The organism is Mesorhizobium sp. M0047 (assembly GCF_040323315.1).
GTDB lineage: Bacteria > Pseudomonadota > Alphaproteobacteria > Rhizobiales > Rhizobiaceae > Mesorhizobium.
Window position 1 is genome coordinate 1 of sequence record NZ_JAMYUW010000036.1, and the last position, 56287, is coordinate 56287.

The window sequence follows — 56287 nt, forward strand, 5'->3', positions numbered from 1 at the left end:
CAAGCGCAAGCGCCTCAAAGCCCTCATGAACCCGACCTACCGCCAAGCCGTCCTTGCAGGTTAACGATTCATGATTTCGCCCTGTCAGAGACAGCCCTTGCGGTTGACTTGGCCAAAACCTTCCGATTTACACCGGACCAGCAAAACTCCCGACAGCGCGGACCATTTTCCCATGCTTGAAAAGACCTACGACGCCAAAACCGTCGAGCCGAAGATCGCCAAAGTCTGGGAAGAGGCCGACGCGTTTCGCGCCGGTGCCGGGGCCGAGGAGGGGGCGGAAGCCTTCACCATCGTCATCCCGCCGCCGAACGTCACCGGTTCGCTTCATATGGGGCACGCGCTTAACAACACGCTGCAGGACGTATTGGTGCGCTTCGAGCGAATGCGCGGCAAGAACGTCTTGTGGCAGCCGGGCATGGACCATGCCGGCATCGCCACACAGATGGTGGTCGAGCGCCAGCTTATGGAAAAGCAGATCCACCGCCGCGACCTGACCCGCGAGCAGTTCATCGAGAAAGTGTGGGAGTGGAAGGCCGAATCCGGTGGCGCGATCTTCAACCAGCTGAAGCGGCTCGGCGCCTCCGCCGACTGGTCACGCAAACGCTTCACCATGGACGAGGGCCTGTCCAAGGCAGTGCTCGAAGTGTTCGTCACGCTCTACAAGGAAGGCCTGATCTACAAGGACAAGCGTCTTGTGAACTGGGACCCGAAGCTGCTGACCGCGATCTCTGATCTCGAGGTCGAGCAGCAGGAGGTCAACGGCAATCTCTGGCATTTCCGCTACCCCATAGAGGGCCACGCCTTCGACCCGGAAAACCCAAAAACCTTCATCACCGTGGCGACGACGCGCCCCGAGACGATGCTGGGCGATACGGCCGTTGCCGTGCACCCCGACGATGAGCGTTTCCGGCACCTGGTCGGCAAGAAAATCGTTCTGCCGATCGTCGGCCGCAAGATTCCCGTGGTGGCGGATGAATATTCCGACCCTGAGAAGGGCTCCGGGGCGGTCAAGATCACGCCGGCGCACGACTTCAACGACTTCGAGGTCGGCAAGCGTCACAAGCTGCCGGCGATCAACATCCTGACCACCGCGGCGACGGTAAGCCTCAAGGACAATGAGGATTTTCTTGCCGGTCTCGAGGTGACGCCGGAGCGCCAGGCGGTCTGGGATGAACTCGATGGGCTCGACCGCTTCGTCGCGCGCAAGAAGATAGTCGAGCTGATGGAAGAGGGTGGCTTCCTCGAAAAGGTCGAGCCGCATCGCCACGCCGTACCGCATGGCGACCGCGGCGGCGTGCCGATCGAGCCGTTCCTGACCGAGCAATGGTATGCCAACGCGGCGGAGCTGGCCAAACCGGCGATCGCATCGGTGCGCGAGGGCCGCACGAACTTCGTACCGAAGAACTGGGAGAAGACTTATTTCGACTGGATGGAGAACATCCAGCCCTGGTGCATCTCGCGCCAGCTCTGGTGGGGTCACCAGATCCCGGCGTGGTACGGGCCGGACGGACGGGTCTTCGTCGAGAAGACCGAAGAAGAGGCGCTGGGCGCGGCGATCGAATATTATCTGGCGCTAGAAGGGCCGTGGAAGGCCTGGGTAGAGGACAAGCTCGAGAATTTCCAGCCAGGCGAGATCCTGACCCGCGACGAGGATGTGCTCGACACCTGGTTCTCGTCGGCGCTGTGGCCGTTCTCGACCTTGGGATGGCCGGACGAGACGCCCGAGCTGAGCACCTACTACCAGACCGACGTGCTGGTGACCGGCTTCGACATCATCTTCTTCTGGGTCGCCCGCATGATGATGATGGGCCTGCACTTCATGGACGAGGAGCCTTTCCACACCGTCTATGTCCATGCGCTGGTCCGCGACAAGAACGGGCAGAAGATGTCGAAGTCGAAAGGCAACGTCATCGACCCGCTCGACCTCATCGACGAATACGGCGCCGATGCCCTGCGCTTCACCCTGACAGTGATGGCGGCCCAAGGCCGCGACGTGAAGCTCGACCCGGCGCGCATCGCCGGCTATCGCAACTTCGGCACCAAGCTGTGGAACGCGACGCGTTTTGCCGAGATGAACGAGGTTGCGCGCGATGACGATTTCTGGCTGAACGACGCCAAGCTGGCGGTCAACCGCTGGATCCTGACCGAGCTGACGCGCGCAGCGCGCGAGATCACCGATGGCATCACCTCATACCGCTTCAACGAGGCGGCGGGTGCCGCCTACCGCTTCGTCTGGAACCTGTTCTGCGACTGGTACCTGGAACTGCTGAAGCCGGTGTTCATGGGCACTGACGAGGCGGCCAAGGCCGAAAGCCGCGCTTGCGTCGCTTTCGTGCTGGACGAGATCTACAAGCTGCTGCATCCGATGATGCCGTTCATGACCGAGGAGCTGTGGGCGCAGACCGCTGGCGAAGGCAAGGAACGCGCGTCGCTGCTTTGCCATGCTGCATGGCCGTCGCCGGACTTCGAAGATGCGGATGCTGCCGCCGATATCAACTGGCTGGTCGACCTCGTTTCCGGCATCCGCTCCGTGCGCTCGGAAATGAACGTGCCGCCGGCTGCCATTGCACCGCTGGTGGTGGTCGGTGCCAACAATGTGACGCGCGAACGGCTTGTCCGCGAGGACTCGGCGATCAAGCGGCTGGCACGCGTCGGCGACATCTCGCTGGCCGATGTCGCTCCAAAGGGCTCGGCGCAGATCGTGCTCAACGAGGCGACGATCTGCTTGCCGCTCGGCAGCCTGATCGATCTTGTCGCGGAGGCGGCACGGCTGCGGAAGGAACTAGCCAAGGTGACCGAGGAAATCGCGCGCCTGCACAAGAAGCTGTCGAACGAAAGGTTCGTCGCCAGCGCGCCGGCAGAGATCGTCGAAGCCGAGCGCGAAAAGCTGGCCGAATACCGCGACGCACAGGAGAAGCTTTCGGTCGCGTTGACCAGGGTTCGCGACGCCGGTTGAGGGCGGGATTCGCGAGATTTTAGCGCCCTCTAAAACGACAGTTTCTTGCCGCGAAAATAGACATTCCGTTGCGTTAATGTTGACGTAAACGGAAGTTTTAGCCCCATTGTTGCCATAATGTAACAATGGGGCCGGATACCCGCAAAATGCCCTCTTCTTGGGCCATTTTGGAGAAGTTTCCCCGATTTTGTTGGTTCATTTGCACCCAAATGCCGTGTTTTCGGTGTTGCGGGAAAGACGGAGCTTTGCCGAAAACGCACTCTGATCAACTGTACGTGTACGCTTCTTGAATTCGTTGTTGCACCGTTAACCTGAATTGGTTCTAGCTTGATGCACGGTTATTCGGGGGAGGACATCCATGAACAATTTGCGTCTGAAAGCACTGCTGGGGGCAGGGTGTCTTTCCCTGGCGTTGATCGGGACAGCGATGAGTTCAGCGCATGCTGGCGGCCTGGAGCGCGGCGGTTACGACATCGATCTTTTGTTTGACCCTGCGCCGTTCTCTACGGAAGCGGAAGCGACTTACGTGATGCCGGATCGTAAGCTCAAGAATGCGCGCGGTCCTGGCGGGGCCGACCTAGGTTTCGGGACCTCGGCCGATGGGGCCGAGAACTATTGGGTCCCGCGCATCGGCGCGAAGGCCCAAATCGTCCAAGGTGTCGACTGTATGATTGACTACTCGCAGCCTTGGGGTGCGCATGTTGCGCCCGGCGTGTGGAATGGTGCGTTTTCCAACATGGAAACCGACATCAAAAGCGATAACTACGCTGCGACTTGCTCTTACAAAATGGATGCGGGCAAGGGTCAACTCCGCTTTATCGGCGGTGTTTTCTACCAGAAGGTCTACGGTTTCAAGGAAAGCCTGGTGTCACCGCTGGTGCCCGACTTCGGCGGCACCGGTCGCGTCGATCTGACGAGCAACGGCTGGGGCTGGCGCGCCGGCCTTGCCTACGAAATCCCCGACATCGCGTTGCGCGCGAGCCTCGTCTATAATTCGAAAGTTAAGCTCGATAACATTTCGGGCACGCTCGATCTGACAAATGTCGGCAGCGTCGTTCTTCCGATCTACGGCTCAACGCAGTACATGCCGGACGTGGTGGAATTGAAAATGCAGTCGGGCATCGCGCCCGGCTGGCTCGCCTTCGGTTCGATCAAGTGGGTTAACTGGAGCGTGCTGCAGAGTGTGCCGATCTGTCCGGTCGGTGTCCCAAGCGCGTTTTGCTTCACGAACTCGCCAGGCGAAGTAACGTCGCTCGACCTGATGTATCGTGACGGCTGGACGGTCACGGGCGGCATCGGTCATAAGTTCAACGACGAGTGGAGTGCGGCCGGCCAGCTCTCCTGGGATCGCGGCACTTCGCATGGCTACGGCTCGCAGACGGACTCCTGGACGCTGGGGGGCGGTGTCGCTTACACCCCTAAGCCGAATATCGAGGTTCGCTTGGCTGGCGCGGTTGGCGTGCTGACAAGCGGTCATTCCGGTATATTGATTGGGGAGAACGGTAAAGTTGTTGGAGATGACGCCACCTACGACTTCGGCAACGATCTCGTCACAGCGATTTCAGGCGGCCTCAAGATCAAGTTCTAAACCTCTGAAAAGCTGAACGAAAAAGGCCGGGCATCGCTCGGCCTTTTTCGTTGGCAGGTCTGGTCAGGCGTCCAGTTACCCAAGCCGCGTTGCATATAAACAGCACCGCTTTCACCTCGTGCAATTGTGACGTTTCGGCAACACTTTCTGAACAACCCCTGCGCTAAAGGTCAGGCCAAGGAAATTGCCCATTTCCCGCCATAAACCCGGCGCACCTCGATCTTGTCTCGGGACACGCGCCAAAAGGCTCGGCGATGGGGCAGGCCGCATCGCACCCTTTTCAGGGAAGATGTGGGCAAGGAAGAGTATGGACGCCAAAGTCATTTCCAAGGCTAAGCTCCCCAGCCGCCATGTGACCGTCGGTCCGGCGCGGGCGCCGCACCGTTCCTATCTCTACGCAATGGGCTTGTCGGCAGCCGAGATCGCGCAGCCGCTGGTCGGCGTCGCATCCTGCTGGAACGAGGCGGCCCCCTGCAACATCTCGCTGATGCGCCAGGCGCAGGTGGTCAAGAAGGGCGTTGCGGCCGCTAATGGCACGCCGCGCGAATTCTGCACCATCACCGTCACCGATGGCATCGCCATGGGCCACCAGGGCATGAAGTCGTCGCTGGTGTCGCGCGAGGTCATAGCCGATTCCGTCGAACTCACCATGCGCGGCCATTGCTATGACGCGCTGGTTGGGCTGGCCGGCTGCGACAAGTCGCTGCCCGGCATGATGATGGCCATGGTGCGGCTCAACGTGCCGTCGATCTTCATCTATGGCGGTTCGATCCTGCCCGGCAGCTACCGCGGCCGCCCCATCACCGTGCAGGATGTGTTCGAGGCGGTCGGCCAACATTCGGTCGGCAAGATCGATGATGCCGAGCTTCTCGAAATCGAACAGGCGGCCTGTCCGTCGGCTGGCTCCTGTGGCGCCCAGTTCACCGCCAACACCATGGCCACCGTCGCCGAAGCGATCGGCCTAGCGCTGCCCTATTCCTGTGGCGCGCCGGCGCCGTACGAAATGCGCGATCGTTTCAATTTCGCTTCGGGCGAAAAGATCATGGAGTTGATCGCGAAAAATATCCGGCCGCGCGACATCGTCACGCTGAAGGCACTGGAAAATGCGGCGACCGTGGTTTCGGCCACCGGCGGCTCGACCAACGCAGCACTGCATCTGCCGGCGATCGCACACGAGGCCGGCATCAAGTTCGACCTGTTCGACGTGGCGAAGATCTTCGAGAAGACGCCTTACATCGCCGACCTCAAGCCGGGCGGCAAATATGTCGCCAAGGACATGTTCGAGGCCGGCGGTATCCCGCTGTTGATGAAGACATTGCTCGACCACGGCTATCTGCACGGTGACTGCCTGACCGTGACTGGCCGCACTTTGGCCGAAAATATGGAGCACGTTGCCTGGAATGAACACCAGGATGTGGTCCGCCCGGCCAACACACCCATTACCCAAACCGGCGGTGTCGTTGGGTTGAAGGGAAACCTCGCCCCCGAAGGCGCGATCGTCAAAGTCGCCGGCATGTCGGAGCTGAAGTTCTCCGGCCCGGCACGCTGTTTCGATTCGGAAGAGGAATGTTTCGAGGCGGTAACGCATCGCAACTACAGGGAAGGCGAGGTTCTCGTCATTCGCTACGAAGGGCCGCGCGGCGGCCCCGGCATGCGCGAAATGCTGTCGACGACGGCAGCGCTCTATGGCCAGGGCATGGGCGGCAAGGTGGCGCTGATCACCGACGGGCGCTTCTCGGGCGCGACGCGCGGTTTCTGCATCGGCCATGTCGGGCCGGAGGCAGCGGTGGGCGGTCCGATCGGGTTGCTCAGGAATGGCGACGTGATCTCGATCGACGCGGTGAACGGCACGATCGATGTGGCGTTATCCCAAAGCGAACTGGCGGCGAGGGCGAAGACCTGGAAGGCGCGCAAGACCGACTATCAGTCGGGCGCGATATGGAAATATGCACAGACGGTGGGGCCGGCGCGCGATGGCGCGGTGACCCATCCGGGCGGTGCGAAAGAAACACATTGCTATGCGGACATCTGAGTTGTTGAGGTCGTCTGTCTTTTCGGCACTGGTCGTGGCTGCCACTTTTGGCGCGACCTTTGGCGCCGTGGGCCAGGCCATGGCCTTCGATGACAAGGTGTTCGACGACAAGACCGGCGTGAAGCCGCAGTCGAGCCCGTGGGCGGTGTTCCAGTTCGGCTTCTCCGCCTACAAGAACGGACACAAGGAACAGGCTGCCGAGGCCTACAAATATGCCGCCGAAAACGGCCAGATCGGCGCCACCTGGAAGCTTGCCCGCATGTATGCGGAAGGCGACGGCGTGGCGCGCGACGACTATGAGGCGTTCAAGTTCTTCTCGGAGATCGTCGACCAGGATGTCGAGCCCGGCTCGCCCGAGGAAAGCTATGTCTCCGATGCGCTGGTGGCGCTCGGCGACTATCTGCGCAAGGGCATTCCCGGCAGTCCGGTCACCGAGAACGAGGTGGCCGCTCAGGAATATTACATGCGCGCCGCCGCCAACTACCGCAATCCGAACGCGCAGTTCGAGATGGGGCAGATGTTCCTGAAGGGCGAGGGCGGCGTGAAGGCCAGCGTCAAGCAGGCTGGGCGCTGGTTCCAGCTCGCCGCCGAGAAGGGCCATGCCGGCGCGCAGGCGACATTGGGCCACCTGCTGTTCCAGAGCGGCAAGATCGTTCGCGGCCTGGCGATGATGACGGCTGCGCTCGAACGCGCTTCGCCAGCCGATCAGCCCTGGATACGCGGCATGCAGGAGGAGGCATTTGCCACCGCCGGCGAAGCCGACCGCCGCACCGCGATCTCCCTGGCGGACGATATCCTCACCAAGGGCGGCAACTCGGACCAGTAGGCGCTGCTGCCGCCTGTCGGAAATCAGTTCTCGGTCGGCTCCGTCGGTACCACGCTGGGCGCCGGCGTCGAGATCGGCGTGGCATGCAGGTGCGGCGCCATCGTGTTTGCGGGGCAGCTGTCGCCGACCTTCGTCCACGAGGTGTTGTTGAGCACCATGTCGCAGCGGGCAAGATGGCTCTGGCCGGCTACCGTCAGGCAGGCGACCTGGCCAAGCTGGTAGGATTTTCCATTGGCCAGGCATTCCTGGTCGGCAAGCGCCGCGGCAGGAGCGGCCATGGCAAATGCCAGGCCGATCGGACAAAGATGAAATCGTATGGTCATGGAATCCCAGCCGCCATGCTGACCAAGCAATGAACGGCGCGAAATGTGGCGATATGAGGGTTAGCGCAGTCAGGCTGGCTGGAGCGCGAGATCGATCGCCACCGGGACGTGATCGGACGGCTTTTCCCAGGCGCGGACATGCTTTTCGATCAAGGCCGATGAGAACCGGTTGGCGGCTTCCGGCGACAAAAGCAGATGGTCGATGCGGATGCCGTTGTTCTTCTGCCAGGCGCCGGCCTGATAGTCCCAGAACGTATAGGCGTCAGTCGCGTCGGTGACCGCGCGCACGGCCTCGGTGAACCCAAGGTTGAGTAGCCGGCGGAAGGCTTGCCGCGTCTGCGGCTGGAACAGCGCATCGCCCAGCCAGTTCTCCGGAAACCGCGCGTCGATCGGCTCGGGGATGACGTTGTAGTCGCCGGCCAGCACAAGCGCCTCTTCGAGCTTCAGGCGCTCCTCAGCCCAGCGCTCCAGCCGTGCCATCCAGGATAGCTTGTAGGAGAACTTCTTCTCGTCATCGATCGGATTGCCGTTCGGCAGATAGAGCGACGCGACGCGCAGCGCGCCCTTGTCCGTCGAGAAAACGCCTTCGATGAAACGCGCCTGCTCGTCGGCATCGTCGCCGGGCAGGCCCCTGACAACTTCGTCGAAGCGCAACTTCGACAGGATGGCGACGCCATTGAAACCCTTCTGGCCATAGGTTTCGACATTATAGCCAAGCGCCTCGATTTCGGCGCGCGGGAACTGCTCGTCGACCGTCTTGATCTCCTGCAGGCAGGCGATATCGGGCGCGCTTTCGGTCAGCCAATGAGTCAGGTTGCCGATGCGGGCGCGCACGCCGTTGATGTTCCAGGTGACAATTTTCATGGCGGTCCCGATGCTGCTCAGTTGGGGTCTTGCGGCGGATGGCGTTCGACGAGCCCGATCGTATTGCCGGCCGGGTCCTTTAGGAAGGCCATCCATTCGGTTTCCCCAGCTGGGCCGAACTGGCCCTCGCTGTCACGATGGACAAGCGTCGGCGTCGCGGTGAAGGCGACGCCGGCCGCCGCCGCCGAGGCGTGGAAATCGTCGAGACCCGATATGTCGAGATAGACTGTTCCTGCCGGTATGCCGTCGGTGAACAACAGCCTGATATCGCCGGCCATGATAAATGCGATGCCGGGCGGATCGAAGCGCGCATGCAGGCTCATGCCCAGGACGTCGCGCCAAAAGGCTAGCGTGGCGTCGAGGTCGCGGCCAGCCGCCAGCGCGATCTGACGGACCGCGCCGATGGCAGGCATTCTATATGGAAAAGCTCGTGCCGCAGCCGCAGGAGGCGACTGCGTTCGGATTCCGGATCTGGAAGGACTGGCCCATCAAATCATCGACGAAATCGATCACCGAACCGCCCATATAAACCAGCGACAGATCGTCGATCAGCACCGTGGCGCCATCCTTCTCGATGGCGACGTCATCGTCGTTGCGCGTGTCGACTAGATCGAACTTGTAGGAAAAGCCGGAGCAACCGCCGCCTTCGACGGAAACGCGCAGCGCCGTCTTGCCCGCCTCACCCGAGACAATCTTTGCGATCCGCCTGGCGGCGGCCTCGGTCATGTCGACTTTCATGGCAGTCTTGGCATCCGCGCCCATCGGCGTCACCTTGCTTTCGGTTTCACATGATAGGTATGAAGCGCGAGGGGCCAAGTCAACCAGGCCCAAATTATCTGGACCAAGTCAACTGCGGCGGCATCAGCCATGACCAATGAGTTGGGCGACATCGGATTTGGCTATCGGCCACGCGCTGCCTATGCCTGCGATCCGGCAAAGTCGCGCGGACGGCTTTTCGACGAGGTGGAGAGCCCGACCCGCACGCCGTTCCAGCGCGACCGTGACCGCATCATCCACTCGACGGCCTTCCGCCGTCTCAAGCACAAGACGCAGGTGTTCATCGCGCATGAGGGCGACCATTACCGCACTCGGCTGACTCATTCGATCGAAGTGGCGCAGATCGCGCGCGCTTTGGCACGAGCGATCCGCGGCGATGAGGATCTCGCCGAGGCGGTGGCTCTGGTGCATGATTTCGGCCACACGCCCTTCGGCCACACCGGCGAGGACGCGCTGAACGAGAAGATGGCCGCCTGGGGTGGTTTCGACCACAATGCGCAATCGCTGCGCATCGTGACGAGGCTGGAAGCGCGCTATGCCGAATTCGACGGGCTCAACCTGACCTGGGAAACGCTGGAAGGCTTGGTCAAGCACAATGGACCGCTGACGGATGTCAACGGTCAAGGTCTGAAAGGGCCGGTGCCGCAGGCAATCCGTGACTATTCGCAGTTGCACGACCTCGAACTGGACCGGTTTGCCGGAATCGAGGCGCAATGCGCTGCGATCGCCGACGACATCGCCTACAACACGCACGATATCGACGATGGCCTGAGAGCAGGGCTGCTGACGCTGGATATGCTGGAGACGGTTTCGCTGCCCGGAACCATTCTGAAAGGTGTGCGCGCACGCTACCCCTCTCTTGATGACGTACGCACCGGCCATGAGCTGATGCGGCGGCAGATCACTGCCATGGTCGAGGATGTCATCGTCTCCACCACTGCCAATCTGGAGCGCATCAGGCCGCGGAACGCCGATGCCGTGAGGGCGGCTGGCGAGACGATGGTGACTTTCTCGGCCGAAATGGCCGCCTTCGAGAAAGAACTGAAGGCCTTTCTCTACAAGCATCTTTATCGGCACGCGGAAGTCATGCGTGTGCGCGCGGACGCCGAGCGGATCGTCAACGATCTGTTCGACGCCTATTTCGCCGATCCGCGCGCCATGCCGGACGGCTGGCGCGAGGGACTGGATCGGGCCGCCGTTCGCATCAAGGCGCGCAGCGTTGCTGATTTTCTGGCGGGTATGACCGACACCTATGCGCTCAAGGAACATCGGCGTTTGTTTGACCATACGCCGGAATTGAGCTAGGCCGGGCTCGATTTTGCCGGCCAACGAGCCGGATTCCCTGTAAAGCCACCAGAGCCATTCCCATGAATATCTTCGCCGACTTCACCGCGCGAATCATAAAAGCTGTTGAAGCGCTTGATTTGAAAGACAGTAATGGCGTTTCGCCGGATCTGTCGCGCATTGCCGTCGAGCCGCCGCGCGACGCCAGCCATGGCGACCTGGCGACCAATGCGGCAATGGTGCTGGCCAAGCCGACCGGCCAGAATCCGCGCGCGCTGGCCGAGAAATTGGCGCAAGCGCTGCGTGAGGACAAGGATGTCGCCGCCACCGAAGTGGCTGGCCCGGGTTTCGTCAATCTCCGGCTGAAGGACGGCTTCTGGCAGGTGCATCTGACCGCCTTGCTTGGCGAAGGCCGCAATTATGGCCGCTCGTCGATTGGCGCTGGCAGGAAGACCAATGTCGAATATGTCTCGGCCAATCCGACAGGGCCGATGCATGTCGGCCATTGCAGGGGCGCTGTCGTTGGCGACGCGCTGGCCAACCTGATGGCCTTTGCCGGCTACGACGTGACCAAGGAATACGTCATCAACGATGCCGGCTCGCAGATCGACGTGCTCGGTCGCTCCGCATTCCTGCGGTACCGCGAAGCGCTCGGCGAGGACATCGGCGAAATACCTCCCGGTCTCTATCCCGGCGATTACCTTGTCCCTGTCGGGCAGACGCTGGCCAAGGAGTTTGGCCGCTCTTTGCTGCAGATGCCGGATGACGAGGCGCTCGCCATCATCAAGGACCGCACCATCGATGCGATGATGGCGATGATCCGCGAGGATCTGGCGATGCTCAACGTGCATCACGACGTGTTCTTCTCCGAGCGCACGCTGCACGCTGACAATGCCAGGAAGATCCGCTCGGCGATCAACGATTTGACGCTGAAGGGTCACATCTACAAGGGCAAATTGCCGCCGCCCAAGGGCGAGAAGCCCGATGATTGGGAGGACCGCGAGCAGACGCTGTTCCGCTCGACCGCGGTCGGCGACGACATGGACCGGGCGCTGGTCAAGTCGGACGGCTCCTTCACCTATTTCGCCGCCGATGTCGCCTATCTCAAGGACAAGGTCGATCGCGGCTTCGTCGACCTGATCTATGTGCTCGGCGCCGACCATGGCGGCTATGTCAAGCGGCTGGAAGCGCTGGCGCGGGCGATTGCCGGCGATGAGGTGAAGCTCACCGTGCTGCTTTGCCAATTGGTGAAGCTGTTTCGCGACGGCGAGCCGGTGCGCATGTCGAAGCGGTCCGGCGATTTCGTGACGCTGCGCGAAGTGGTGGAGGAAGTCGGCCGCGACGCGATCCGCTTCATGATGCTCTACCGCAAGAACGACGCGCCGCTGGATTTCGATTTCGCCAAGGTGACCGAGCAGTCCAAGGACAATCCGGTGTTCTATGTGCAGTACGCTTCGGCGCGCTGCCATTCGGTATTCAGGCAGGCGAGCGAGCAACTGGGCGAGGCTAATTTCGATCGTAACAGCCTCGCGTCCGCCGTGGCTTTGCTGACCGACGAGGGCGAAATCGGCCTGATCCGCAAGCTTGCCGAATATCCCCGCCTGATCGAGTCGGCCGCACTTGCGCTCGAGCCCCATCGGCTGGCATTCTACCTTTATGATCTGGCCTCCAGCTTCCACGGACACTGGAACCGTGGCACGGATAATCCCGACTTACGTTTTGTTAAGGTTAACGACCGACAATTGACGCATGCCAGACTAGGGCTGGTGCAGGCTGTTTCAGACGTTTTGACGTCCGGCCTGACGCTGATCGGAGCCGCCGCGCCCACCGAAATGCGTTAGGTTTGACTAAATAACCTGTCACCTTTTGCCCACATTGCGCTGGTAAGGGCCAACCCTACGCGACGTCCATGGCGTCCGAATGAGTGCGAGTTCGGGAACAATAATGGCAGACAGAACCCAGCTGAGAGTAGCCGACAACAACGACATCGCCGATGATGATCCGTTCGCGGAACTGACCAGGATCATGGGGTTCGACCCGCGCCAGCCGGTCAAGCCGCAGTCGCCCGCGCAGCCGAAAGCCCCAGCCGCCGATCACGGGGCGGAAGAGGGCGATTTCGATATCGATCTCGAGAAGGAAATGATGGCCGAGTTCGGCGCTGACGACAGCGACGCCGTTCCGGTTGCCGAGGCTCATGAGCGGACTTTCGAGCATCAGCCGGCGTTCGAAGCGGCTGAGGCCGGCGCAAAGGATGACGACGAGTTTTCGGTTTCGCTCGACGACGATTTCCATCTGGACATGGCTGACGTCGACGACCAAGCTACCGGCTCCAGCCAATCGGGCGCTGCCGAAGCCGCGCCGTCCGTCGAGCCGGCTTTCGACGCTGATTTCGGCAATGCCGTCGCCAGTTCGCTTGAGGATGTCTCGCCCTTCGAGGACGATCAGCCGATGGCGGACGAGCTTGCCGCGTCGCTCGACCATGACTTCCGGATCGACGAGGAAGCTGAAGAGGTCCAGCACGCTGTTGACGACGCGCCTGCTGTCGAGACGGCTGCCTCCGATCATGAATTCGACGATGTGATTGCGATCTCGCTCGAAGACGAGTTGATGCTCGACGACCATTCGGTGACGAAACAGGCCTACAGGGCTGCCGATCCCGTCGAGTACCCCATGCCGGAGCAGGCTGCTGCGCCTGACGGCCAAGCCTCCGACGAGAATTTTGCCTCCGACGAAAATCTTGCCAGCCATCTCGACGACAGCATGGCGGATGTCGACATGGATTTTGACGTTCGCGCTGACGAGCCGGTCGCATCCGAGGAGCCGGAAGCGCATGATATGCTTGCCGATAGCGCGGATGCGAAGGGCGAGACGCCCAGCGCTGAAGCAGGGTCGGATGATGTTTTCGAGCTGAATTTCGACGACACGTTCGCCGAAACAGTCGAAGAACCGGCCACTGAGTTTGTCGCCGCTCCGGTCCAGCCGGTGGCGCCAGACGTCATCGCAGCCGAGCCGGAGCAAACCCCGATCGCGGACGAACGGAGCCTGGAAGACGAGTTGAATGCGCTGCTGGGCGCCATGACCGCGCGCTCGGCGCCTGTAGCCAAGGAGGAGCCGGTCATGGCTCAGCCGGCTGTCGCCGCGCAGTCGCCTGTCGCCGAGGCTGCAGAGACCACCGAGGAGCCGGCCGATGTTGTCGGTGAGCTCGACTGGGATCTTGACGAACCCGCTCCTGAGGAGCCTAACCACCTCGGCACCGCCCAGGCGGCCGATGCCGATGTCGACGATCTTTTGCATGATGAACCTGAAGATCGGGATCCGGGCTCGGAGGCTGCCGGACATGGTGATGTCGATTTCGACGATGACGCCTTCGACGCGGCCTTTGCCAAAAGCCTGGACCCGCGTGATGCGTCCGCTTCCCGGGACAATTCGACGGATTCTCTCGATTGGCCGGCGGAGCGTTCCACGCCGCCCGAGCCAGTCCGTTCGTGGAGCCGCGTGACGCCGGTTCCGCAACAGCCCTCATTTAGCGCTCAGCCTCCGGTTGGTGGTCAGCCGGCCGCTTCGATGGCACCCATGACCACAGCCTCGGCGGTCGCCGGGGTGACGTCCTACCGTTCGGCCGAGCCGGTCGAAACTGTCGCCCCTGTATCCGCGCCGCAATCGCGCCAGTCAGCGCGTTACGAAGACATGCCCGATGTCGAGACTGTCGATGTGCCCGAGCGTGTCGTGGCGCTGGCGGACGATCTCGACATTCCGGAACTGCATTTCGAGGAAGATCAGCCGGCGTCGCCTGGCTATGACGATCTCGACGCCGAGTTCTCCAGCCTTCTCTCCGAGATGAACGCGGTGGAGGTCGCTCCCGCTACCGCGCGCTACGTGGCGTCTTACGAAGATGATTCTTACGCCGCGGGTTTCAAGCCGGGTTATGACACAGCCAAGCAGGGCTATGACAACGCCAAGCAGGGCTATGACAGCGTCAAGCCGGGTTATGACAAGCCGGGCTATGACAGGGCCTCGCTGGGTTATGAGCCGGAAGCGCGCACCTATGCGGCGCGGCCGATGGAAGTGTCTGCCCGCACGGCGGCGCCAACAGGTTATGCCGATGCCGCCGACGGCTTCGATCTCGACAGTCTGCCCGGCAATCAGCCGGCTTCACAGGCGGACGATTTCACCGTCGACGAACTCGACTACGATCCCGAACTCGATGAGGCGATGGCTGTTCCGGGCCTCGGCGAGCGTGAGGCTGCAAGGCCTTCGCGCGGACGTGGCCTGCTCATCGCCGCGATTGTCGGTGGGGTGGCGGTCGCAGGCGGCCTTGGCGCCTTTGCGCTGTCTTTCGGCGGCAAGGGCGGCACTGAAGCGCCCGTGATCGTTAAGGCCGACAACGCGCCTATCAAGGTCAAGCCGGAGAATCCGGGCGGGGCCGTGGTACCGAACCAGGACAACAAGGTCTATGACGCGGTCAGGGGTGCGAAGCCCGCCGAGCCGGTCCAGGAGAAACTGGTTACCAACACCGAAGATCCGGTGGACGTTCAGGCGAAGGATCCGAGCCGCGCCATCGATCTTTCGCCGGACCAGAACGCCGGCGCCGCAGTCACCATCGGACCCGATGACGGCAACGCCGTGCCGACCGCCGGCGCCGCTTCGACCGACAACACAGCGCCCGCGCCCAAGTCCGAGGATCGCATCGCGCAGGTGCTGCAGGATGCCGACAAGGGTACCAACGCCGATGTCGTTGCCGTTGCGCCGCGCAAGGTGAGGACCATGGTGGTCAAGTCGGATGGTTCGCTGGTGCCGCGTGAGGATCCGGCGCCGGCCGCGACGCAAGTGGCCGCAACCGAGCCGGTCGACCCGGCGCCGCAGCATGTTGCGCCGTTGGCGAAGGCCGATGCGGACCAGACCGGCACTGTAGCGCCCGCCGCCGCCCAGGCAGATGATGGGCCGGCTCTCAAACCGGTGGCTGCAGCACCGGTGGCGGCAGCGCCGGTAGCGACAGCCAAGCCCAAGGCTGAGGCCAAGGCGCAGTCCGCCAACACGCCGACCAAGGTTCCGGTCGCGCCGCAGCGTCCGTCCGACCAGCCGGTTGATGTCGTCGGCGAGGTCAAGCCCGATCAGGTCGCGTCCATCGATCCGGCGTCGACCGCGACCGGCGGCGGCTCGTGGTCGATGCAGATTGCTTCACAGCCGACGGTCGAGAGCGCCCAGTCCAGCTATCAGGATCTGCAGCGCCGCTATGGCAGCGTGCTCGCCGGTCGTACCGCCAACATCGTCAAGGCCGAGATCGCCGGCAAGGGCACGTTCTACCGCGTGCGCGTTCCGGCCCAGTCGCGCAATGATGCGATCAATTTGTGCACCAGCTACAAGGCCGCCGGCGGCAACTGCTTCGTCTCGCGCTAGAGCCGGAGCCAACCAATTGTAGAAGCCGGCGCGGTCACCGCGCCGGCTTTTTATGGGGAAAGCAGATCTGGCGTTTGACGGCTTGTGATCCGGATGATTCCCTTTGATCGTGTGAAGCCCTAAACTGCTGACATGACCGAATCAAAATCCATGATCCTCGGCTGTGCCGGGAAATCGCTCACCCGCGAAGAAATCAATTTCTATCGCAATGAATGCCCTTGGGCCTTCATCCTGTTTGCGCGCAACATCGGCGAGACCGAACAGATCCGCGATCTGGTCGCCGAGATGCGCGACTGTATCGGGCGTCCGGACGCGCTGGTGTTCATCGACCAGGAGGGCGGCCGTGTGCAGCGCCTGCGGCCGCCATTGGCGCCGAACTATCCGGCCGGTGGTGCGCTCGGCGCGCTGTGGCGCGACGACCATGATGCCGGCGCCCGCGCGGCCTGGCTGATGGCGCGGCTGCATGCCTTTGACCTGTTGCGCTACGGCATCACCGCGGATTGCCTGCCGGTGCTCGACGTGCCGATCGAGGGCGCCAGCGATGTCATCGGCGCGCGTGCGTATGGCAAGGAACCGCGACCGGTGATCGAACTCGGCCGCGCTGCGGCCGAAGGGTTGATGTCGGGCGGCGTGTTGCCGGTCATGAAGCACATTCCGGGCCATGGACGCGCCTTTGCCGACACGCATTTCGAATTGCCTGTGGTCAATGCCTCGCTGAGCGATCTGCAGCGGCATGATTTCGCCCCGTTCCGGGAGCTCAATCATCTGCCGATGGCGATGACGGCGCATGTCGTCTACAGCGCCATCGATCCCAACAATCCGGCGACCACCTCCGGCAAGGTCATCGACGAGATCATCCGGCGCGAGATCGGCTTCGACGGGCTGCTGATGAGCGACGACACCTCGATGAAGGCACTTTCTGGGGATTTCCCGACAAAGGCGGCCTCGATCCTTGCGGCGGGCTGCGATCTGGTCCTTCACTGCAATGGCGTTTTCGAGGAGATGGCCGGCATCGCATCGCGGACCACGGGGCTTGAAGGCACATCGCTGGAGCGCGCAAAGCGGGCGCTGACCTATATTAAGAAACACGACACGGTGGAAGAAACCGAGATACGCGCTGAATTCGCCACCTATTTCGATGCGGTGGCTTAAAAAAGGGAAGTGAGAGGAAGTGGCGGAAACATTGGAAAGCAAGGCCGCGAAGGCCGCACCGATGGACCGTCTGTGGGCCGAGAATGACGATTCACGCGTCACCGGCGACCCGTCGCTGGTCGTCGACGTGGCCGGCTTCGAAGGTCCGCTCGATCTTCTGCTGCATCTCGCCCGCACCCAGAAAGTCGATCTGGCGCGCATTTCGATCCTGGCGCTGGTCGAGCAATATCTGACCTTTGTCGAGACGGCGAGGGCACTCAGGCTCGAGCTTGCCGCCGACTATCTGGTGATGGCGGCGTGGCTGGCTTTCCTCAAGTCGAAGCTTCTGATCCCCAAACAGCCGGGCGATGAGGGCGAAAGCGGCGAGGAACTGGCGGCGGTGCTGCAGTTCCGGCTGAAGCGGCTGGAAGCCATGCGCGACGCCTCGGCTCGCCTTGTCAACCGCAACCGGCTCGGCCGTGATGTGTTCGCGCGCGGCATGCCGGAAATGGTCATCGTCGAAAAGCGTAACGCCTATTCGGCCTCGCTCTACGATCTCCTGACCGCCTATGCGCAGCAGCGGCAGAAGCAGGCGATCAACAATGTGACGATCGCCAGGCGTGGTGTCTGGTCGCTCAAGGACGCGCGCGATATCCTGACCCGCCTGGTCGGAGCCCTGCACGACTGGGCGACGCTGGAAAGTTTCCTGATCGTGTACATGACCAGCCCCGAGGAGCGGCGCACGGCGATCGCCAGCTCTTTCGCGGCCACGCTGGAACTGGTGCGCGAAGGCACGATGGACATGCGGCAGGACGACGTGTTCGCTCCGATCTATCTGCGCGGCCGCGCGCAGGCAATCAAGGCAGTCGAGGTGGCATCATGAGCGAACGCGCCAACACTTCGGTTATCCCGTTCAAGGTCGGCGATGAACCCGAAGAGGAATCGCTCTCCCAGTATCCTTCAGAGCAACAGGTGCAGAATCCGGCCGAGCGGCTGCATCTGGCGGAAGCCGTACGCATGGCCGAGGCGATCGTGTTCGCCAGCGCTGAACCTGTCAGCGAAAAGCAGCTTGCGGCGCGTCTGCCAGATGGCATCAACGTCGCCCTGGCCATGGCCGAACTGCGCCAGATCTATGCCCGGCGCGGCGTCAATCTGGTGCGCGTCGGAGATGCCTGGGCATTCCGCACCGCCGGCGATCTGGCTTTCCTGATGAGCCGCGATACTGTCCAACAAAGGAGGCTGTCGCGCGCAGCGCTCGAAGTGCTGGCGATCATTGCCTATCACCAGCCAGTGACGCGCGCCGAAATAGAGGACATCCGCGGCGTCGAAACCTCGAAAGGGACGCTCGACACGCTGCTGGAAACCGAATGGGTGCGCATGCGCGGCCGGCGCAAAACGCCGGGACGCCCTGTCACTTACGGCACCACCGACAACTTCCTTGATCATTTCGCGCTGGAGGAGATCCGCGATCTTCCGGGCATGGAGGAACTGAAAGGGGCCGGGCTGCTTTCGGGCCGTATGCCGTCGAATTTCTCCATTCCGCAGCCGCCGGCCGATCCCGACGCGTTGACCGACGACGAGGACGCGCTGACCGACATCGACCTCGAGGAACTCGGCCTGCTGACGCCGCGCGTCACGGAGGATTGACTGGCTAGCTGCCAATCTGTCGAGGATGCGCGGATTCGTAGCGGGCCATCGCGTTGAAAACGCGTGACATCCGCCACCCTTTCATAAACTCTGTCGCAGTTGTGTTTGAATCCCTACGCGAAAGCGCATAGATCATCGCCAGGGAAAACGTTCGAGAGAGATTTGCTATGGGTTCATTTTCGATTTGGCATTGGATGATCGTGCTGGTGATCGTGCTGCTGGTGTTCGGCCGCGGCAAGATTCCCGAGCTGATGGGTGACATGGCCAAGGGCATCAAGAGCTTCAAGAAGGGCATGGCCGACGATGACGTTGCCGAAGACAAGCGCACCGTCGAACACCGTGCGGATGAGACCGTTGCGGCCGCGAAGGAAAAAGCCAGCAAGAGCTGAGCCACGGGTTCTAGTCGGAACAGAGTGCCATGTTTGAAGTCGGCTGGACCGAAATGCTGGTCATCGCGATCGTCATGATCGTGGTCGTCGGGCCCAAGGATTTGCCTAATATGCTGCGCACTTTCGGGCGCACGACGGCCAAGCTGCGCGCGATGGCGTCCGATTTCCAGAAGCAGTTCAACGAAGCGCTGAAGGAAGCCGAGCTTGACGACGTCAAGAAGTCGGTCGACGAGCTCAGAGGCCTCAGCCCGATGGCCGAGATCAAGAAGCAGCTCAATCCGTTCGAGCAGGCCGCGGCCGACGTTCGCTCCGGCGTCGATGCGGCGATGAAGCCCAAGCCGGCGGCCGATCCGGCAATGCCTGCCGCTTCGACACCGCTGGCGGCCGAGCCTTTGAAGAATGGCGCTACGACCATGCCTGGCGTCAACGGGCCGGAAGCCACGCTGGCAGCGCCAATTTTCCCGGCAATGGCCGATGACTCGGTGGTGACGTCGTCATTGCCGACAGTACCGGTCGTGGCGCCAAAGGCGTCCGCGGCGAAGGTGGCCAAGGCTGCGCCGGCAAAGGCAATGCCGGTTGCAAAAATACCGGCCACGGCTTCGGCGAATGTCGCAAAGGCTCCTGCGCCGGCGAAAACGATCGCCACCAAGGCCCCGCCTACGCCCAAAGCGCCAGCGAAGACCGTGGCGGCGGCAAAGGCTGAAACGCGCAAAACCGCGAAGCCTGCTGCGGCCAAGGCGATCGCGAGCAAGACCGTGGCGAAAGCCGATCCGAAGCCTACGCCGGCCAAGACACCGGCGGCCAAGAAGACGGCGGGAGCCGCCAAGTGAGCGTTTCGGACAAGGAAAAGGACGAGATCGAGAAATCGTCGGCGCCGCTGATGGAGCATCTGATCGAGTTGCGCCGGCGGTTGATCTGGTCGCTGGGCGGCTTCTTCGTCGCCTTTCTCGTCTGTTTCTTCTTCGCCAAGAAGCTGTTCAACCTTCTGGTCGTGCCGTTCAGATGGGCGACGCAGTGGGCAGGGCTCGATCCGCACAAGGTCGAGCTGATCTACACCGCGCCGCAGGAATTCTTCTTCACCCAGGTCAAGCTCGCAATGTTCGGCGGCATGGTGATCGCTTTTCCGCTGATCGCCACGCAGATCTACAAGTTCATCGCTCCAGGCCTCTATAAGAACGAGCGCAACGCCTTCCTGCCGTTCCTGATCGCTTCGCCGATCCTGTTCCTGATGGGCGCGTCTCTGGTCTATTTCTTCTTCACGCCGATGGTGATGTGGTTCTTCCTCGCCATGCAGCAGACCGGCACCGACGAACAGGTGCAGATTTCGCTGCTGCCGAAAGTGTCGGAATATCTCAGCCTGATCATGACGCTGATCTTTTCCTTCGGCCTGGTGTTCCAGCTGCCGGTGGTGACCAGCCTTATGACGCGGGTCGGCATGCTGTCGTCCAAGGCGCTGGCCGAGAAGCGCAAATGGGCAATCGTCATTGCCTTCGTCGTCGCCGCGGTGCTGACACCACCCGATCCGATGAGCCAGATCGGCCTGGCCCTCCCGACGATCCTTCTTTACGAGGTCTCCATCTGGGCTGCCCGGCTGATCGAGCGCGATCAGGAAAAGCAGCGTGTGGCGCGCGAGAGACAGGACACAGCGGAAACCGTGGCGGACAAAGCCCCAGACGAGCCTCCGGCGCCTGCTGCCTCCTAATACCGGGCTGCGTGGAAAACGGCTGCCGCTGCCTAGCCTCATCTTGCATCGATCAAGGATGCGGTTTACGCCCTCTTGCTGAAACGCATCGCTATCAAGCGCTGCGTTTCAGTTTTGTTTTGAGCATGTCGTTGTCCCAAACCGCTGCGCACTTTTGGGCGACATGCTCCCTGAGGACGGATGAACCATGCTTGACATCAAATGGATTCGCGACAACCCGAAGGCCCTTGTCGAGGCGCTGGTCAAGCGCTCATGGTCGGCCGGTGAGGCGCAGTCCACGGTCGACGGGCTGATCGCCTCGGACGAAGCGCGGCGCGAGCACGTCACCGAATTGCAGACCAGGCAGGAGCGCCGCAATGCCGCCTCGAAAGAGATCGGCAACGCCATGCGCTCGGGCGACGCAGCGCTTGCCGAGAAGCTGAAAGCCGAAGTCGGCGAGATAAAGACCTTCATCCAGAATGGCGAGGCGCGCGAACGCGAACTCGACAAGGCGCTGAACGATGCGCTTGCGGTGCTGCCCAACATGCCGCTCGACGACGTGCCTGTCGGCAAGGACGAGCACGACAATGTCGTCAAGCGCGTCGTCGGCAAGGCGCCGACACCGCCGAACTGGGTGAAGGAGCATTTCGAGATCGGCGAAGCGCTCGGCATGATGGATTTCGAGAGGGCGGCAAAACTGTCAGGCTCGCGGTTCACCGTGCTGAAAAGCGGCTTGGCGCGGATGGAACGCGCGCTCGGACAATTCATGCTCGACCTGCACACGACCGAGCATGGCTACCAAGAAGTCATCCCGCCACTGATGGTCAAGGACGACGTTCTGTTCGGCACCAACCAGTTGCCGAAGTTCGAGGAAGATCTGTTCTTCACGCCGCACGGGGAGGGCAGGCTTGGCCTGATCCCAACAGCCGAAGTGCCGCTCACCAACTTGGTGCGCGAAGAAATCACCGCGCATGAAAAACTGCCGCTGCGCTATACGGCGCTGACGCCGTGCTTCCGTTCGGAAGCGGGTTCGGCCGGGCGCGACACGCGCGGCATGCTGCGTCAGCACCAATTCTACAAGGTCGAGTTGGTGTCGATCACCGATCAGGAGTCCTCGCTCGCCGAACACGAGCGGATGACGCAATGCGCCGAGGAAGTGCTGAAGCGGCTCGGCCTGCCGTTCCGCACCGTGACACTGTGCACCGGCGACATGGGCTTTGGCGCGCGCAAGACCTACGACATCGAGGTCTGGCTGCCCGGCCAGAACGCCTATCGCGAGATTTCGTCCTGCTCGGTGTGCGGGGATTTCCAGGCGCGCCGCATGGAAGCCCGCTACAAGGACAAAGACGGCAAGGGCAACCGCTTCGTCCATACGCTCAACGGTTCGGGCACCGCGGTCGGTCGCGCGCTCATAGCTGTCATCGAAAATTACCAGAATGAGGATGGCAGCGTAACCATTCCTGAAGTGGTGCGGCCTTACATGGGCGGTCTGGAAAAGATCGAAGCGAAATAATGCGCATCCTCCTGACCAATGACGACGGCATTCATGCCGAGGGCCTGGCGTCGCTCGAACGCGTCGCACGAACGCTGTCCGACGATGTCTGGGTGGTGGCTCCGGAGCAGGATCAGTCAGGCTACGCCCATTCGCTGTCGATCTCGGAACCGCTGCGGCTGCGCAAGATCGGCGAGAAGCATTTTGCCGTGCGCGGCACGCCGACCGATTGCGTCATCATGGGTGTCAAGAAGATCCTTCCCGGCGTACCCGACCTGATCCTGTCCGGCATCAATTCCGGCGCCAACATTGCCGACGATGTCACCTATTCGGGCACCGTCGCCGGCGCCATGGAGGGCGCGCTGCTCGGCATCCGCTCGATCGCGCTCAGCCAGGGCTACAGCTATGTCGGCGAGGACCGCGTCGTCCCTTACGAGACGACCGAGGCACTGGCGCCGGCGCTGCTGGAGAAACTGGTCGCGACGCCGTTGCCTGACGGTGTTTTGCTGAACGTCAATTTTCCGAACTGCCTTCCAGAAGAGGTCGCCGGGACGGTCGTCACCTCGCAAGGCAAACTGGTGCATAGCCTGTGGGTCGACGAGCGCCGCGACGGGCGCGGCCTGCCTTATTACTGGCTGCGCTTCGGCCGCGAGCCGGTCGAAGGCAAGCAAGGCACAGACCTCTATGCTCTGCGCAACAGGCTGGTGTCGGTGACGCCACTGCAGCTAGACCTGACCGCGCATGAAATCCGTGATCAACTGAGCAAGGCGCTTGCATGAACCAGGCCCTCGATGACCGCGAAGGCTTTGCCGCCTTTCTGTTGCGCCTGCGGGGCAGGGGGACGGTGCCGAAGGCGTTGATCGCGGCCTTCGAGGCGACGCCACGGCGAGACTTCCTGGCGGCCCAGTTCCATCAGATCGCCTGGTCGGACCACATGCTGCCGATTGAATGCGGCGAGGCGATCGAAGGTGCGGACATGCAGGCGGCGGTGATCGCCGCGCTCGCCATCGAGCAGGGCAACCGCGTGCTCGAGATCGGCACCGGCTCCGGCTATACCTCGGCGGTGATGTCGCGGCTGGCGGCGCGGGTCGTCACCACCGATCGCTACAAGACGCTCGTCGAGCAGGCCAGGCAGCGCTTCGAGGCGCTCGGTATCGGCAATGTCATCGTGCGCCAGGCCGATGGTTCCGGCGGGCTGCCGAACGAAGGGCCGTTCGATCGCATCGTCGCATGGGCAGCCTTCGACAGCCTTCCGCGCTTCCTGCTCGATCAATTGTCGAGCGGCGGCATCGTCATCGCCCCGATCGGGCCCGAGGAGGGCGAGCAGGTGCTGGCCAAGCTGACCAAGGTCGGCAGCCGGTTCGAGCGTGAGGATATCGGCCTTGTCCGCTTGCAGCCTATCCTGCGCAGCGTGGCCGCCGTCATTTAGACGGTGTTGCAAACGGCAGCTTCGCGCCCGTCCTCGACACCGGCTCGGCTGACGAAAATCTCCCCTCAGCACACCCTCTAATATTTTAAGAAAAATTTCGCCGGATTCCATGGGGTTAACCGTCGAGTAACATTAACGCGCTTTAATCATGCCTAGTTTGTACCGGGTATGTGCGGGTTAGTGCGATGCAACTCAGAGTTTTGAAGACAAACGGTCGCAATCTGGCGCGAGGCTGCGCCATACTGGTGGTCGCGGGTGCTGCTGCGGGATGCAGTTCCCAGGTTTCGCGGTTCAATGGCGTCGACGACGTCTTTACATCCTCGACGAACAATCAGCGCGCGATCATCAACAAGCAGGATGCCGTACAGCAGCCCTATCCGGGTGATGTCGCGGCCGCCCCCATCGATGGCAGCCACACACAGTCGGTCAGCCGCTCCAGCCTCGAGCCGGTTTCGACGCGGCCATTGCCGCCGCCCGTTGCACAGGCGCAACCAGCTCCCGCTCTGGCGCCTGCCGCAAAGCCGATGCGCACCGCATTGGCTCCGGCGCCGCATGTCGACAGGACCAAGACTGGTACCGTCGCTCCGGCCGCATCGCCGTTCAAGGTTGCGCAGCCCGATGCACCGCACGTGGCATCGGCTGGCACGCCGCATGCGACCGAGATCGTCGTCAGGGACGGTGAAACGATTTCAGGCATAGCGCAGCACTACAAGGTGCCGGCCGACGTGATCATGAAGGTCAACGGACTGAGCGCGACCAAGGGTCTGAAGACCGGCCAGAAGCTGGTTATCCCAGCCTATGCCTACTCGAACAAAGGCGAGCCGAAAGTCGCCGAGGTCAAGCCGGCGAAAGACGGCAAGCACGACCAGCCGGCCACGGCACCCGAGAAGGTCGCGGTGCTGCCCCAGCAACCGAAGCTGAAGGAGGGCAAGTCCGCCGCTCAGGTCGACACGTCGGCTGCCGCAAACCAGCCCAAGGAGCCCAAGCCACAGATGGCCGCCGCCAAGGCGACTGGCACTGCTGGCACCTACACGGTCCAGTCGGGCGATACGATGTCTTCGATTGCCAGGAAGACCGGCGTTGGCGTCGTTGCTCTCAAGCAGGCCAACGGGATGAAGGATGGACTGCTCAAGATCGGCCAGACCTTGAAGGTGCCGACTGGTGGGGCCGCGACGGTCGCCAGCGCCAAGGCTGCCAAGATCGATCCGGTGACCACGGCCACCACGCAGCCAGCGGCAAAGACCACGCCGTCGGAAACGCTGGCGTCCTACACGCCGCCGAAGAAAGACTCGAAAGTCATCCAGCAGGCCGAGGACGACGATGCCGTCGCGCCTGACGCCACCGGCATCGGCAAGATGCGCTGGCCGGTGCGCGGCCGCGTGATCTCCGGTTTCGGGTCGGGCAAGGACGGTGTCGACATCGCCGTGCCGACGGGAACGCCGGTCAAGGCGGCCGAGAACGGCGTCGTCATCTATGCCGGTGACGGGCTCAAGGAATTCGGCAACACGGTTCTGGTGCGCCACGAGAATGGCCTGGTCACCGTCTATGGTCACGCCAGCTCTATCGAGGTGCAGCGCGGCCAAAAGGTCAAGCGCGGCCAAGAAATCGCACTGTCGGGCATGAGCGGCACGACGGACTCGCCGAAGCTGCATTTCGAAGTGCGCAAGAACTCTGCCCCGGTCGATCCGTCGGGCTACCTCGAATAGAAAAAAAGCAATTTGCAGGCCGTCTGACCTCCAGTCCGGCCCGCCGGCTCAGCCCGCTCCGCCAGGAGCGGGCTTTTTCAGTTGGTTGCGAGATGCTTGTTCCTCAAGACTCAAAGATGATCGCGGAGCGTGTCGGCGATCATCACTTCAAGGCTGCTGGCCTTCACCCCTAAGAGTGCCTCTGCGTCGGATGAATCGACCAGCAAGGGCCTTTCGAAGAGGTAGCTCATCTCGATAAGCTCATGCATGCCCAATGCTTCCATCTCTGAGACCGAATAGGAACGTACTTCTGAAACCTCCCGGCGAAGCATCGCCGCGGTTTTCAAGATGAGTTCCCGGGGGGAGGCGTGTTGCGAGGGAACATGAAATGCCCGTCCCCATTCACCCGTGTAGCGGGAGGCCGCGACAAGTGTCCTGGCGACGTCCTTGGTGAAGCTCCAGGCATGAGTTGCCTCAAGGTTTCCAATGAAAGCGTTGGGCTTCCCCTCGATTATGGAGGGCAGCGCGACCAGTGAGAAATAGCTGATCGCGCCCTGTCCCAGATAGTCGCTTGACCGCACTTCGATCGCCGGTACTTTGGCACGGACCGCCCGCTGCCACATGATGGTCCTGGCAGTTCCTTTCTTCGAAGTCGGGTCCAGAGACAGGTCGGAGCGAAGCGGGCTATCGGCATTTTCCCCATAACCATAGAGGTTTCCGAGCACGATGAGCTTCGCGCCGACAGTTTCCGCTGCGCGCACGGTGCCATCGATGATGGGAAAAAAGTCGGTCGGCCACCGATGATAGGTGGCCATCGCACACATGAAGATGACATCGGCGTCTCGGCAGATGCGCGACAGCTCCGAGGCATCCGTGGCGTCGGCCTGTATTGGCCGCACGTTCTGCAACGCGTTCGAGCCGACGCTTCGGCTTGTGAGAACGACATCATGTCCTTCCTCGCCAAGAAGGCGAGCGGTCTCGCTTCCAACCGGCCCTGCACCGACAACAACATAGAAACTCATCGCAACCTCTCTTTCAACCTTGATGGAGAGGCGGAAGTACAGGTTCGCGGCATTGAAAATCGCGCGAGAATTGCCAAATCTTCAACAGATTTTGCCATGAATCGAGAGAGCATGCGTTCGCAATTCGCTTCGGACCAATCCTCGTCCCACGTAACGATGGTTTCCCGGCATGTCGAAGCAGGCGTCCATCGTCTGTCGCGGGTGCCACACCATCGCATCATGGTGCATGCAAGCGCGGCGACGCGCTCTTACTGCAATGAGGTTGGACGATATTTCGTGAGGCGAGCCGGCGATATCGACCTGGTACCCGCCGGCCAAGAGGGCGGCTTCGAGGCCGAAAGCCCGTTCGACACCATTGAGATTGCATTGCGGCCGGCCTTGATGGAAAGGGTGGCGGCGGAACTTGGTGGCAAGGCGCGAGCATCGCGGCTCGACACACGCCACCTACTTCGGGACCCGCGCATCGAACATCTTGCTCGAGCACTCGAGAGCGATCTCAATGCAAACGCGCCGAGTGGTTCCTTGTTTGCCGACAGCATTGGCGCCGCACTCGCGGTGAGGCTGCTTGGCCTCGATGATCCTGGTATCGATCGAACGAACCGGTTGTCGGATACCCAGCTCAAGCGCGTGTTGGAGCACATTGAGGCGGCATTACACGAGCCCCTCTCGATCGATCGACTGAGCCGGGTTGCCGGCGCGAGCAGTTCGCATTTGCGGACATGGTTCAAGGTGGCGACGGGCTTTACCCTGCACCGCTACGTGTTACGACGTCGCGTCGAACGCGCACGCGTCCTGTTGCAGCGAGGCGATCTCAGCACAAGCGAGGTCGCAGAGTTGACGGGCTTCGCACATCAGTCACATCTGGCGCATTGGATGCGCCGCGAGATCGGCCAAACGCCGCGTGACTTGCGACGGGCGTCGCGGCTCAAATGACCTTGTCGTTGGATTGCGTTGGTGACGCAATCCAACGCATCAATCCTTCAGCGGCTTGCCGAGCCGGCCGGCGAGGTCCTGGGTGAACTGCCAGGCGACGCGGCCCGAGCGGCTGCCGCGGGTCGTCGCCCATTCCAATGCTTCGGCGCGCAGTTGCTCGGGATCAATGGCGAGGTCGTGATGGCGGACATAACCGTCGATCATGTCGAGATATTCGTCCTGGGAGCATTTGTGGAAGCCGAGCCACAGGCCGAAACGATCGGAGAGCGAGACCTTTTCTTCAACCGCTTCGGACGGGTTGATGGCGGTCGAGCGCTCATTGTCGATCATGTCGCGCGGCAGGAGATGGCGACGGTTCGAGGTAGCGTAGAAGATGACATTGGCCGGGCGTCCCTCGACGCCGCCTTCAAGTGCTGCCTTCAGCGACTTGTAGGAGGTGTCGTCGTGGTCGAAGGAGAGGTCGTCGCAAAACAGGATGAAGCGGAAGGAGGCTGCCTTCAGCAATCCCATCAGTTTCGGCAGCGTGTCGATGTCCTCGCGGTGGATTTCGATCAGCTTCAACGGCAGCTCGGACTTGGCCTCGCCGTTGATCCGCGCATGGACGGCTTTGACCAGCGACGATTTGCCCATGCCGCGCGCGCCCCACAACAACACGTTGTTGGCTGGATAGCCGGCGGCGAAGCGCTCGGTGTTGTCGACCAGGATGTCGCGGACGCGGTCGACGCCACGGATCAGGCCGATGTCGACGCGGTTGACGTTGCGCACCGGCTCCAGATAGCCCGGATCGGCCTGCCAGACGAAGCAATCGGCCTCGCCGAGGTCGGTTTGGGGCACTGGCGGCGGGGCGAGGCGGCTCACCGCCTCGATCAGTCTGTCGAGTTTCTGGTTCAGGGCTTCAATGCTGCTGTCGGTCATGTCTGTCTTTTGTTTTCTCGTTTTGAAGTGCGCGAGCGTGAAGCTGGCCTGTCGCGTCGAGGTTCGAAATCGGTTGCAACCTTTTGTTCGAGCATGATCTTTTCGCAAAACCGGCTCGCGCTTTTCGCGATCATGCTCTAACACGGCTCAACAGGCCGGAAAAGCAGCCGATTTGGCTGGCCGCGCAGTTGCATTGACAACTTTACCGACTATATTCCGGCCAAATTTCAAGGGGCCGCCAAGTTGGCGGCTGTTTTCTAAATTCAGGAGTACCTCGATGTTCGTGACACCGGCATACGCTCAAGGCGTCGGCGCTTCTCCCGACATGTTCATCAGCATTTTGCCGTTTGTCCTGATTTTCGTGATCATGTATTTTCTGATCATCCGGCCGCAGCGCACGCAGTTGAAGAAGCGCGGCGAGATGCTGGCGGCAGTTCGTCGCGGCGACACGGTCGTCACCGGCGGCGGCTTTGTCGGCAAGGTGACCAAGGTGATCGACGATAACGAGCTCGAAATCGACCTCGGCGGTGGCACCAAGGTGACCGCGCTGCGTTCGACGATCGCCGACGTGCGCGTCAAGGGCGAGCCGGTGGCGAACCAGAACGCCAAGAAATAACCAGATTTCAGGCGGAGCGATCCGCGGACACGCTCTGACGGACGACGCCATATGTTGTATTTTTCGCGCTTCAAGATGATCCTGATCTGGGTGGCCGTTGCCATCACGGTGATCCTCGCCGCGCCCAATCTCATTCCCGCAAGCACCTTGGCCCAACTGCCCAGCTGGGTGCCGAAGCGTCAGATGACGCTCGGCCTCGACCTGCAGGGCGGCTCGCACATCCTGCTGGAAATGAATCAGAACGATCTGATCAAGGATCGACTGGAGACGACGCGCGACGAAATCCGCACACTGCTGCGTGATGCCAAGATCGGCTATACCGGCCTTGCCGGCACGGGGCGGACCTTGCAGGTCCGCATCACCGATCTCGCTCAGGTGGATGCCGCCAAGACGGCGCTGAAGACGCTGACCGATCCGGTTGCTGCCGGCCTGTTCACCGGCGGCTCCATCCAGGAGATGACGCTCGATGATTCCGAGCCCGGCCTGCTCAAGTTCAACGTCACCGACGCCGGCATCAAATACCGCACATCGACGGCGTTGACGCAGTCGATCGAGGTGGTCGAGCGCCGCGTCAACGAACTCGGCACGACCGAACCTATCGTGCAGCGGCAGGGCGACGACCGCATCCTTGTCCAGGTGCCGGGTCTTCAGGACCCGCAGCGGCTTAAGGAAATCCTCGGCCAGACCGCCAAGCTGACCTTTCAGATGGTCGACCAGTCGATGCCGGTGCAGGACGCCCTCAACGGTCGCCCGCCTGCCGGCTCGTCCGTGCTCTATTCGCAGGACGACCCGCCGGTTCCCTATCTGATCGAAAACCGCGTCATCGTTTCGGGCGAAAATCTCGTCGATGCGCAGGCGACATACAATTCGCAAAACAATGAGCCTGTGGTCTCCTTCCGTTTCGACTCGAAGGGGGCTGCGCGTTTCGGCCAGGCCACCGCGCAGAATGTCGGGAAGCTGTTCGCCATCATCCTCGACAACCAGGTGATTTCGGCGCCGCAGATCCGCGAGCCGATCCTCGGCGGCACCGGCCAGATCTCGGGCAATTTCACCGCCCAGAGCGCCAACGACCTGGCCGTGCTGCTGCGCGCCGGCGCCTTGCCCGCGACGCTGACGGTGATCGAAGAGCGTACGGTTGGCCCGGGTCTCGGCCAGGATTCCATCCATGCCGGCAAGGTCGCCGGCATCATCGGTTCGATCCTGGTCGTCGTGTTCATGTTCGTCGCCTATGGATTGCTCGGCTTCCTCGCCAACATCGCGCTGGCGGTGCACGTGGCGATGATCGTCGGACTGCTGTCGCTGCTCGGCGCGACACTGACCTTGCCGGGTATCGCCGGTATTGTGCTGACCATCGGCATGGCAGTCGACTCGAACGTGCTGATCTACGAGCGTATCCGCGAGGAGCGGCGTGCTGGCCGCTCGGTGATCCAGGCGATCGATACCGGTTTCACCAAGGCGCTGGCGACGATTGTCGATTCCAACATCACCTCGCTGATCGCGACCGTGGTGCTGTTTTATCTCGGTACCGGACCGGTCAAGGGTTTTGCCATCACGTATGCGATCGGCATCCTGACGACCGTCTTCACCGCGTTCACCTTCACCCGTCTGCTGGTCTCGATCTGGCTGCGCCGCGCTCGCCCGAAGGAGTTGCCGCGTGCGCCAGTGACCTTCGTCCCGGCCGGCACGAAAATTCCGTTCATGGGAATCCGTCGCTGGACGTTCACGCTGTCGAGCGTGCTGTCGATCTTGTCGGTGGTGCTGTTCATGACGGTCGGCATCAACTACGGCATCGATTTCAAGGGCGGTTCGCTGATCGAGGTTCAGGCCAAGAGTGGCAATGCCGACCTCGCAGACCTCCGCGCGCGACTGACCGAACTGAATATCGGTGAGGTGCAAGTCCAGCAGTTCGGTACGCCGAACGACGTGTTGATCCGTGTAGGGACCCAGGATGGCGGCGAGAATGCCGAGCAGACCGTCATCGACAAGGTGCGCGGCGAACTGCAGGACAATTATGACTTCCGCCGCGTCGAAGTGGTGGGGCCGACCGTCTCGGGCGAACTCGCGAAGCAAGGCACGATCGCCATGCTGATCGCGCTGCTTGGTATCCTGATCTATGTCTGGTTCCGTTTCGAATGGCAGTTCGCGATCGGCGCCATCGTGGCGACGGTGCACGATGTGGTCATGACACTTGGCTTCTTTGTCATCAGCGGGCTCGAATTCAACCAATCATCGCTGGCGGCGATCCTGACCATCATCGGCTATTCGCTGAACGATACGATCGTGGTCTATGACCGCGTTCGAGAGGATCTGCGAAAGTACAAGCGGATGCCGCTGCCGCAACTCTTGAACAACGCCATCAACGAGACGTTGTCGAGAACGACACTGACCTCGGTGACGACGATCCTTGCGTTGCTGGCGCTGGTCCTCTTCGGCGGCGAGGTGATCCGCTCGTTCACCATGGCGATGCTGTTCGGCGTCGTCTTCGGCACCTATTCGTCGATCTTCATCGCGGCACCGCTGCTGATCCTGTTCAAGCTGCGGCCGCAGGCTTCGGCAGACGAGGAGAAGCCGCTCGGCGGCGGCAAGGCGGTCGCGACCTGACGCGCCGCCCCGAAGGGGTGACAAAACGGTGACCAGCAAAGGCATCGTCATCCGCGAGGCTCATTTTCCCGGCCGCGCGCCGATCGAAGCCTACGGCAATGGCGGGTTCCGCTTTGCCGACATGTCGCATCGCGGCTCGCTGCTCTGTCTGCCATCCGGCATCCATGGCTGGGAACCGGCGGATCCCTTTGCTCTGAGTGTGGCGGATTTCGACAAGCTGTTGGCAGAAGCCGACAAAGTCGAGATACTGCTGGTCGGCATGGGCAGGGACCTCAGGCCATTGCCCGCCACACTACGGGCCGCGCTGAAAGCGGCCGGCATTGCGTCGGACCCGATGTCGACCGGTGCAGCGGTACGGACCTACAATGTCCTTCTGGCGGAAGAGCGCGCCGTGGCCGCCGCGCTCATTGCCGTCGACTGACATGTCGCAAAATGCCAAAATCGTCATGGACGCGCTGCGCGCCGCCGACCATGACCGCTATCTCACGGCGCTTTATGCGCCGGCAGACAAGCGCGACGCGCTGTTTTCGCTCTACGCCTTCAACGCCGAAGTCGCAGGCATCCGCGACCGCATCCACGAAGCGTTGCCGGGCGAGGTGCGCCTGCAATGGTGGCGCGATGTCATAGCCGCCGGCGGCGAGGCCGGCGCCGGCCATCCCACAGCCGAAGCCTTGAATGCCACCATAGCGACATTCAACCTGCCGAGACTGGCCTTCGAGAACATGCTCGATGCGCGCATCTTCGATCTTTACGACGATCCGATGCCGTCGCGCACCGATCTGGAAGGCTATTGCGGTGAGACGGCCGCCGCGCTCATACAGCTTGCGGCGATGGTGCTCGATCCCGGCGAGGCGCCGCGCTTTGCCGAACTGGCGGGCAGGGCAGGCTGCGCGCAGGCAATGACCGGTCTGCTGCTGTTGCTGCCATTGCACCGCAAGCGCGGACAGTGTTTTGTCCCAGCCGATGTCCTTGCTGCGGCTGGCTCTTCCCCGCAAGAATTCATCACAGGCGATGGCGGTCCCGGTGCCAAGCGCGCAGTGGCGGCAATGATCGCTCTGGCGCGGGACCATCTTTCCGCCTTCGAGCAAGGTGCTGCGGCGTTGCCGGTCTCGTTGCGCCCGGCATTTCTGCCGCTGGCGCTGTCGCGCGCCTATCTCACGAAAATGGAGCGCGGCTCCCCGTTCGACGGCGTGGCGCGGCTGTCCGCCTTGCGCCGGCATTGGCTGCTTTTGCGCCGCGCGACCAAGGGCTGGCCGGCGCTTTGACGTAAACGTCAATCATGCTAAGGAGTCCTCGGGCCAGAACTGTCGCCAAAGACGACAGGCCGGCCGGAGGAGATACCCGTTCATGAGCCTGCCGCTGCTGATCGCGATCGTCGCCCTTGGCATTGCGCTGTCGGTTGCCGCGGTGCATTTCACCGGCGGCAGCAAGACGGCAACGCTGGCCGGCGCCGATCAAGCAATGAGCCGATTCGCCGAGGATTTTCCCGACGAGATAGCGGCATTGGTCCGCCTGACGGCGGACGCCAGGACCGCTTTTCTGGATATCGGGCAAGGGCGTATCGGGATCGTTCATAGCATCGGCGACTGCTTTTTGACCCGCATCGTCACGCCTCAAGATGTTGCGGTTTTGAACGTCGGAGATGTCAATACGGTCTCGTTCCGGCTCGCCGATTTCACCTGGAAGGGCGGCCGCTTTCGCTTTTCCAGCGCAGCAGATGCACAAGGCTTGCTGAAGACACTTCAGCCGCAACATCCAAGTTCCGCCCGGGAGGCTGCGTGATGGATGACTACAACTTCCCGCAGGTCACGCAGTTGGCCATTCCGTTCTTCGTTGCCGCGATCCTGATCGAGCTTTGGCTGGTGCGAACTGGCCGCGCCAAGGGATCGTTCGAGACGCGCGACACCTTGACCAGCCTGATGATGGGCACCGGCAATGTCGTTGCCGGGCTGCTGCTTGGCGTCGTGTCCTACTGGGCGCTGCTGTGGCTGTGGCAATTCCGCGTCTTCAATCTCGGCCTGTCGGTCTGGGTGTTCCTTGCCGCCTTCCTGCTCGATGATCTGCGCTACTATCTCTATCATCGCATCGCGCACCGGGTGCGCTGGGTATGGGCGGAGCACGTCAACCACCATTCCAGCCAGCACTACAATCTGTCGACCGCGCTGCGGCAAAGCTGGACCGGCCTGTTTACCTTCATGTTCGTGCTGCAGGCGCCGCTGGTGCTGCTCGGCTTCCATCCGGCGGTCATTGCCTTCACCTTCGGCTTCAATCTGGTCTGGCAGTTCTGGATCCACACCGAGACGATCGGCAAGATGTGGGGCTGGTTCGAGTTCGTCTTCAACACGCCCTCGCACCACCGCGTCCACCACGCCACCAACCCGCGCTATCTCGACGCCAATTATGCCGGCACACTGGTCATCTGGGACCGCATGTTCGGCACCTTCGTCGGGGAGCTGGAGGAAGACCGGCCGCGCTATGGCATCGTCAGGAATCTGGGCACCTTCAATCCGCTGAAGGTCGCGTTCCATGAATGGATCGGCATGTTCAGGGACGCTCTTGCGCCGGGGCTGACCTTGAGCGATCGCCTGAATTATCTGATCAAGCCGCCGGGCTGGAGCCATGACGGCTCCCGCGAAACCTCGGAAAGCCTGAAGGCTGCCTATGTCAGGCGAAATCCTGACGAGGCCGGCAAGCTAGGGTTGCCGATGGCTGGTGTCGAGCCAGCCGAATAACTATCGCCTCAGGAAGGTTCTCTCGACCCGCCATCACGCATGAGCGTCTCATAGTCGCGGCCGCCATAGAAAACACTAACGATGCGGACGAAGTTGTCGTCGACGATGTAAGCGATGACTGCAGAGTGCTCGAACGGAACTGTTCGCAATCCCGGCAGGATGTCGTCGCGGGAACGACCGCCGCGAGGCGCGTTGCCGATGCTCTGGCACCGGTCTTCGATCCGCAGAACGAACTTCAGCGCGACATCGGGACTTCCGCTGGCCTCGACTACATGTCTGAAAATGTTGGCAAGATCATTTCTGGCATCTTCGCGATACTCGACCTCAAGCCGCCGAATCATCAGCACGGCTCGAATACTGGGCGAAGAGGCCCCGGAGGTGAGCGCGAACCTCTTCTCCCGAACGGCCTGGCCTTGTATCCTCCATCGACGCCTTAACCCGGGCCCTGATCGAGGCCATGCGCTCGGCATGCTCTTCCTCTTCGCGCTGGAAGGCACGAAGGGCGGCGCGGATGACCTCGCTGGCCGATCCGAAGGAGCCGTCTTCAACCTTTTCGCGGATCATGCGCGCCATTGCGGGCGTGACGGTGACGGATAGTTTCTCGGCGGATTCCATGGCAGTCTCTCTTACGCGCGAAGTGGGATAATATCCTACTTGACGCGTAAGGTCCATCAGGAGAAGAAGCTGCTACTCCGCCGCTTCGGCCGTTTCCGTTTGCACCGGCAGTCCCAACCACTGCCGGCAATCGGCGCGTGCGCGTGATGTGATGGCGTGGCGCTTGGCAACGGTCTTGTCCTTGCCGCGCATGCGTTTGCCCTCGGACTTCGGCGCCTCCACGGGCGGGAATAGGCCGAAATTGACGTTCATCGGCTGGAAGGAGCGTTTTCCCGGTTCGTCATCCGATACGATGTGGCCACCGGTGATGTGGTTTAGCAGCGCGCCGAACGCTGTGGTGAGCGGCGGCAGCGACGGCGCCTGGCCGAGCCGCTCAGTGGCGGCGAAGCGGCCGGCGAGCAGGCCGATCGCAGCGCTCTCGACATAGCCTTCGCAGCCGGTGATCTGGCCGGCAAAACGTAGTCCCGGGCGCGATTTCAGTTGCAGCGAAGCATCGAGCAGGGTCGGCGAGTTGATATAGGTATTGCGGTGCAAGCCGCCGAGCCGGGCGAAATCGGCGTTTTCGAGACCCGGTATGGTGCGGAACACGCGCACCTGCTCGGCATGCTTGAGCTTGGTCTGGAAACCGACCATGTTGTAGAGCGTGCCCAGCGCATTGTCCTGCCGCAACTGGACGACGGCATAGGCCTTTACCGTCGGGTTGTGGACATTGGTCAGCCCCATCGGCTTCATCGGCCCGTAGCGCAAAGTCTCGACGCCGCGCTCTGCCATGATCTCGATCGGCAGGCAGCCGTCGAAATAGGGCGTGCCTTCCCATTGCTTGAACTCGGTCTTCTGGCCGTCGACCAGCGCCTGGACGAAAGCAAGGTACTGGTCCTTGTCCATGGGGCAATTGATGTAGTCCTTGCCGGTACCGCCGGGTCCGACCTTGTCGTAGCGTGACTGAAACCAACAGATGTTCATGTCGATCGTGTCGAAATGGACGATCGGCGCGATCGCGTCGAAGAAGGCGAGCGCATCGGCGCCGGTCGCCTCCGCGATCGACTGGGCAAGTGAGGGTGCGGTCAATGGACCGGTGGCAATGATCGCTTGATCCCAATCCGCCGGCGGCAGGCCCGGTATTTCCTCGCGCTGGATGGTGATCAGCGGGTGTGCTTCGAGTTTTTTCGTCACCGCGTCGGCGAATCCGTCGCGGTCGACGGCAAGCGCACCGCCGGCCGGAACCTGGTTGGCGTCGCCGGCGCTCATGATCAACGAGCCGGCCAGCCGCATTTCGGCATGCAACAGGCCGACGGCGTTGTTTTCGGCGTCGTCGGAGCGGAAGGAGTTGGAGCAGACCAGCTCGGCCAGGCTATCGGTCTTGTGTGCATCGGTGCCGCGAACGGGCCGCATTTCATGCAGGATGACGGGAACGCCAGCCTGTGCTGCCTGCCAGGCAGCCTCGGAACCGGCGAGTCCGCCGCCGATGATGTGGATAGGATTTTTGCTCATGAGCGTCGGAATAATCGCTTGATGCGGCGATTGCAATTGCCTGCGCGGTGCAGGCAAACAGCGGTTCGGGCAATCACCCCGAATATAACAACACCCGCCGGGGGAGGAGGTCCGGCGGGTGTCGTTTTTGGGGTCGACCCTCGGGAGGAGGTGAAGGCCGACCGTATCCGTCATCGCCGGGGAGGAGGTCGGCTTTGACGAAAACTCTTTCGCCGTTTTTGAAAGGGGCGAAACCCTTTGGGGCAAAAATTCATTTTGCCCCTGGCAAACAACGCCCGCCGCGGGAGGAGGTTGCGGCGGGCGCCGTTTTTGTGGCCAACCTTCGGGAGGAGGTGAAGGTCGGGCCCATTCGTCATCGCCGGGGAGGAGGTCGGCTTTGACGAAAACTCTTTCGCTGTTTTTACGAGGGGCGAAACCTCTGGGGCAAAATCAGCCTTGCCTCGGGGAAACAACGCCCGCCGCGGGAGGAGGTGCGGCGGGCGCCGTTTTTGTGGTCAACCCTCGGGAGGAGGTGAAGGTTGACCGGATCCGTCAAGGTCGGGGAGGAGGTCGACCCTGGCGAAATTCTGGTTAGATCGCCCGGCGGGCGATGACCTTGATTTCGTCGCGGACGATACCGAGGTCATGCAGCTGGCGGTTCGAGAGGCGACCCAGCTCGGTAACCGTCTCGCGATAAACGCGCCAGTTACGATAGTTGCGGATCAGGTTCATTGTCGTTCTCTTTTTCAAAACTGGTTCGGACCATTCGCGGTCCGAAGAATTAGACCGCCTTGCGAGCGACGTAAGGAATATCGCTGCGGCTAATGCCGAGGTCGGTCAGTTCGCGGTTGCTCAGGCGGCTCAGCTCGGACACGGTGTCTCTGTAGCGGCGCCAGTTGCGGTAGTTGCGGATCAGGTTCATGGTAGTTCTCGTTTCGTCTTTCTTGCGGATCATTCCGTTTGTGTACGAACCATAAATAGGCGGGCCTATATCGATTTAAAAGCGCTATGGCTGCATGGCAGCAATGCAAATTGTGCAATGCAGCATTAACGCGCGTTCACGGACCTGACACAAAGAAACCCGAATCGGAAAATGCCGCAGCGTCAACGGTTTGACCTCGTCGGCTGACAAGAAGACCAAACTGGGGAGAAGCGGCATGGCGGGTTATTCGTCGCGGGTCAGGGTGGATATTGCCCGCTGGCAGCAGGCCGGGCTGATCGATGCGCCGACGGCCGATTCGCTCGCGCGCGATATCGAGGCTAACGAGCGCAAATCGCTCAGCTTCGGCTCGATCCTGGCGATGATGGCTGCCTTGCTGTTCGGCGCCGCCATCCTGATTTTCGTCGCCGCCAACTGGGACGCGGTTCCGCGGCTGGCGCGCGTTCTGGCACTCTTTGCGGTTATCGTTGGCGGTTACATCGGCGGCGCGGTGTTGAAGACGCGCGACCATGCGGCGATCGGCGAGGCGCTGTGGATCGTAGCCGCAGCGGGTTTCGGCGGCTCGATAGCGCTTATCGGCCAGATGTATCATCTGTCCGGCGACGAGGCCTCGGCTCTGGTCACCTGGGGCGCCGGCACGGCATTGGCGGCGGTGATGTTGCGTTCGAACCCGCTGACTGTCGCTTCTGTCGGCATTGCCGATGCCTGGCTGTTTCTGAAAGGCTTCGACTATTTCAGCCGCAGTGATCTTCCGCATGCCTTCGTCGTCATGGCGACCGTGCTGTATGCCGTCTCGTTCTGGACCCGCAGCCAGCTGGCTCGGCACCTGATCATCCTGTCGGTGCTGTTCTACCTGGTGCTGCTGATCACGAACCACGACACGCTGCAGGTTGCGATCCCGCTGGTCATCGTCTCGGCGCTGGTGTTCGCGGCCTCGGTCCTGGCGCCGGACCCCGTCGACAGGATCGTGCAACTCGGCGGCCGCTTACCCTTGCACGCGTTGCTCGGCTTCCTGACCGGTCTGGCGATGATCCAGTTCGAACTGGCTGACGAGAGCACCTACAACAGCGGTTTCGCCATCGCTTCGGTCATCGCCCTGGCTGGCATCGTCGCGGCAATCGTGCTGGCGGGACGGGAGAGCCGTGGGTTGCGCTGGCTTGCCTATGCCGGTTTCGCCTTCGAACTCGCCATCATCTATGTCGTGACCTTGCAATCGATGCTCGACACGGCCGGCTTCTTCCTGGCCGCCGCGGTGCTGCTCGGCGTCCTTGCGCTGGTCATCATGCGCGTGGAAAAACGCATGAAGGGTCCAGTCGCCGGGGGAGTCGCAGCATGATGACCGGGAAAAGACTAGTTGTCTCGGCGCTGGTGCTGGCGCTTGTCCAGATCGGCTTCCTGGGCTGGATCATCGCCGGCCGAGCGGCGATCCTGCGCAACGGCAAGGAAGTGCTGCTGAAGGTCGAACCCATCGACCCGCGCGACCTCCTGCGCGGCGACTATGTTGTCCTCGGCTACGAGATTTCGCGGATACCGGTGAAAATGATCACCAACATTCCGCCCGGCAAATTTTCGAGCGACGACACCATGATCGTCGTCCGCCTGAGCAAGGGCGCCGATGCCTATTGGCAGCCGACGACCGCCTGGTTCGGCAAGGCGCCGACGCCGGCCGCTGCCGGCGAGGTTGATATCGTTGGCCATGTCGCCGAGGGCTGGGATCTTCGCGGCGATGTCACGACCATCGCGCCGGACTATGGCATCGAGCGCTTCTACTTGCCGGAAGGCGAGGGGACGGCGATCCAGAACGACATGCGGGTGCGGCCGTTCGGCATCCGGCTCGCGCTCGCCAGTGACGGCACCGCGCAAATCAAGGCGCTGGTCGACGGTGACAGGACGCTGTTCGAGGAACCGCTATATTAATAACGATGGATGCCGGTGATCGGTGCGAACAGCGCGGCGCCGGAATGGACTCATTTTTGTATCAACTGTGGTACCCCGCCGGGCGGAGCGTGTGCCACTATACGAAATAGCCAATAGATTGTTCGCAAGAAAGTTCACTGACTCAGGGATGGAGAACTCCGCTGATCAACTCCGGACCTTACTCGTCTCGGCGATGATTTTGGGATAGGGGCCAATCGATATTGTGTAGCTAAAGTCTGCTACGCCTTTTTCCTGCTTGTGTATCGAGGGGCTGCGCACAACCCAGTCATACACGCCAGAAACCATGCAGCGATCGTTTGCACAGGTGACCACAGTGCTGTCATTGCGGACGTTATATGCGCGTTCGGGCCATCGCTGGTAATATTTCCTCTTGTCCTGAATGATCGAACTCAGGTTCGTCAACTTGCCATAATAGTCGACCGTGCGAGCGTAGGACGCTTGAACTTGAGCAAGAGCGAAATCGTCGTTGTCGCCATGATGCTCGAGGAGATCCTTGACGAAGGCGACCGCAGCGCTCTCCGCCTGTTGCCTTGCGTCGGGTGCAGGCACTGGTACGGGCGCAGGATCTGGCCTCGTCGACACCTGCGGTGTATCTGGGGGCGATTGGTTCGCTGCGACATTGGTCACACGTAACTCTGCCATTTCGCCGGCCGATAGATACCTTATGTCATGCTTGTCATAGCTCGAAGCCAATTCCATCAGCTTGGGGTCCACTCCCATCTCGACTACATAGGATGTGATTGCGGCCGTTCCGAGCTGGACACGGGCCTTTGCTTCTTCTCTGGACATCCCGTCAGCCGGTTTCAAGAACGCCCGATGAACGCCTATAGAACCTGGTTCGGCAACACGGTGGACGCCACCCAAGAAGGCCAGTGAGCAGGCTGAAGCGCACTGCAATTGGCGAACCTGTAGCGTATCCAACCCCGCCGCGCGGATCATACGCCCCAACCGAAGCGCGCTGCCGACATTGCCGCCGGGGGAGTTGAATACGATCATCCGGGCCCCGCTGCTCACAACCGCGTTGCTAAAAGCGTTCAGGGGTTCATTGTTGTTGAACTCGCCGGAAACAACAAGAAACGGCTGCTGCCCTGGAGACGAAGCAGGCGTGTATTCTAGGGCCTCAACTTTACATGTTGCTGCCGCGACAATTGACGCTACCGCCACAACTAGAGAAACTACTCGCACAGCCCGACAGCGCCCCAACCTGCCTGCCGCAAGTAAGAACCTGTCAACGAACTATTTCAAGGGCCTTCATTGAAAGTTGGATTTAATTCGAAGCGGTCATTGGCCTAAAAATTGGTGCGGATGAAGGGACTCGAACCCCCACGCCTTTCGGCACTGGAACCTAAATCCAGGGCGTCTACCAGTTCCGCCACATCCGCATGGACCGGCAATCCCATGTAGCCATCATTCTGTCAATGTCGGAGACAAGATGTTGGGTCAGAGACAAGATGTTGGATCAGGATCAAAATGTCGGTCATTCGCCGAAATGCGAAGACTGTTGAAAATTGGCCTCGCCTGTGACAAAAGGCGTGTCAAATGTGACGGGACGCGCCGATCCGCTTCTGCAGAATGTGATAAGAAGTAGGAAAAACAAGAACTTATTCACATTTTGGAACGCAGTTTGGGAGAGTTTGAGCCGGATTTTCGGTCAAATCGCCAGGTTCCGTACCAAAAGCCATTCCCGGCAAGAATATACCGGCAGGCTGTAAACGGCAGAGGCCGTGCAGTCTCATTGGTGAAAACAAAGGTTTTACGATGCAGGTCACCGAAACGCTCAACTCCGGTCTCAAGCGCGAGATCAAGATCACCGTGCCGGCCGGTGACATGGAAGCCAAGCTGATGGCACGGCTTTCGGACGCCAGGAACAAGGTCCGCATCAACGGCTTCCGTCCCGGCAAGGTGCCGGTGCAGCACCTGCGCAAGGTCTACGGCAAGTCGTTCATGGCCGAAGTGGTCAATGAGATCCTCAACGATTCGACCCGTTCGATCATTACCGGGCGTGGTGAGAAGGCTGCCATGCAGCCCGAAGTCATCATGACCGAGGACGAGAAGGAAGCTGAGAAGATCCTGGCCGGCGGCGCCGATTTCGAGTTCCGCCTCAACTACGAGGTCATTCCGGCGATCGAGATCAAGGACTTTTCCGACATCAAGGTGACACGCCAGGTGTTCGACGTGCCGGACAGCGAGATCGACGAGCAGGTCCAGCGCGTTGCCGAATCGGCGCGCAGCTACGAGCCGAAGACCGGCAAGGCTGCCATTGGCGACCGCGTCTCCATCGATTATGTCGGCAAGATCGATGGCGAGGCCTTCAATGGCGGCGCCGGTACCGATCAGCCGCTGGTGCTGGGCTCGAAGGAGTTCATCCCCGGCTTCGAGGATCAGCTGGTCGGCGCCAAGGCCGGTGACGAAAGGCAGGTCACCGTGACCTTCCCGGAAAACTACCAGGCGGCGCATCTTGCCGGCAAGGAAGCGACCTTCGACGTCACCGTCAAGGAAGTGTCCCAGCCCGGCGCGCTGGAAATCAACGATGAGACCGCCAAGAACCTCGGCCTGGAGTCGCTGGAGCGTCTACGTGACGTGGTGCGCGGCCAGATCGAAAACCAGTTCGGGGCCATGACGCGCCAGAAGGTCAAGCGCCAACTGCTCGACCAGCTCGACGCGTCCTACTCGTTCGAGGCGCCATCGAAACTTGTCGATGCCGAGTTCAACAACATCTGGGCGCAGGTCGTTCGCGACCTGGAAGCGGCCGGACGCACCTTCGCCGACGAAGAGACGACGGAAGAAGAGGCGCGCGCCGAGTATCTGCGTCTCGCCGAGCGCCGCGTGCGCCTCGGCCTGGTGCTGGCTGAAATCGGCGAGAAGGCCGGCGTCACCGTATCGGATGACGAGCTGCAGCGCGGCCTGTTCGAGCAGGTGCGCCGCTATCCCGGCAACCAGCAGCAGGAAGTCTTCGAATTCTACCGCAACAACCCGGAAGCGCTGAACACGCTACGCGCGCCGATGTTCGAAGAGAAGGTAGTCGATCATCTACTCGGCCAGATTTCGGTTACCGACGTCAAGGTCAGCAAGGAAGAGCTGATGGCCGACGACGAGGGGGACGAAACCGCCGCCAAGGCGAAGCCGGCGAAGAAAGCCGCCGCCAAGAAGGCTGACGAGAAGAAGGCCGACGACGCCGAAGAGACCAAGAAGAAGGCCGCGCCGAAGAAGAAGGCCGCGAAGGACGCCGAATAACACCAGCGCCCTAGCTAAAACAGGAAGGCCGCCCTCGGGCGGCCTTTTTCGTTGCCAAACTGCAACAGCCGCGACACTTCGCGCGGGACGGCCTGTGGCGACCAAGCTTTGATCATTATCTGCGCTTCTATTGCAGCCGCTTGGGTTGTTGGAGGACGTGTTGAAGCTGTTCGTCGAAATGGGACACGCTGTGGCAATTGCCCTGGTCCTGGTCTCGGTATGCGGCATTGCCCGTGCCGAAGCGGTGCTTGACAATTGGCGGTTCGAAACGGGCGAAGACGGCGTCGTCACGGCCTCGCTCTATGCCACCAACAAGCTGATCACCGGTGGCGGCGCCTTGAGCTACAGCCCGATCCTAACGATTGCCTGCCGGGCAAACGGCGAGCCGCATTGGACCGAATGGCTGCAACTGAATGACGGTGTCTCGGCCAGCCGCAAGATCACCATGTCGGTGACGGTCGACCAGGGCAGCAAGTTCGACGAAAGCTGGTCGGTCGGGCCGCGCGGCAGGACGCTGGTGCGCGATGGTGCCGATGGCATCAGGCGCCTTGCTGCCGCGAACCGGCTCCAGCTATCGTGGCGCTTCGGGCTGCTTTCGGGACGCGGCGAGGCCGACTTCAACCTTTCCGGGTTCGGTGAAGCGGTCAACCAAGTGGCCGGCAACTGCAATGCCGACCCGCCGTGACCGGATCGATGGGCCAAAGCGGCATTGTTTGCTCAAGCGCTCACCTTTTGGAACCCACCACTTAGATTAGCAGCAGGCCCTTCATCGAGGCGTTGCCCTTGCGCCCGATGATGATGTGGTCATGCACAGCGATCCCCAGCCGCTTGCCGGCGTCGATGATCTCCTTCGTCATCTCGATATCGGCGCACGACGGCGTCGGATCACCTGAAAGATGATTGTGCATCAATCTTGAGAAACGACGTAACAGCTTGAAAAAGCGTCGAAAAATGAGATTGGCGGAAGGCGTTGATGCCGGTAATTGAGAGCGGTTAATCATGGGTCCCCGTGAATGTCACGCGCCATCAGACTGGTTCATGGACGGGCGGCGGCACTTCACGATACTCTGTTGCTCCTAAGCCTTCTTGGCCGCACGTGGCCCAAAGCGGACGTGAAGACGTAGGTGCACCCCAGCCTGCCATTTGGATGGCCAACTTAAGAGCCAAGTCGTCATCAAACGCTCTCGGGGCTGTACATATCGAATGGAAACGTGATCCTAAATACCCCGTTATCAGGACCTGCGTTCTTCGCTTTCACCAGAGTTGCGATAGTCTCAGATGCAAAACGCTCTATGGGGTGTGACAGGATCAGCGAAATCGTACCGTCTATCAAAGCAGCCCGCGTATCTTCAAAGAGTTCATAGCCTACGGTAACGAAGTCTTCCCGTTTTGGAGTAGCCCTGAGTGCGGCTATCGCACCTGTAACACCACCCCCTGAGATGAATAGTCCGCACATATCCGGATGATCTGTCAGCAGCTTTTCGACATGTTCACGGGCAACCACGGCTGACTCGTAAGTTGGCAACGGTTCGAGCAGCGTGAATTCCGAATTATGTTCACGGAAGTAAGAACGAAACCCGCTTTCGTTCATTTCCTGGTTCCGCAATCGGTGGCTGCCGACAAGAATGCCTATCTTGCCCGGTTCCCGCACCATGCGGTCAAACGCCCAGGCAGCGGTGCGTCCTACTTTCCAATTATCGAGCCCGACAAAGCTGATGGCTCCCTTGGCCGTGAGGGGGCCGATAAGTGAAACGACCGGCACGCCGCTTTCAAGAACTGCGTCAATCGCGTCAGCAACGGCAGGATGCTGCGGCGCTACAATCGCAAGTGCTTCGCACCGCCCGCCGAGCGACTGAATATGTGCCGCGACTTTCTCCGGCGTGAGGTCTTCCATGTACTCGACCGTCAGATCGATATTGCAGGCAGGATAAGCTTCCGCAGCTTGCGCAATTGAATCGCCGAGTAGGCGATAGAAGCGTCTCTCCCGTCGCTGCAGCAAAACCCCGACACGGTGGATCACCTCTTGTGCCTTCGCCGCCTGCTTGATGGTGCCAAGTCCGTAGAAGCCGATTTCCTCAGCGGCTGCCAAAACGCGTGTGCGCGTATTGCTCCGGACCGATTCAGGCTCGGACAGTACTCGATTGACCGTTGACACGGATACACCTGCAGCTTTTGCCAAGTCTGGAATGGTTGGTCTCTTCATGTCAAAAATTCCATTACCCTGGTTTCGGCATCTCAAAAAATATCATCCATACAAATTTTCGAAATGATTTGAGACGAATTTCCGAAGCGATAGTAATCCAGATTGACGTGAAAGATGTCAACGTAGCATTCATTACGCGTTGACAGTGCTCAGCGATCTAGGAGCCGTCAGCGCTTTGGGGGGAGGCCCAGCGCACAATTTGGGACGAGGAGGCTCAACATCGTTGTGTTGAGATCGCGGAACTGCGCGTGCCTACCGGGATCGGCCGCACGGCCAAAAAAGGCAAAAAAGTATGTCGAGCCGCAGCCATGCGGCTTTAACCTGAGGAGGAATTTCGACATGTCGTTCACCAAGAAAATTGCTACCGCAGCCATGGCATTCATGCTGGCATCCAGCGCTCATGCGGGTGACACGGATATCGCCGTCATCGTGGGTTCGGCCCAAGATGGCTTCTGGAACATGGTCAAGAAGGGCGTCGATGATGCTTCGCTGATGGTCAAGGCTAATGGCGGCACCGTCAATTTCATGCAGACCCAAAACTATGACAACTTCGGCCCGGACCTCGCTTCGCTAATCGAACAGGCCGTAGCCCAGGGCGCTAAAGGTATTGCTATCCCGAACTGGCTGCCAGAATCCGAAACCCCTGCCCTCAAGGCTGCGCGGGACAAGGGCGTGGTGATCATCTCCTTCAACGCTGGCCAGAGTGAGATGGATAATTACGGCTCGCTAAACTATTTTGGGTCGGACGAATATCTGGCAGGTGTTGAGGGTGGCAAGTATCTCGCTGCTCATGGTGCAAAGAAAATCCTCTGCCACATCCAGAACCCAGGTGCCGTAAATCTCGAAACCCGCTGCAAGGGCGTTCAAGACGGTGCGAAGAAGGCTGGCGCAGACACCTTCATCCTCCGTGTTCCTGCTAACCTTGACCAGGACATGAATGGTACCTCTGAAGCAATCAAATCCGAGCTGATCGCCGATCCGTCCATTGACGCCGTCATCACGCTCGCTGCATGGGCTGCAGATGCTGCCGCTAGCTCCATCGATCAGCAGAGCAAGGCCGGCAAGATTCAGCTTGGCACCTTCGATATGTCCGCCTCGGTTCTGGATCGCATTTCGAAGGGCACCCAGACCTTCGCAATCGACCAGCAGCCTTATCTGCAGGGGTACCTCGCAACCTCCATGCTGTTTGCAAACCTGAAGTTCGGCACTGCGATTGCAACGAAGCCGGTTCTGACTGGTCCGGCGATTGTCGACAAGACCAATGTTGCTTCGGCAATCGAAGGCGTCAAACTCGGCGCACGTTGAGGCTGGCCCGAGGCTTGAGACCTGGCCGCTAACCGGGCCGGGTCTCATCCATGCTCCCTCTATGTAGCTTCGTCTGCGCTAACTGAGGATTTTGCTTCCATGACCGCCACAAACCTAAGAACCAGCACCGTTGAAACACCCGCCATCGAGAGTGAATCGGCCATTTCATCCATTAAGGCCTTTTTTCGCACCCCTGCCGCTGGTGCTCTCATGGGATTCGTGGCTGTATTCATCCTTTTTGCGATGTTCGGATATAGCCGCAACTTTTTGTCCGTAGCTGGTGTAACTACGTGGGTGAACTTCGCGTCACTCATAGGAATGATTGCAATTCCGGTCGGGTTCCTGATGATTGCCGGTGAACTCGATATTTCAACCGGTGCTGTACTTCCCGCGTCCACGATGACAGTTGCGATTGTCTGCGAGCACTATCAGATGCCTGTGCTTGTCGGTGTAGCTGCAGCGCTTGCCATCGGTGCACTGATCGGCTTCATTAATGGATACATCGTAACTCACACGCGCGTGCCGTCGTTCATCGTGACATTGGCGACGCTCTTTGCAGTGGCAGGCGTCACGCTCTACCTGTCGATCTTCTTCATCAACAACACCAATTCCTTCTATCACGCGCCAGATTGGGCAAAATCGCTCTTCGGCGGGAAGGTGTATGGCTTCAATTCTTCCGTCTTCTGGTGGGGTGGGCTTGTCGCAGCATTCGTCTTCTTTCTGCATTACTCTCCGAAGGGAAGCTGGGTCTTCGCTCTTGGTGGAGACCAGGAAAGTGCGAGAAACGCAGGTATTCCTGTAACCAGGATGAAGATTGCACTCTTCATGCTGTGTTCCATATCGGCGGCCTTTGCTGGTGTCCTTCAGGTGATGACATTCAGCTCCGCAACGTCTCAGGCCAATTTTGGCCTGATCTTCAACACCATTATCGCCGTGGTCGTAGGTGGCGTTCTCCTCACGGGTGGTTTTGGTACTGTAATGGGCATTGTCTTCGGGGTGCTCACCCTTTCGATTGTTACCCAAGCTATTGGTTTCACGGAGATCGACAGAAACCTGTCCTTCCTAATCATCGGTGTCATGCTTTTGATCGCTGTCCTGCTCAACGACACGTTTCGTCATTTGGCCACCAGCTGGTCGACGTCCAGGAAGAAATAGGAGAGCGACAATGTCCGATAAGAAACCCGTTCTCGAATTTCGAAACGTCGACAAATCGTTTGGCCATATTGATGTTCTGAACGATATCAGCCTCAAGGTGGGTGAAGGCGAAGTGCTCTGCCTGCTTGGCGACAACGGCGCGGGTAAGTCGACGCTCATCAAAACGTTGTCTGGTGTCTATCAGCCGACGCGTGGCGAAATTCTGATGGATGGTCAGCCCGCACTTTTCTCCAGTCCCCGTGAGGCTCAGGAACGCGGGATAGCTACGGTTCACCAATTCGGTGGGACATATCCATTGATGTCCATAGGACGCAACTTTTTCATGGGTTCGGAGCCGACAAAGGGTTGGGGACTGTTCAAGTATTTCGACCGTAAAACTGCCAACCTAGTGGCGGTTGTAGAGGTTCAGAAAATGGGGATCACACGCATCACCGACGGGGATCGTTTGGTCGGTGGCCTTTCCGGAGGAGAGCGCCAGTCGCTCGCGATTGCCCGTGCTGTCTATTTCGGAGCCCGTGTTCTCATTCTCGACGAGCCGACGGCAGCCCTCGGCGTCAAGCAGGCTGCTCACGTACTGCGTATCGTCAATGAGGCCAAGCGTCGTGGCCTCGCGGTCATTTTCATCACCCATCAGGTGATGCATGCCATGGCAGTGGGCGATCATTTCGCAGTGCTCATTCGTGGTGCAATTGCGGCCGACTTCCGCAAGGGGGAAAAGACACGCGAGCAGATCGCTGATCTGATGGCCGGTGGTGAATCCATGGCCAGTCTCGAAGCCTCTATTGAAGGGTATATGGAGACCCATGACGGTCTTCCGCCACCGCCCGCTCACTGAGTGAATATTGGCATAGCCGACAAGTAGTGGAATTTGTTGAATGGAAGCGGTTGAGCTCTTGTGCCAACCGAATGGAAGGAGTTTGTCCAATGGTGCGTGTAGCAGTCATTGGTGCAGGGCTGATGGGCGCTGACCACGCCAAGATCGTCGTGGAGGAAATGCCGGGCGCGACCCTTCAGGTGGTCTGCGACATGGATAAAGTCCGCGCGCGCAAGGTGGCCGATGCCCATGGTGCGGCAGACGTTGCAAGTAATCCGGAAGCCGTGATTGGTCGTGCCGATGTGGATGCGGTGATCGTCGCGAGCCCGGACTTCACTCATGCGCCGCTGTCACTCGCCTGCATCAACGCAGGCAAGAAGGTGCTCTGCGAAAAGCCCCTATCGCAGGCCTCGGCCGAATGCCTCTCGATCATGCAGGCCGAACAGGAAGTTGGTCAAAAGTTCGTCCAGCTCGGCTTCATGCGGCGCTACGACCAGTCCTATGTCGAGATGAAAGAGGCAATTGAAAGTGGCACGCTTGGCCGAGCCCTGATGATGCACAACTTCCACCGCAATGTGGAAACGCCAGCCTCCGACTTCACCGGTGCCATGGCAATCACCAATTCCGCCCCGCATGAGTTCGACGTCGTGCGCCATGTACTTGGCACCGAATATGCCTGGATCTCTGCCTTCCAGCCGAAGCGCTCTGATCGACGCGTCGCGCCCGTCTTCATGGTCCTCGAAACCGTCGATGGCCAGCTCGTCAACATCGAGATCAACAACAACGCTGCATACGGCTACGACGTTCGTGCCGAACTTGTGGGCGAGCAGGCGAGCATTTCCATGAGCCATGTCGCTTATACCCATCTCGAACGCTCGCTTGGCGTCCACACCGGCTACGATGCCGATTGGCGGACCCGCTATTTCGATGCCTATCGCCGCCAGAACCGCGCCTTCCTACGCTTCGTCGACACAGACGTGTTTCCCGAGATCGCATCAAGCTGCTGGGATGGCTATGCCGCAGCAGTTGCCGCCGAGGCAGGCGTAACGGCACTCGCTTCCGGGCAGAAGCAGCTCGTCACCATGATTTCCAAGCCGGAGTTCTACGCATGAAACTGGGTTTTGTATCTGACAGCCTCGGCGGCATGCCGCTCGACGACCTTCTCGACAACGCTGCACGCATGGGCGTCTCCGGTATTGAGGTCAACACCTGCGGCTGGTCGACCGCACCGCATTTCGATCTCAAATCCATGCTGGGTAACACGGTCGCGCAGAAAGACTTCCTCAAGGGCTTTTCAGATCGTGGGATTGATGTGATCAGCCTCAATGCCAATGGCAATCCGCTTCACCCGACCGATCCGGCTCAGGGTGAAGGTCTGAAGAACACCATCCGGGTCGCAGGCGAGATGGGCATCAAGACCGTCTGCACCATGTCTGGCCTACCTGCGGGCAATCCGTCCGATACCATGCCAAACTGGGTCGTCTCTTCCTGGCCGCCGGAAACGCAGGCGATCCTCAAATACCAGTGGGAAGAAAAACTCTTCCCGTTCTGGACCGAGATCGTGGCGCTGGCAAATGAATGCGGTGTGGAAAAGATTGCGCTCGAACTGCATGGCAACCAGTGCGTCTACAACGTGCCGTCGCTTCTGAAACTCCGTCAAGAAGTCGGCCCTGTCATTGGCGCGAACCTCGATCCCTCGCACCTCTTCTGGATGGGAGCCGATCCGCTGATAGCAGCCGAGGCATTGGGGGAGGCCGTCTATCACGTCCATGCCAAGGACACATTCTTGAACGCGCCCAAACAGGCAGTGACCAGCCTCCTCGAAAACGGCAACCTGACCGACATTCCAGCCCGCTCCTGGTCATACATCACACTCGGCTTCGGCCACAGTGAGGAGTGGTGGCGACAGTTTTGCTATCGCTTGAAGATGGCTGGCTACGACGGCTGGCTTTCAATCGAGCATGAGGACGTGCTTCTCAACTCACTTGAGGGCCTCGAAAAATCCGTGGCCCTTCTCAAGGGTGTCATGCCGGTTGCACCGGCCGATTTCAAACTTCAGGAAATCTAAGATGAGCTTCCAACTTGCTGCTTGCGCCGAAATGCTCTGGCGCGACAAACCAATCGAATGGCGGGCAAGCCGCCTGAAGGAAATGGGCTTCGGCGTTGGCCTTTGGAACTGGCCCGCCTGGAATCTTGATGCGCTTGAAAAAACCGGTGCCACCTTCACTATCATGAATGGCTATCTCGAAGGTCGGCTCACCGATGCAGAAGGTTGTGAGATGCTTCTGGCATCTGCCACGGAAACGGCGAAGGTCGGCAAGCGGCTCGGTGTCCACCGCCTCAATCTGCATGGCACAGGGCTTGGCGACATGGGCATTCCGATCCTGAAGATCGGTGCCTTCGCGCCGGGCATGGAACAGCGGGCTCGCGATACACTCAACCGCATCTGCGATCTGGCAGAAGCCGAGGGTCAGGTCTTCACGTTGGAAAACCTCAACCCAATCGATCACCCCGGCTGCCCCTTCGGCTCGACGGCAGACGTGCTTGCGCTCGTTGCAGCCGTCAACCGCCCGCAACTGCGAATTAACCTCGATCTCTACCATACCCAGATCGGTGAAGGTGATCTTATCCGCTGGTGTAAGGCCTGCCTGCCCTGGATCGGGGAAGTTCAGGTGGCTGATAATCCCGGCCGTTGCGAGCCGGGCACGGGCGAAGTGAACTGGCATGGCGTCGCAAAAGCCCTGAAATCCATGGACTACGCGGGGCCGGTCGGTATGGAAGCCTTTGCCTCCGGTGATCCGGAAGCTGCACTCGAAGCCTTCCGCACCGCTTTCACTATCTGATGTTGTTTTCCTAAGAGGATCATCCGTGTCATCCACCATTCTGAACGTCGGCCTTTTGGGCGCAGGCCGTATTGCTGGCGTCCATGCCACCGCCATTTCCACCAATCCCGGCAGCCGCCTTGCGGCTGTCTCGGACATCAATCAGGCCGCCGCTGAGAAGATCGCCGCCCAGTATGGCGCCGAAGCCTGCTCGACCGATGCGATCCTCAATGATCCCGCCATCAATGCCGTGCTGATTGCCACCTCCACCGATACCCATTCCGACTTGATCGAGCGGGCGACGGCAGCGGGCAAGGCCGTGCTTTGTGAAAAGCCTGTTGACCTCAGCCTTGCAAGGGCACAGTCTTGCCAGAAGGTGGCCGCCGCTACCGGCAAGCCGGTGATGATCGGCTTCAACCGCCGTTTCGATCCCAACTTTGCGGCTCTCAAGGCAGCAGCCGACCGTGGTGAAATCGGCAAGACGGAACTGCTCTCGATCACCTCTTTCGACCCCGCGCCGCCGCCGATCGCCTATATCAAGGTTTCGGGTGGTCTTTTCCGCGACATGATGATCCATGATTTCGACATGGCTAATTTCGTTATGGGGACAGCGCCGGTCTCCGTCTCGGCGGTGGGTACATCGATTGTCGATCCGGAAATTGGCGCGGCAGGCGATGTCGATACCGCCGTCGTGACCCTTGCCTATGCGGATGGCCGGATCGCCGTGATCAAGAACAGCCGCCGAGCCGTCTATGGTTATGACCAGCGGCTGGAGCTTCTCGGCTCCGAAGGGCTGCTACAGGCGCAGAACATGTTGGAAAACACCTTGGTCAAGTCCACGACTTCCGGTGTCACGGGCGCAAAGCCCACCTATTTCTTCCTCGAACGCTACATGCCCGCCTATGCGGCGGAATGGGCAGCATTTGTCAACGCTGTGAAGACAGGCTCGGCTCTGCCGGTCAACCTTGATGATGGTGTCGCAGCGCTCGCCATGGCGGAAGCTGCAACCCAGTCTGCAAAGAACGGGTCTCCGGTGAAATTGGTAGAGATTCTTGGCTGAGCTTTCGGAGAAGCAAAACAATCTCTGTCGGACAACTCCTCCTATCCGATCTAGCGGCGGCCCGACCTTCGGATCGAGCCGCCGCATACTCCTGATGCCGGAGGATGCGACGCGAAGGACTCGATCAAACGAGCTGCTGCGACTACAGGTACCGGCCACAGGATATCAGCTTCAGCGATGGTGCGGACGGGAATGTTCGCCATCCGAAGGAACGTTTTCCCAGACTTCGATCCGGTCGTCCACTTGTGAAGAACGTGGATTGTGCCGGATGGCTCGTCGTCGAAGCGGGGATGATTCCGCGATCTCTCCTCCTAATACATGGCGCAGGCCTGTGTTTCCATCCACGCAAAGTTCGGGGGTTAGATGACAACCTCCAACGACCCTTCCCAATAAGTCATGGCCGAACAAGCACCGGAAGCATGATCATGAGCGCGGAAAAAACCATTCGAAACCTGACGACCATCGCCGAGCTAAAGGATATGATTGTAGCAACCAGGCTTAGCCTCCCAGAGCAACAGGAGCGCGTCGCACGCACGGCTCTCGCCCACCCGGAAATTGTAGCATTCGGCACCGCGCAATCGCTTGCGGACCGATGCGAAGTGTCGCCCTCAACCGTGGTCAGAGTGGCCACTGCTCTCGGGTTCGATAACTTCAGGGAGTTCCGACAGGTTTTCCGTCAGCACATCCGGGAGATTTCGATACGAGCGGCGGACACCCTATGCTGACAGAAAAGCCGCAATAACCGTAAGCGCTGTTGTGGGACCACCTTTCGGGAGTGGTCGCGATCTGTGAGGTTGCCGATCCTGTATTGGGATCGGAGATCGGCTTGTGTCTGGACTTGACCTTACGCTTGGCCCAGAGCGGCAGCCTCGGCGTTTCGAGGTGATAAACGGTGCTGGCGGTCGGCGTCAGTGGTCGGTGGATGACAAGGCGCGGATCATCGCGGAGACGCTGGAGCCGAACGCAGTCGTTTCCGAGGTCGCCCGCCGGTATGGCCTCAGGCCGCAGCAGGTCTTCGCCTGGCGCCGCGAAGCGGGCAAACAGGCCGCTTCGGTGCAGCAAGATTCTCCTGCCTTCGTGCCGGCGGTTGTGGCGGCAGCGGAGCCTGTAGCCAGGCATCCACCGAAGCAGCGGAAACGGCAAGCCACTCGAGACGCCGGCATGATCGAGCTTGAGATCGACGGCATCGCGATGCGCGTCGGCCGGGGCGCCGATACCAAGACGGTGGGCGCAGTGATCCGCGCGCCGAAGGCGACGTCATGATCGGGCCGACGGGTGCGGTCAAGGTCATGGTGGCGACGAAGCCGGTCGACTTCCGCAAGGGCCTCAAGCGCTCATCTTTTGGAACCCACCACTTAGATCAGCAGCAGGCCCTTCATCGAGGCGTTGCCCTTGCGCCCGATGATGATGTGGTCATGCACAGCGATCCCCAGCCGCTTGCCGGCGTCGATGATCTCCTTCGTCATCTCGATATCGGCCCGTGATGGTGTCGGATCGCCTGACGGGTGATTGTGCACCAGGATAATGGCGGTCGCCGAGAGTTCGAGCGCGCGCTTGATTACTTCTCGCGGGTAGACAGGCGTGTGATCGACGGTGCCTGTCTGCTGCAGCTCGTCGGCGATCAGCGCGTTCTTCTTGTCGAGAAACAGGATGCGGAACTGCTCGCGTGCCTCGAACGCCATGACTGATCGGCAATAGTCGAGAAGCTGCGTCCACGACGAGAGGATTTCGCGGCCGTGGACCTCGCCGCGCGCCATGCGCTGGGCGGTCGCCGCGACGATTTTCAGGTCGAGCGCCACAGCCGGGCCGATGCCCTTGACCTCCTGAAGCAGGCCAAGCGGTGCGCCAAGCACTTCAGCCAGCGTGCCGAAGCGTGCCAGCAGCGCCTTGGCCGCCGGCTTGGTGTCGGCGCGAGGAATCAGGCGAAAGAGCAGAAGTTCCAGAACTTCGTAGTCGGGCAGGGCGTCCGGACCTGCCGAGGCAAAGCGCTCGCGCAGGCGGTCGCGATGGCCGAGATAGTGCGGCTTTTCGCCGATCGCCGCCTTGGTTTTCGCAGCTGGTCGCATCGGCGCTTCGGAGAAGAAACTCCGCTCGTCGTCGTCGCTTGTGTTGGCCATATGCCCCCCGGCGCTGACATTAGAACCGTTCTGGCCCGGATCGAAACATTTCCGTTCTCCGATCGCGAGACTATCCCTACAGATCGTGACGGCTGCCGCTATCAGCCTCCGGCTTCCTAATACGGCGGCCAGATGAAACCACGATTTGCGCAACAAGACTTAACATCGCTTATCGCATGCGGCCACGTTCATCTGACATGTGACGGGATCGAAGGCTCGTTGCCTCGCTATACTTAAGCAGGGATGTTCGCCAAGCATGCCGAGGCGTGGCGCGGAACCGCGATCCTTGGTGAAGCAAGATGGCTAGCCCGCCTGCAGGAAGGCGCGGGCAAAGCCGGGCTCCACGGCTTTGATCGTTCCGTCGGGCAGCTTGAGCAGGCGGTCGATCGCGACACCGTAGAGCCTGAGGCGCTCTTCGAGCAGGAGCGCGGCCTCCTCGATGTTTCCTTGGTCGGCCTGACGAAGCGCGCGATGCATCACGTCGCGAAAGATCAGCCTGATCTGCAGCAGCATGTCGGCGAACGCCAAGGGATCGGGTACGTCAAAAGCGTCCTCTTCGCTACCCTTCTTCAGCAGATCAGCTATCAACGGTAGGGCAAGCTCCCTGGCAGCCAGATCGACCCGGTGGAAGAGCACGACGTTCTCAGGTCGAAACAGGACCGCAAAGGTCGTCCTGAGCTGCGGCGCGAGCTCGACATTCAGCCGCTGCGAACCTGCGAAAAGCGCGTTGAGCCGGCCGACTGGTCCGAGCGACGGATCGTCGAGCATCGGTTGCAACTCGGCGAGGCTGTCGCGGGCAAGCCGCGCCGCGAGCGCCTCCAGCAGCGCCTCCTTGGAGGCGAAGTAGTGGTAGAAGGCACCTTTCGACAGGCCAGCCGCGCGGATGATGTCTTCTACCGTCGTATTGTCATAACCGCGCTCGAAGAACAGGCGCTGTGCGCAGTCGAGAAGCTCGGCGGAGCGTATTTCAGGCGCTTTTCTTGCTCTGGCCAATAACGTTTCCCGCGGCGGCTTTCCTGAAAAACGTGATCGACGGACCGGAACGCGGCAGCCGCCAAGACGTTCTCCCGTACTATAGACCGACGGTCGGTCTGACGCCACAGGTCTCGCCAAAAAGGAGCATGCATGCGGTTGAGGCGCTGGATTGCGGGTATGGCCATCGTTGCGGTGGCGGCAGGCGGTGCCGCGGCCTGGTATTTTCTGAGGCCGGCACCTGTTTCGGTGGTGACCGCCAAGCGCGGCGCCGCCGCCGAGATCGTCTATGCCAGCGGCGCAGTCGAGCCCAAGATCTGGGCCAAGGTGGCGCCGGTCGTGCGCGAGAGGATCATAGAGCAGTGCGACTGCGAAGGATCGCGGGTCGGGCGCGGCCATGTGCTCGCCAAGCTTGACGACAGCGAGGCGAAGGCCGTGCTTGGCGAACTTGAGGCGCGGCGGGCGCTCGCCGAACAGGAGTTCCAACGCCAAACCGTGCTCGCGCAAAAAAATGCAGCGAGCCAACAGGCGCTCGATCGCGCGCGTAGCGAACTATCGCAGATAGAAGCGCAGCTTGCCGCGCAAAAGGCACGACTTGAGACTTACATATTGCGGGCGCCGAGTCCCGGCGTCGTGTTGAGGCAAGACGGCGAGGTGGGCGAGATCGCCGAGCTCGGCACCGTGCTGTTCTGGGTCGGCGAGCCGCGTCCGCTGCGGGTGGTCGCGGAGGTCAACGAGGAGGATATTGCGCGCGTCGAGGTCGGCCAGCGAGTGCTCCTCAGGGCCGATGCGTTCCTCGGGCAGAATCTCGAAGCAGCGGTTGACAGCATCACGCCCAAGGGCGACCCGACGACGAAAACCTATCGCGTCTATCTGCGCCTGCCCGATGACACGCCGCTGAGGATCGGCATGTCGACCGACGTCAACATCGTCACCCGCGAAGCGAAGAACGTGCTGTTGATTCCCTCGGCTGCGGTCCAGGGGAACGACGTATTCGTGATCGAAGGCGACAGGGCGTGGCGGCGAGAGATCCGCGCCGGCATCCGCGGCGTGAACGGTGTCGAGCTGTGGTCCGGCATCGGCGAGCAGGACCGGGTCGTTTCGCCCTACCCAGCGGACCTTGCCGACGGCGCGCGCGTGGCGGCACGAGGATCGTGAGGTGGAGATGCCGCTGATCCTCGACATCGCAGTCACGCACATCGCCGGCCGCGGCCGGCAGACGCTCGTCGCGGTGATCGGCGTGGCGGTCGGCGTCGGCTTCTCGATCGCCATGGCGGCGCTCATGCAGGGCGGCCAGGACGACTTCGTGCGCCAACTCGTCG

The 56287-nt window shown here is 60.9% G+C and carries 54 protein-coding genes, 1 tRNA gene and 1 pseudogene (1 of these 56 cut by a window edge); 39 read left to right on the plus strand and 17 right to left on the minus strand.

Going from position 1 to position 56287, the window contains the following annotated elements; genetic code table 11:
• Window positions 1-172: 172 nt before the first annotated feature.
• From NKJ89_RS26590 to NKJ89_RS26605, 4 genes are all read left to right on the plus strand, one after another.
• Window positions 173-2956 carry a valine--tRNA ligase gene (locus tag NKJ89_RS26590; protein ID WP_352606950.1) on the plus strand — a complete coding sequence of 928 codons (2784 nt, stop codon included), beginning with the start codon at window positions 173-175 and terminating at the stop codon, window positions 2954-2956.
• 358 nt (window positions 2957-3314) lie between these two features.
• Complete coding sequence (locus NKJ89_RS26595; protein WP_352606952.1) at window positions 3315-4544, plus strand: outer membrane protein transport protein; 1230 nt, start codon at window positions 3315-3317, stop codon at window positions 4542-4544.
• Window positions 4545-4851: 307 nt separating this feature from the next.
• A complete protein-coding gene (gene ilvD / locus NKJ89_RS26600) occupies window positions 4852-6576 on the plus strand; it encodes a dihydroxy-acid dehydratase (RefSeq protein ID WP_023757633.1) in 1725 nt (574 codons plus the stop codon).
• Entirely contained in the window at window positions 6563-7402 is an 840-nt protein-coding gene (locus NKJ89_RS26605; RefSeq protein WP_352606954.1) for a tetratricopeptide repeat protein, read from the plus strand. Before ilvD ends, NKJ89_RS26605 begins: the two co-directional genes overlap by 14 nt.
• A gap of 23 nt (window positions 7403-7425) precedes the next feature.
• On the opposite strand, the gene NKJ89_RS26610 is transcribed toward NKJ89_RS26605, so the two are convergent.
• From NKJ89_RS26610 to erpA, 4 genes are all read right to left on the minus strand, one after another.
• Window positions 7426-7725: a hypothetical protein gene (locus NKJ89_RS26610; protein ID WP_352606956.1), complete on the minus strand. Its 300-nt coding sequence runs from the start codon at window positions 7723-7725 to the stop codon at window positions 7426-7428.
• A gap of 69 nt (window positions 7726-7794) precedes the next feature.
• On the minus strand, window positions 7795-8589 hold the full coding sequence (xth, locus tag NKJ89_RS26615) for an exodeoxyribonuclease III (RefSeq protein WP_352606958.1): 795 nt from the start codon (window positions 8587-8589) through the stop codon (window positions 7795-7797).
• Window positions 8590-8606: 17 nt separating this feature from the next.
• Window positions 8607-9002 (minus strand): VOC family protein, encoded by a 396-nt coding sequence (locus tag NKJ89_RS26620; protein WP_352606960.1) that lies wholly within the window; start codon window positions 9000-9002, stop codon window positions 8607-8609.
• A 1-nt stretch (window position 9003) separates the two neighbouring features.
• Complete coding sequence (erpA, locus tag NKJ89_RS26625) at window positions 9004-9351, minus strand: iron-sulfur cluster insertion protein ErpA (RefSeq protein ID WP_027024881.1); 348 nt, start codon at window positions 9349-9351, stop codon at window positions 9004-9006.
• A 105-nt stretch (window positions 9352-9456) separates the two neighbouring features.
• On the opposite strand from erpA, the gene NKJ89_RS26630 reads away from it, so the two are divergent.
• The 13 genes from NKJ89_RS26630 (at window position 9457) to NKJ89_RS26690 (ending at window position 25522) form a co-directional block, all read left to right on the plus strand.
• On the plus strand, window positions 9457-10671 hold the full coding sequence (locus NKJ89_RS26630) for a deoxyguanosinetriphosphate triphosphohydrolase (protein ID WP_352606962.1): 1215 nt from the start codon (window positions 9457-9459) through the stop codon (window positions 10669-10671).
• A 62-nt stretch (window positions 10672-10733) separates the two neighbouring features.
• Entirely contained in the window at window positions 10734-12491 is a 1758-nt protein-coding gene (argS, locus tag NKJ89_RS26635) for an arginine--tRNA ligase (RefSeq protein WP_352606964.1), read from the plus strand.
• 103 nt (window positions 12492-12594) lie between these two features.
• Window positions 12595-16047: an SPOR domain-containing protein gene (locus tag NKJ89_RS26640; RefSeq protein WP_352606965.1), complete on the plus strand. Its 3453-nt coding sequence runs from the start codon at window positions 12595-12597 to the stop codon at window positions 16045-16047.
• A gap of 132 nt (window positions 16048-16179) precedes the next feature.
• A complete protein-coding gene (nagZ, locus tag NKJ89_RS26645; RefSeq protein ID WP_352606967.1) occupies window positions 16180-17199 on the plus strand; it encodes a beta-N-acetylhexosaminidase in 1020 nt (339 codons plus the stop codon).
• 61 nt (window positions 17200-17260) lie between these two features.
• Window positions 17261-18061, plus strand: a complete 801-nt coding sequence (locus NKJ89_RS26650) for a segregation and condensation protein A (RefSeq protein ID WP_352607052.1) — start codon at window positions 17261-17263, stop codon at window positions 18059-18061.
• Window positions 18058-18825 carry an SMC-Scp complex subunit ScpB gene (gene scpB / locus NKJ89_RS26655; RefSeq protein ID WP_352606969.1) on the plus strand — a complete coding sequence of 256 codons (768 nt, stop codon included), beginning with the start codon at window positions 18058-18060 and terminating at the stop codon, window positions 18823-18825. The genes NKJ89_RS26650 and scpB overlap by 4 nt, the downstream gene beginning before the upstream one ends.
• Before the next feature lie 167 nt (window positions 18826-18992).
• A complete protein-coding gene (locus NKJ89_RS26660) occupies window positions 18993-19214 on the plus strand; it encodes a twin-arginine translocase TatA/TatE family subunit (RefSeq protein WP_013531295.1) in 222 nt (73 codons plus the stop codon).
• Between the two features lie 29 nt (window positions 19215-19243).
• Window positions 19244-20044 carry a Sec-independent protein translocase protein TatB gene (gene tatB / locus NKJ89_RS26665; RefSeq protein ID WP_352606971.1) on the plus strand — a complete coding sequence of 267 codons (801 nt, stop codon included), beginning with the start codon at window positions 19244-19246 and terminating at the stop codon, window positions 20042-20044.
• Entirely contained in the window at window positions 20041-20916 is an 876-nt protein-coding gene (gene tatC / locus NKJ89_RS26670; protein ID WP_023757620.1) for a twin-arginine translocase subunit TatC, read from the plus strand. Before tatB ends, tatC begins: the two co-directional genes overlap by 4 nt.
• Before the next feature lie 187 nt (window positions 20917-21103).
• Window positions 21104-22408 (plus strand): serine--tRNA ligase, encoded by a 1305-nt coding sequence (gene serS, locus NKJ89_RS26675; protein ID WP_352606973.1) that lies wholly within the window; start codon window positions 21104-21106, stop codon window positions 22406-22408.
• Complete coding sequence (surE, locus tag NKJ89_RS26680; RefSeq protein WP_352606975.1) at window positions 22408-23166, plus strand: 5'/3'-nucleotidase SurE; 759 nt, start codon at window positions 22408-22410, stop codon at window positions 23164-23166. Before serS ends, surE begins: the two co-directional genes overlap by 1 nt.
• The gene (locus tag NKJ89_RS26685; protein ID WP_352606977.1) at window positions 23163-23816 is read left to right on the plus strand and encodes a protein-L-isoaspartate(D-aspartate) O-methyltransferase; all 654 of its coding nucleotides are present in this window, start codon (window positions 23163-23165) and stop codon (window positions 23814-23816) included. The genes surE and NKJ89_RS26685 overlap by 4 nt, the downstream gene beginning before the upstream one ends.
• Window positions 23817-24001: 185 nt before the next feature.
• Entirely contained in the window at window positions 24002-25522 is a 1521-nt protein-coding gene (locus NKJ89_RS26690; protein ID WP_352606979.1) for a peptidoglycan DD-metalloendopeptidase family protein, read from the plus strand.
• Window positions 25523-25632: 110 nt separating this feature from the next.
• On the opposite strand, the gene NKJ89_RS26695 is transcribed toward NKJ89_RS26690, so the two are convergent.
• Window positions 25633-26523: an NAD-dependent epimerase/dehydratase family protein gene (locus NKJ89_RS26695; protein ID WP_352606981.1), complete on the minus strand. Its 891-nt coding sequence runs from the start codon at window positions 26521-26523 to the stop codon at window positions 25633-25635.
• A gap of 96 nt (window positions 26524-26619) precedes the next feature.
• Here NKJ89_RS26695 and NKJ89_RS26700 point away from each other — a divergent pair, with 96 nt between their 5' ends.
• Window positions 26620-27456 carry a helix-turn-helix domain-containing protein gene (locus tag NKJ89_RS26700; protein WP_502904160.1) on the plus strand — a complete coding sequence of 279 codons (837 nt, stop codon included), beginning with the start codon at window positions 26620-26622 and terminating at the stop codon, window positions 27454-27456.
• Window positions 27457-27495: 39 nt separating this feature from the next.
• Here the strand turns inward: NKJ89_RS26700 and NKJ89_RS26705 are convergent, their stop codons facing one another.
• Complete coding sequence (locus tag NKJ89_RS26705; RefSeq protein ID WP_352606983.1) at window positions 27496-28371, minus strand: ATP-binding protein; 876 nt, start codon at window positions 28369-28371, stop codon at window positions 27496-27498.
• Window positions 28372-28648: 277 nt separating this feature from the next.
• On the opposite strand from NKJ89_RS26705, the gene yajC reads away from it, so the two are divergent.
• From yajC to NKJ89_RS26735, 6 genes are all read left to right on the plus strand, one after another.
• A complete protein-coding gene (gene yajC / locus NKJ89_RS26710) occupies window positions 28649-28987 on the plus strand; it encodes a preprotein translocase subunit YajC (protein ID WP_008876289.1) in 339 nt (112 codons plus the stop codon).
• A gap of 51 nt (window positions 28988-29038) precedes the next feature.
• Window positions 29039-31588 carry a protein translocase subunit SecDF gene (secDF, locus tag NKJ89_RS26715; RefSeq protein ID WP_352606985.1) on the plus strand — a complete coding sequence of 850 codons (2550 nt, stop codon included), beginning with the start codon at window positions 29039-29041 and terminating at the stop codon, window positions 31586-31588.
• 28 nt (window positions 31589-31616) lie between these two features.
• Window positions 31617-32009: an Mth938-like domain-containing protein gene (locus tag NKJ89_RS26720; RefSeq protein WP_352606987.1), complete on the plus strand. Its 393-nt coding sequence runs from the start codon at window positions 31617-31619 to the stop codon at window positions 32007-32009.
• A gap of 1 nt (window position 32010) precedes the next feature.
• Window positions 32011-32853, plus strand: a complete 843-nt coding sequence (locus NKJ89_RS26725; protein ID WP_352606989.1) for a phytoene/squalene synthase family protein — start codon at window positions 32011-32013, stop codon at window positions 32851-32853.
• An 82-nt stretch (window positions 32854-32935) separates the two neighbouring features.
• The gene (locus NKJ89_RS26730) at window positions 32936-33370 is read left to right on the plus strand and encodes a hypothetical protein (RefSeq protein ID WP_352606991.1); all 435 of its coding nucleotides are present in this window, start codon (window positions 32936-32938) and stop codon (window positions 33368-33370) included.
• The gene (locus tag NKJ89_RS26735) at window positions 33370-34320 is read left to right on the plus strand and encodes a sterol desaturase family protein (protein ID WP_352606993.1); all 951 of its coding nucleotides are present in this window, start codon (window positions 33370-33372) and stop codon (window positions 34318-34320) included. The genes NKJ89_RS26730 and NKJ89_RS26735 overlap by 1 nt, the downstream gene beginning before the upstream one ends.
• Window positions 34321-34328: 8 nt before the next feature.
• Here the strand turns inward: NKJ89_RS26735 and NKJ89_RS26740 are convergent, their stop codons facing one another.
• From NKJ89_RS26740 to NKJ89_RS26760, 5 genes are all read right to left on the minus strand, one after another.
• On the minus strand, window positions 34329-34661 hold the full coding sequence (locus NKJ89_RS26740) for a type II toxin-antitoxin system RelE/ParE family toxin (protein ID WP_352606995.1): 333 nt from the start codon (window positions 34659-34661) through the stop codon (window positions 34329-34331).
• Entirely contained in the window at window positions 34645-34935 is a 291-nt protein-coding gene (locus tag NKJ89_RS26745) for a type II toxin-antitoxin system ParD family antitoxin (RefSeq protein WP_352606997.1), read from the minus strand. The genes NKJ89_RS26740 and NKJ89_RS26745 overlap by 17 nt, the downstream gene beginning before the upstream one ends.
• Window positions 34936-35007: 72 nt before the next feature.
• The gene (gene trmFO, locus NKJ89_RS26750; RefSeq protein WP_352606999.1) at window positions 35008-36426 is read right to left on the minus strand and encodes a methylenetetrahydrofolate--tRNA-(uracil(54)-C(5))-methyltransferase (FADH(2)-oxidizing) TrmFO; all 1419 of its coding nucleotides are present in this window, start codon (window positions 36424-36426) and stop codon (window positions 35008-35010) included.
• A gap of 570 nt (window positions 36427-36996) precedes the next feature.
• On the minus strand, window positions 36997-37137 hold the full coding sequence (locus NKJ89_RS26755) for a DUF1127 domain-containing protein (protein ID WP_023757605.1): 141 nt from the start codon (window positions 37135-37137) through the stop codon (window positions 36997-36999).
• A gap of 49 nt (window positions 37138-37186) precedes the next feature.
• Window positions 37187-37327, minus strand: coding sequence for a DUF1127 domain-containing protein (locus NKJ89_RS26760; protein ID WP_013531315.1), 141 nt, complete (start codon window positions 37325-37327; stop codon window positions 37187-37189).
• Between the two features lie 235 nt (window positions 37328-37562).
• Between NKJ89_RS26760 and NKJ89_RS26765 the strand changes: the two genes are divergently transcribed.
• Window positions 37563-38681 (plus strand): DUF2157 domain-containing protein, encoded by a 1119-nt coding sequence (locus NKJ89_RS26765; RefSeq protein WP_352607001.1) that lies wholly within the window; start codon window positions 37563-37565, stop codon window positions 38679-38681.
• Window positions 38678-39262: a GDYXXLXY domain-containing protein gene (locus tag NKJ89_RS26770; RefSeq protein ID WP_352607003.1), complete on the plus strand. Its 585-nt coding sequence runs from the start codon at window positions 38678-38680 to the stop codon at window positions 39260-39262. The genes NKJ89_RS26765 and NKJ89_RS26770 overlap by 4 nt, the downstream gene beginning before the upstream one ends.
• Before the next feature lie 165 nt (window positions 39263-39427).
• Here NKJ89_RS26770 and NKJ89_RS26775 read toward each other — a convergent pair whose 3' ends face one another.
• Window positions 39428-40279 (minus strand): COG3904 family protein, encoded by an 852-nt coding sequence (locus tag NKJ89_RS26775; RefSeq protein WP_352607005.1) that lies wholly within the window; start codon window positions 40277-40279, stop codon window positions 39428-39430.
• A 301-nt stretch (window positions 40280-40580) separates the two neighbouring features.
• Window positions 40581-40665, minus strand: a tRNA-Leu gene (locus NKJ89_RS26780).
• Between the two features lie 376 nt (window positions 40666-41041).
• Between NKJ89_RS26780 and tig the strand changes: the two genes are divergently transcribed.
• Both tig and NKJ89_RS26790 read left to right on the plus strand, forming a co-directional pair.
• Entirely contained in the window at window positions 41042-42517 is a 1476-nt protein-coding gene (tig, locus tag NKJ89_RS26785; protein ID WP_352607007.1) for a trigger factor, read from the plus strand.
• Window positions 42518-42677: 160 nt separating this feature from the next.
• Window positions 42678-43202: a hypothetical protein gene (locus NKJ89_RS26790; RefSeq protein ID WP_352607008.1), complete on the plus strand. Its 525-nt coding sequence runs from the start codon at window positions 42678-42680 to the stop codon at window positions 43200-43202.
• Window positions 43203-43263: 61 nt separating this feature from the next.
• Here NKJ89_RS26790 and NKJ89_RS35785 read toward each other — a convergent pair.
• Together NKJ89_RS35785 and NKJ89_RS26800 are read right to left on the minus strand one after the other, a co-directional pair.
• A pseudogene (locus NKJ89_RS35785) lies at window positions 43264-43428 on the minus strand (JAB domain-containing protein); the annotation flags it as partial.
• Between the two features lie 263 nt (window positions 43429-43691).
• Window positions 43692-44720: a LacI family DNA-binding transcriptional regulator gene (locus tag NKJ89_RS26800; RefSeq protein ID WP_352607010.1), complete on the minus strand. Its 1029-nt coding sequence runs from the start codon at window positions 44718-44720 to the stop codon at window positions 43692-43694.
• Between the two features lie 339 nt (window positions 44721-45059).
• Between NKJ89_RS26800 and NKJ89_RS26805 the strand changes: the two genes are divergently transcribed.
• The 9 genes from NKJ89_RS26805 (at window position 45060) to tnpA (ending at window position 53139) form a co-directional block, all read left to right on the plus strand.
• Window positions 45060-46025: a substrate-binding domain-containing protein gene (locus NKJ89_RS26805; protein WP_352607012.1), complete on the plus strand. Its 966-nt coding sequence runs from the start codon at window positions 45060-45062 to the stop codon at window positions 46023-46025.
• Between the two features lie 99 nt (window positions 46026-46124).
• Entirely contained in the window at window positions 46125-47180 is a 1056-nt protein-coding gene (locus NKJ89_RS26810; protein ID WP_352607014.1) for an ABC transporter permease, read from the plus strand.
• A 10-nt stretch (window positions 47181-47190) separates the two neighbouring features.
• Complete coding sequence (locus tag NKJ89_RS26815) at window positions 47191-48015, plus strand: ATP-binding cassette domain-containing protein (RefSeq protein WP_352607016.1); 825 nt, start codon at window positions 47191-47193, stop codon at window positions 48013-48015.
• An 89-nt stretch (window positions 48016-48104) separates the two neighbouring features.
• The gene (locus NKJ89_RS26820) at window positions 48105-49106 is read left to right on the plus strand and encodes a Gfo/Idh/MocA family oxidoreductase (RefSeq protein ID WP_352607018.1); all 1002 of its coding nucleotides are present in this window, start codon (window positions 48105-48107) and stop codon (window positions 49104-49106) included.
• Entirely contained in the window at window positions 49103-50062 is a 960-nt protein-coding gene (locus tag NKJ89_RS26825) for a sugar phosphate isomerase/epimerase family protein (RefSeq protein ID WP_352607020.1), read from the plus strand. The genes NKJ89_RS26820 and NKJ89_RS26825 overlap by 4 nt, the downstream gene beginning before the upstream one ends.
• A 1-nt stretch (window position 50063) precedes the next feature.
• Window positions 50064-50837, plus strand: coding sequence for a TIM barrel protein (locus NKJ89_RS26830; protein ID WP_023757591.1), 774 nt, complete (start codon window positions 50064-50066; stop codon window positions 50835-50837).
• A 37-nt stretch (window positions 50838-50874) separates the two neighbouring features.
• Window positions 50875-51876 carry an inositol 2-dehydrogenase gene (iolG, locus tag NKJ89_RS26835; protein ID WP_352607056.1) on the plus strand — a complete coding sequence of 334 codons (1002 nt, stop codon included), beginning with the start codon at window positions 50875-50877 and terminating at the stop codon, window positions 51874-51876.
• A 425-nt stretch (window positions 51877-52301) separates the two neighbouring features.
• Window positions 52302-52601, plus strand: coding sequence for a MurR/RpiR family transcriptional regulator (locus tag NKJ89_RS26840; protein WP_023757589.1), 300 nt, complete (start codon window positions 52302-52304; stop codon window positions 52599-52601).
• Window positions 52602-52704: 103 nt separating this feature from the next.
• Complete coding sequence (tnpA, locus tag NKJ89_RS35790; RefSeq protein ID WP_502904158.1) at window positions 52705-53139, plus strand: IS66-like element accessory protein TnpA; 435 nt, start codon at window positions 52705-52707, stop codon at window positions 53137-53139.
• Between the two features lie 92 nt (window positions 53140-53231).
• Here tnpA and radC read toward each other — a convergent pair whose 3' ends face one another.
• Together radC and NKJ89_RS26855 are read right to left on the minus strand one after the other, a co-directional pair.
• Complete coding sequence (gene radC / locus NKJ89_RS26850) at window positions 53232-53993, minus strand: RadC family protein (RefSeq protein ID WP_352607022.1); 762 nt, start codon at window positions 53991-53993, stop codon at window positions 53232-53234.
• A gap of 303 nt (window positions 53994-54296) precedes the next feature.
• Window positions 54297-54986 (minus strand): TetR/AcrR family transcriptional regulator, encoded by a 690-nt coding sequence (locus NKJ89_RS26855; RefSeq protein WP_352607024.1) that lies wholly within the window; start codon window positions 54984-54986, stop codon window positions 54297-54299.
• Window positions 54987-55145: 159 nt separating this feature from the next.
• Here NKJ89_RS26855 and NKJ89_RS26860 point away from each other — a divergent pair, with 159 nt between their 5' ends.
• Together NKJ89_RS26860 and NKJ89_RS26865 are read left to right on the plus strand one after the other, a co-directional pair.
• Window positions 55146-56123, plus strand: a complete 978-nt coding sequence (locus tag NKJ89_RS26860) for an efflux RND transporter periplasmic adaptor subunit (RefSeq protein WP_502904159.1) — start codon at window positions 55146-55148, stop codon at window positions 56121-56123.
• A gap of 7 nt (window positions 56124-56130) precedes the next feature.
• On the plus strand, window positions 56131-56287 hold the 5' portion of the coding sequence (locus NKJ89_RS26865; RefSeq protein WP_352607058.1) for an ABC transporter permease. It continues 1085 nt past the right edge of the window; the window shows 157 of its 1242 coding nt (coding positions 1-157); the start codon lies at window positions 56131-56133; the stop codon falls past the right edge of the window.

Bases quoted from the DNA above. Each gene is read 5' to 3' on its own strand.
- NKJ89_RS26590 (WP_352606950.1), top strand. From the start codon at position 173: ATGCTTGAAAAGACCTACGACGCCAAAACCGTCGAGCCGAAGATCGCC.
- NKJ89_RS26595 (WP_352606952.1), top strand. From the start codon at position 3,315: ATGAACAATTTGCGTCTGAAAGCACTGCTGGGGGCAGGGTGTCTTTCC.
- ilvD (WP_023757633.1), top strand. From the start codon at position 4,852: ATGGACGCCAAAGTCATTTCCAAGGCTAAGCTCCCCAGCCGCCATGTG.
- NKJ89_RS26605 (WP_352606954.1), top strand. From the start codon at position 6,563: ATGCGGACATCTGAGTTGTTGAGGTCGTCTGTCTTTTCGGCACTGGTC.
- NKJ89_RS26610 (WP_352606956.1), bottom strand. From the start codon at position 7,725: ATGACCATACGATTTCATCTTTGTCCGATCGGCCTGGCATTTGCCATG.
- xth (WP_352606958.1), bottom strand. From the start codon at position 8,589: ATGAAAATTGTCACCTGGAACATCAACGGCGTGCGCGCCCGCATCGGC.
- NKJ89_RS26620 (WP_352606960.1), bottom strand. From the start codon at position 9,002: ATGCCTGCCATCGGCGCGGTCCGTCAGATCGCGCTGGCGGCTGGCCGC.
- erpA (WP_027024881.1), bottom strand. From the start codon at position 9,351: ATGGGCGCGGATGCCAAGACTGCCATGAAAGTCGACATGACCGAGGCC.
- NKJ89_RS26630 (WP_352606962.1), top strand. From the start codon at position 9,457: ATGACCAATGAGTTGGGCGACATCGGATTTGGCTATCGGCCACGCGCT.
- argS (WP_352606964.1), top strand. From the start codon at position 10,734: ATGAATATCTTCGCCGACTTCACCGCGCGAATCATAAAAGCTGTTGAA.
- NKJ89_RS26640 (WP_352606965.1), top strand. From the start codon at position 12,595: ATGGCAGACAGAACCCAGCTGAGAGTAGCCGACAACAACGACATCGCC.
- nagZ (WP_352606967.1), top strand. From the start codon at position 16,180: ATGACCGAATCAAAATCCATGATCCTCGGCTGTGCCGGGAAATCGCTC.
- NKJ89_RS26650 (WP_352607052.1), top strand. From the start codon at position 17,261: ATGGACCGTCTGTGGGCCGAGAATGACGATTCACGCGTCACCGGCGAC.
- scpB (WP_352606969.1), top strand. From the start codon at position 18,058: ATGAGCGAACGCGCCAACACTTCGGTTATCCCGTTCAAGGTCGGCGAT.
- NKJ89_RS26660 (WP_013531295.1), top strand. From the start codon at position 18,993: ATGGGTTCATTTTCGATTTGGCATTGGATGATCGTGCTGGTGATCGTG.
- tatB (WP_352606971.1), top strand. From the start codon at position 19,244: ATGTTTGAAGTCGGCTGGACCGAAATGCTGGTCATCGCGATCGTCATG.
- serS (WP_352606973.1), top strand. From the start codon at position 21,104: ATGCTTGACATCAAATGGATTCGCGACAACCCGAAGGCCCTTGTCGAG.
- surE (WP_352606975.1), top strand. From the start codon at position 22,408: ATGCGCATCCTCCTGACCAATGACGACGGCATTCATGCCGAGGGCCTG.
- NKJ89_RS26685 (WP_352606977.1), top strand. From the start codon at position 23,163: ATGAACCAGGCCCTCGATGACCGCGAAGGCTTTGCCGCCTTTCTGTTG.
- NKJ89_RS26690 (WP_352606979.1), top strand. From the start codon at position 24,002: ATGCAACTCAGAGTTTTGAAGACAAACGGTCGCAATCTGGCGCGAGGC.
- NKJ89_RS26695 (WP_352606981.1), bottom strand. From the start codon at position 26,523: ATGAGTTTCTATGTTGTTGTCGGTGCAGGGCCGGTTGGAAGCGAGACC.
- NKJ89_RS26700 (WP_502904160.1), top strand. From the start codon at position 26,620: ATGAATCGAGAGAGCATGCGTTCGCAATTCGCTTCGGACCAATCCTCG.
- NKJ89_RS26705 (WP_352606983.1), bottom strand. From the start codon at position 28,371: ATGACCGACAGCAGCATTGAAGCCCTGAACCAGAAACTCGACAGACTG.
- yajC (WP_008876289.1), top strand. From the start codon at position 28,649: ATGTTCGTGACACCGGCATACGCTCAAGGCGTCGGCGCTTCTCCCGAC.
- secDF (WP_352606985.1), top strand. From the start codon at position 29,039: ATGTTGTATTTTTCGCGCTTCAAGATGATCCTGATCTGGGTGGCCGTT.
- NKJ89_RS26725 (WP_352606989.1), top strand. From the start codon at position 32,011: ATGTCGCAAAATGCCAAAATCGTCATGGACGCGCTGCGCGCCGCCGAC.
- NKJ89_RS26730 (WP_352606991.1), top strand. From the start codon at position 32,936: ATGAGCCTGCCGCTGCTGATCGCGATCGTCGCCCTTGGCATTGCGCTG.
- NKJ89_RS26735 (WP_352606993.1), top strand. From the start codon at position 33,370: ATGGATGACTACAACTTCCCGCAGGTCACGCAGTTGGCCATTCCGTTC.
- NKJ89_RS26740 (WP_352606995.1), bottom strand. From the start codon at position 34,661: ATGATTCGGCGGCTTGAGGTCGAGTATCGCGAAGATGCCAGAAATGAT.
- NKJ89_RS26745 (WP_352606997.1), bottom strand. From the start codon at position 34,935: ATGGAATCCGCCGAGAAACTATCCGTCACCGTCACGCCCGCAATGGCG.
- trmFO (WP_352606999.1), bottom strand. From the start codon at position 36,426: ATGAGCAAAAATCCTATCCACATCATCGGCGGCGGACTCGCCGGTTCC.
- NKJ89_RS26755 (WP_023757605.1), bottom strand. From the start codon at position 37,137: ATGAACCTGATCCGCAACTATCGTAACTGGCGCGTTTATCGCGAGACG.
- NKJ89_RS26760 (WP_013531315.1), bottom strand. From the start codon at position 37,327: ATGAACCTGATCCGCAACTACCGCAACTGGCGCCGCTACAGAGACACC.
- NKJ89_RS26765 (WP_352607001.1), top strand. From the start codon at position 37,563: ATGGCGGGTTATTCGTCGCGGGTCAGGGTGGATATTGCCCGCTGGCAG.
- NKJ89_RS26770 (WP_352607003.1), top strand. From the start codon at position 38,678: ATGATGACCGGGAAAAGACTAGTTGTCTCGGCGCTGGTGCTGGCGCTT.
- NKJ89_RS26775 (WP_352607005.1), bottom strand. From the start codon at position 40,279: ATGATCGTATTCAACTCCCCCGGCGGCAATGTCGGCAGCGCGCTTCGG.
- tig (WP_352607007.1), top strand. From the start codon at position 41,042: ATGCAGGTCACCGAAACGCTCAACTCCGGTCTCAAGCGCGAGATCAAG.
- NKJ89_RS26800 (WP_352607010.1), bottom strand. From the start codon at position 44,720: ATGAAGAGACCAACCATTCCAGACTTGGCAAAAGCTGCAGGTGTATCC.
- NKJ89_RS26805 (WP_352607012.1), top strand. From the start codon at position 45,060: ATGTCGTTCACCAAGAAAATTGCTACCGCAGCCATGGCATTCATGCTG.
- NKJ89_RS26810 (WP_352607014.1), top strand. From the start codon at position 46,125: ATGACCGCCACAAACCTAAGAACCAGCACCGTTGAAACACCCGCCATC.
- NKJ89_RS26815 (WP_352607016.1), top strand. From the start codon at position 47,191: ATGTCCGATAAGAAACCCGTTCTCGAATTTCGAAACGTCGACAAATCG.
- NKJ89_RS26820 (WP_352607018.1), top strand. From the start codon at position 48,105: ATGGTGCGTGTAGCAGTCATTGGTGCAGGGCTGATGGGCGCTGACCAC.
- NKJ89_RS26825 (WP_352607020.1), top strand. From the start codon at position 49,103: ATGAAACTGGGTTTTGTATCTGACAGCCTCGGCGGCATGCCGCTCGAC.
- NKJ89_RS26830 (WP_023757591.1), top strand. From the start codon at position 50,064: ATGAGCTTCCAACTTGCTGCTTGCGCCGAAATGCTCTGGCGCGACAAA.
- NKJ89_RS26840 (WP_023757589.1), top strand. From the start codon at position 52,302: ATGAGCGCGGAAAAAACCATTCGAAACCTGACGACCATCGCCGAGCTA.
- radC (WP_352607022.1), bottom strand. From the start codon at position 53,993: ATGGCCAACACAAGCGACGACGACGAGCGGAGTTTCTTCTCCGAAGCG.
- NKJ89_RS26860 (WP_502904159.1), top strand. From the start codon at position 55,146: ATGGCCATCGTTGCGGTGGCGGCAGGCGGTGCCGCGGCCTGGTATTTT.